Raw genomic sequence first — 57,671 nt, forward strand, 5'->3', positions numbered from 1 at the left:
CAACAATTCGTAGGCTTGCGCGGCCCTAAAATGAGCTTTTTTTAAAAAGGAAATATCATGATAAAAGAAGTCAAAACACTCAAAGGTTTTAGCCAAAGCGCTGAAAAATTTCAAGGCTCGCACTTGCTTTGTCCGGGTTGTGGGCATGGCATTATTGTGCGCGAAGTTTTAAACGCTGTAGATGGGCCTATCGTTTTAGGCAATTCTACCGGTTGTTTAGAGGTATGCTCGGCGGTGTATCCGCACACTTCATGGGATGTGCCTTGGATTCATATTGGTTTTGAAAATGGCTCTACGGCGATTTCAGGGGTGGAAGCGATGTATAAAGCGCTTACGAATAAGGGCCGCTATCAAGGTCAAAAACCAAAATTTGTGGCGTTTGGAGGCGATGGGGCCAGTTATGATATTGGTCTTCAATTCATCAGCGGTTGCATGGAAAGAGGGCATGACATGACTTACATTTGCCTAGATAATGAAAACTACGCCAATACCGGCGGTCAAAGAAGCGGCTCTACGCCATTAGGGGCTAGCACTTCTACTACGCCAGCGGGATCGGTTAGCTTTGGTAAAAAAGAAAAGAAAAAAGACATCGTCAATATCATGGCAAGCCATGGGGTCCCTTATGTGGCGCAACTCTCGCCTAACAAATGGAAAGACATGAACAAAAAGATTAAAACCGCGCTAGACACTGAAGGGCCTTGCTTCATCAACGCTCTTAGCCCATGCACGACTGAATGGAAATTTGAATCCAATAAAACCATTGAATTAGCGGATATGGCTGTGGATAGCTTGATGTTCCCCCTATTTGAAATCTTTAATGGCAGGGAATTGAAAATCACTTACCGCCCAAGAAATATCATTCCTGTAAGGGATTATTTAGGGGCTCAAAAGCGCTTCAAACACCTTTTCAAAAAGGAAAACGAACACATTATTGAAGAATTGCAAAAAGATGTGAATGAGCGTTGGGAATACTTGCAACGCAGAGAAGAAGCTAAAGTATAACCCTTCCATTAAATCAAGGCGCTTTTTTGCGTCTTGTGTGATTTTCCCCCTTGACTTTTTAAACCCCTTTAAAGTAACATAAATCCCATTTTGATTTTAAGGATTGTCGGTGTTAGAACGCTATGCGAATGAAGAAATGAAAGCCCTATGGAATGAGCAAACCAAGTTTGAAACCTATTTAGAAGTGGAAAAAGCTGTCGTTAGGGCGTGGAACAAGCTTGGGCAAATCCAAGATAGCGATTGTGAAAAAATCTGTGCTAAGGCAGCATTCAACCTTGAGCGCATCAAAGAAATTGAAAAAACCACTAAGCATGATTTAATCGCTTTCACCACTTGCGTGGCTGAAAGCCTGGGCGAAGAGTCCCGCTTTTTTCATTATGGGATCACTTCTAGCGATTGCATTGATACGGCTATGGCGTTATTGATGACAAAAAGCTTAAAGCTCATTCAAAAAGGCGTTAAAAATCTCTATGAAACCCTTAAAAACAGGGCTTTAGAGCATAAAGACACGCTAATGGTGGGCAGAAGCCATGGGGTGTTTGGCGAACCCATTACTTTTGGTTTAGTGTTAGCCCTTTTTGCTGATGAGATCAAACGGCATTTAAAAGCCTTAGATTTAACGATGGAATTTATCAGCGTGGGAGCAATCAGTGGGGCTATGGGGAATTTCGCGCACGCTCCCTTAGAATTAGAAGAATTAGCGTGCGAATTTTTAGGCTTAAAAACCGCCAATATCAATAATCAAGTCATTCAAAGGGACCGCTACGCTAGGCTTGCATGCGATCTGGCTCTTTTAGCGAGCAGTTGTGAAAAAATCGCTGTCAATATCCGCCATTTGCAACGCAGTGAAGTCTATGAAGTGGAAGAAGCTTTTTCAACAGGGCAAAAAGGAAGCTCTGCGATGCCTCACAAAAGAAACCCCATATTGAGCGAGAATATCACCGGTCTTTGCAGGGTGATTCGCTCTTTTACGACCCCTATGCTAGAAAATGTCGCCTTATGGCATGAAAGGGACATGAGCCATAGCTCTGTGGAGCGTTTTGCCTTGCCCGATCTGTTTATCACTAGCGATTTTATGCTCAGCCGCTTAAATAGCGTGATTGAAAATCTGGTGGTTTATCCTAAAAACATGCTTAAAAATTTGGCTTTGAGTGGGGGGCTAGTCTTTTCGCAACGGGTGTTGTTGGAGTTGCCTAAAAAAGGTTTGAGCAGAGAAGAAAGCTATTCTATCGTGCAAGAAAATGCGATGAAAATATGGGAGGTTTTGCAACAAGGCGCTTTTAAAAACGCTGATGAAAATTTGTTTTTAAACGCCCTACTCAACGATGAACGCTTGAAAAAATATTTGAGCGAAGATGAAATCAAAGCATGTTTTGATTACAATTATTACACTAAAAATGTGGGGGCGATTTTTAAAAGGGTGTTTGAATAAGGCGTGTTTTTATAAAAACAAAACTATAAAATAAGCGCTAAAAATTGAAGTTTTAAGGGGTTTTTTGAAACGAGCGTTATGTTTAGTTTTAGGTCTTTCTTGCGCGCTTAATGCAAAGGGTTTTAAAGATGTTTTGATTAAAGGGGATTACACTTTTTTTAATAAAAAGGTGGTTTCGCCCATCAAACGCTATGCGGATAGATCGGTGTTTTATTTAGGGCTTGGGTATCAATTAGGGAGCATTCAGCACAACTACAGCAACTTGAATTTATCCCAACAATTCAATAAGAGCCAAATTATTTTCAGCGATGGCTTAAGCCCTGTTTTTAAAAATTCGTATGTGTCCAATGGTCTTGGCGTGCAAGTGGGTTATAAATGGGTGGGTAAGCATGAAGAAACGAAGTGGTTTGGTTTTAGGTGGGGGCTATTTTATGATTTGAGTGCCTCTCTTTATGGTCTAAAAGAATCGCAGTCTGTCATCATTTCCACTTACGGCACTTATATGGATTTATTGCTTAACGCTTATAATGGGGATAAGTTTTTTGCCGGGTTCAATCTGGGGATTGCTTTTGCTGGGGTGCATGACAAAGTGAGCGATGCGTTATTGTATCAAGCTCTTCTTTTAGACACTTTTGGCGGGAAAGTGGATCCAAATGGCTTCCAGTTTTTGGTGAATTTAGGGGTTCGTTTGGGGAATAAGCGCAACCAATTTGGCTTTGGGATTAAAGTCCCTACTTATTATTTTAACCATTATTATTCCATGAATAACATTAGTAATAATAGTGGAGATGTTCTAAAAGTTTTACGATTTTTAGAATATGGGATCAACAGCTTGTTATACCAAGTTGATTTCAGGCGCAATTACTCGGTTTATTTCAACTACACTTATAGTTTTTAAGCGATAGTTTTTAAAGCGTTCTTAATTTAGCGATTTCGTCTCTCAAACGCATCGCTTCTTCAAAGTCCAAATTTTTCGCGCATTCTCGCATTTTTTTATCCAGTTCTTTAATGATTTTTTCCCTTTCGCTTTTAGGGATTTTGTCCTTTTTTAAAGCTTTAGCGATTCTAATCTCATCGTCTCTTAATTTCAACTCCTCTTCTAAAGCGCGAGTAACGGTTTTAGGGGTGATATTATGGATTTTATTGAACTCTTCTTGCTTAGCGCGCCTGTAACTCGTAATCTCAAAGGCTTTTTGCATGCTTTGAGTGGTTTTTTTAGCGTATAATAAAACCTTGCCATTAGCGTTTCTAGCGGCTCGCCCCATGGCTTGAATGAGGCTTGTCTCACTCCTTAAAAACCCTTCTTTATCCGCATCCATGATCGCTACTAAAGAGACTTCAGGCAAATCCAGCCCTTCTCTTAAAAGATTGATCCCTATTAAAATGTCAAATTCCTTAAGCCTTAAAGAGCGGATGATGTGGTTCCTTTCAATCGCATCAATTTCACTATGCATGTAACGCGCTTTCAAGCCCCATTCAGCATAATATTTGCACAATTCTTCTGCCATTTTTTTAGTGAGCGTGGTGATGAGCACCCTTTCATCTCTGGCCACCACTAACTTGATTTCATCAAATAAATCCTGGACTTGCTTATCGCTGTCTCGCACTTCAAATTTAGGGTCTAAAAGCCCTGTAGGGCGAATGATTTGCTCAGCGACATTCTTTTTGGAAAGCTCTAATTCTAGCTTATTGGGCGTAGCGGACACAAAAAGGAACTGGCAATTTTTATGGATAAATTCATCAAATTTTAAAGGGCGGTTGTCTAAAGCGCTAGGCAATCTAAAACCATATTCCACTAAAACGCTTTTCCTGCTCATATCCCCTGCATACATCCCCCCAAACTGCGGCAAACTCACATGGCTTTCATCTACAATGACTAAAAACTCCCGCTCAAAAATCCCTAAATAATCAAACAAACAAAAAGGCGTTTCATTAGGGGCTTTACCGGTGAAATGGCGCGCGTAATTTTCAATGCCCTTACACACACCGGTCGTGCTAATCATTTCTAAATCATGCTCGGTGCGTTGTTTGAGGCGGTTGTATTCAAGCATTTTATCCTGCTCTTTAAAAAATTTCAACCTTAAAGCGAGCTCATCTTCAATGCTTTTAATGGCTAAATTCAACCTCTCACTCCCTACAGCAAACTGACTGGCCGCATAAAGCATGACAGAATCCAAGCGCTTGATTTCATTTCTTTCTAAAGCGTCAAAGACCGCAATCCTTTCTATCTCATCGCCAAAAAATTCAATCCTAATAAATTCAGCGTCATTATAAGCGGGGAAAATATCCACGCATTCCCCCGTCGCTCTAAAGCTCCCCCTATCAAACACCACTTCATTACGGCTATAACCCATTTCTACTAGTTTGAGTAAAAAGCTCTTATAAGCACGCTTCTCGCCCACTTTGATTTTTTCCATGACTTTTAGATATTCTTCGGGGTTACCCAAACCATAATTAGCCGAAACGCTCGCTATCACGATCACATCATCATAACCTAAAAGCGAGGTGGTCGCACTCAATCTTAAACGCTCTAAATCATCGTTAATAGAGCTGTCTTTTTCAATGAATAAATCCCTCCTAGGGATATAGCTTTCAGGCTGGTAGTAATCAAAGTGGGAGATAAAATACTCCACCCTATTATGCGGGAAAAACGCCTTAAACTCGCTATAAAGCTGTGCACATAAGGTCTTATTATGGCTCATGATCAAAGCGGGTTTATTGGTTTGAGCGATGATATTGGCCATCGTATAAGTCTTACCGCTCCCTGTAACCCCCACTAAAGTTTGATAATGGTTGTTATTTTTCAAGCTTTTCGTTAAGGCTTCTATGGCTTGGGGCTGATCGCCTGCTGGTGGATAGGGGCTTTTTAAATCAAATAAAGGCATCTTTAAAACTCGCATTTTTTAGGGGTATTATAGTGGATTTTTAACACGCCTTATTCAATCTCAAAAAAAATCAATGTTTTGATAATGATCGGTTTTTCGCTTCGGTAATGTTAGTTATCGCTTGCGTTTTGTTGGTGTTAATTTCATTGTTAGCGGTCGTTTTCGCTTGCGTGATCGCTTCAAGGCTTGTGATAGCATTCAGGCGCTCTTTTTCTCTTCCGTAGAAAATAATCAGTTTTTGTTTAAAGCTTAAGGATTCTTTCGCTAATTGTAAGATTTGTGCTTTAGTGTGTTTTTTGTAAGTTTTATTTCCTACAACGCCGTTATTAACTTCAGCGCACCTAAAAACCGAATCAATGTTAGCCACGATTAGCACTTGTAAGTTCATTTGATCCTCTAATGTTAAATCATAAGCATGAGGGCTTCCTAAAATCTCGCTAATAAAGCCTTTAGTGATTTTTTCTTTACAAATAGCGTTAATTTGGCTCTCTAGCTCTTGTTTTTTCTTTTTAAGCGTGATTTCTTTCAACTTCTCTAAAACCTGCTCTTTAGTCGGCGTTTCGGTTTCGCTTACAATGTTAAGGTGGATAGCGTTACCTGCCATTTCAAAACTCCCATTAAATCCCATTGCATCAAACACGATTCCTAAATAGTCCTTATAAGCGCATGCGTTTTCTAAAATAATCATTTCATTCTCCTTGACTTGTTAGATCTTTTTGTTGTAAAATCAATCAATGGGTTAGAGAATATTTCTAACCCATAAAAACACTTTTTAAGTGTGCCAAAAGACCCTGACACATAAGACGGAAGGGCTTGTGTATGGTCAAGGTGAGGCTTTTTAATCATTTTCTTTGATATTTTTCTTATAATTTGGTGCATTTTTATAATCTCCTTTTTCTTTAAACATGGTTTTAAATATAAATTCGCTTTTGTTTCTATTGATTTGTTCCACTACCACAAAATGACCATTAACTTGCTTATAGCTTATTATTCTATTATCGCGCTTAATGGTTTCATCTGCATTTTTGACAATATCTTTATAATTAGCTATATCTTTGTAGGTTATTGGTGGTTGTTTGCTGAATTTAACGCTAGGTGAATTAATACCATGCTTATTCAATGCATGTTGTATCCCTTGATAATCAATAATAGCTTTTGCATTTTTAGGATATGTGAAATTGAAAGCCGTTATTTCGTCTTCATCTAGCCTCTCTATGCCTACCTTAGCATGTTTTTTGTGAATGTATTCAACAACCTCGGGCGTTAAATTATTGCCTCCTATCACTGTAATATCTTTTCCATTATTCGGGCTTTCATCAATGAGTTTTTTAATTTCATCAAAACTAAGTTTTTTAAGCGCTTCAGCTTTACTCCCTTTCTCGCTCTCTAACTTCGCTAACTTTTTTGCGTTGGCTTGTTCGCTTAAAGGCTCTTGCGTTTTTAGCGCGTTTGTGGTAGGATTAGGTTTGTTAGAGTTTAAGGGTAGAGTCTCATCCTTTGTGATTAGTGGAGATGTATATAAACTTTCACTATTCTCTAACCTTTTTTCATAACCTGTTATCACCCAATGATTATGTAATTTTTCTCCTTTCCAATTATCCTTTAAACCTACTCTTATATTTTGGTATTCAATAGCTATTCTGCCGTTATTATCAACCTTAACGCCTTTATCAATAACTTCTGGTATCGTTTTAGCTATATTTAAGGCGTATTCTTTAGCTTGTTGTTCGTTTAGTCCTTTGTTTTTGGCTTGCTTCTCTCGGCGTTTTAAGATGTGTTCTAGCTCGTAATCTTTATTACCCCAAACTAAATCAATATCCCCTAAACCTTCCTTATAAAACGCTCCCGCTACAAAACCTTTTTTAGTTTCTAATAGCTTGTTAATCGCTCCTAAGCCATCGCCCTTAAACTCGCTATAATTGTGTCCCCATTCGCTAGGAGTGTCAAGTTTTTGTTTTTTACTCCCTTTCTCGCTCTCTTTTTGCATATCCTTTATAGCTTCTATCAAGCGCTTTAAAACGGGATTATTTTCATTTGGCTCTCTATCCACCATTAAAAGGTAATGCGTGAAGTCGTAAATATCAATATCCTTAAACTCTTTACTATCAGGGTTAAACATGTCTTTTGTAACATCTGCAATCTTGAATTCTTTCAAGCCTTTTTTAATGTTATCGCTCTTTAACGCTTCAAATAACGCTTTAGAAGGATCATCAAATCGTGCAAATCGCGCGATAGCTCCTCCTAAAATCTCGCTAATGTCGCTCGTGTTTTGTTCGCTCTTTTCAAACATCTCTAAAGAACTCGTTTTATAGAATTTTTCGCTCAAATCTTTCAAGCTTTCGCTCGTAGTTTGGTAATTCTTTAAATTGGCAAAACTGCGATCCATAATGTCGCTTAAATAAGCGTTTAAACTCACTTTAGGGAAATTCATATCGTGGATTAAATTGTGAAAACTGCCGGCGTTATCTACAAACATTTTTTTTACTTTTTCATAGCTTTTAATGTCGTTAGAAAATTCTTTTTGCCAACGATTAAGCAACTCTATCCCTTGCGTTTTGGTTCGTGGCATGTTAAACATTAAAAGCGCTAAGTTACTATCAGTTACATTAGGATGAGTCGCCTTATCAAAATTCAAATTTTTAGCCACAATGTTTTTTAAAGAATAAATGCTATCAGCGTCTAATTTTTGGTCTAATTCTTTCAATTTCGCTTCGTAGTGGCTTAAAACCGCTATCGCATGATCGCTTTCGCTATTAAAGCGTCCTTGATTGCTTGAAGCCGCTAAATTGTTGATCTCGGTGTTGTTTAAGCGCTTGTGTGGCACTCTAACTAACAATTCGTCCGGCTTTAAATCTATGTGATAGTATTCCTTGATCGCTTTCTCGTAAGAATAACGGCTTTTAGGCGTGAAATTCAGCATGCCTTGGATTCTGTGGTTTCCTGCGATCACTTGCCCGTCGTGCAAAATGATCGGTAAATCTTCAAACCCTCCGCTCCCAAATATCTTTTTAGGATCAAAATTTTCAGCAATGCTTTTAATCTGCTCTTCGTTCATGTCGGTGCGTTTTTGCGTCCCGCCTGTGGTAAAGCTTGGTTTCAAGTCTTTAGCTTTAACGATCGCATAATCTAGATCGTAAATCTCTCGTTCGTTTAGCCTTACTCGGCTCTTGGGTAATTGCGCTTGTGTTTTTGTAGGGATATCCTCTCCTACTTCTATTTTAGTCTGGCTTTCAATGTTGCCCGCATTGCCTCGCTCGTGTTCTAATTTCTTTTTTAACGCTTCTTTACGCTTTGTTTCTTGCTCTTTAGCTTTTAAAAACTCTTGTTCGCTTTCTAGCTTCTCGCTTTCTAACTTCGCTAACTTTTCAGCGTTGGCTTGTTCAAGTGGGCTTAAATCTTGCGTTTTTAGCGCGTTTGTGGTAAGATTAGGTTCATTAAGGTTTGAGATGCTATAGTTGATGCCATCTCTGTAATCGTTAGATAGTGTCGCAATGGTATCTAACTCCCTTAAAACCTTATCATCCGCTTCAAAACTTGTAATCATATAATGGTTTTTTAGTTCGTTATCTCCCTTAAACTTACTTAAAACTACCTTTGAATTATTTAAAATAATAACCGCATAACCTGGTTTGTCTTCTTCTTTCAAGCCTTTTTGTATGATATTAGGGATCTCTTTAATTAGTTCGTTAGTCCTTTCTTTAGCTTGTTCGTTTGTTAGTCCTAACCTTTTGTATTGTTTTTTTCTCTTTCCTAAGATGTGTTCTAACCCATAATTTTTATTACCCCAAACAAAATCAATCCCTCCTAAATCCTCCCTATAAGCTGCGCCTGCGACTTGCCCGTTTTTTTCTTGTAATAGTTTCTCTAACGCTTCCTTAGGCTTTAGGGCAAACTCGGGGTAATTCTTACCAAATTCTTTAAGGGGTGTTATAGCGCGTTCTAACTTGGCAAGCTTTTTTGCGTTGGCTTGTTCGCTTAAAGGCGTTTGACTTTTTAGCGCGTTTGTGGTAGGATTATGTCCTACGGAGTTTAAAGAATGAATGTCCTTTTCTTTAGTGATTGCTTGCGAGGTCGGAAAATGCGTGGGCTTCTCTGTTGTATCTCGTAATTCATAACTGCTTATCACCCAATGATTTTCTAAATCTTTGTTATTCCATGTGTTATTTAAACCTACTCTCTTATTCCTAATCCACAAACACACGCCCTAAATGATCCGTTCCTTTAGATCCTTTCTCTAACACTTCAGGGATAGATTTAACGATATTTAAGGCGTATTCTTTAGCTTCTGCTTCACTTAAGCCATCAGCAAGCGCTTGCTGTTCTCTTCGTTCTAATATATGCGCTAACCCATAACCTACGCTGTCTTTAGTCTTTGGTGTTCCCCAAACAAAATCAATCCCTCCTAAATCCTCCCTATAAGCTGCGCCTGCGACTTGCCCGTTTTTCTCTTGTAATAACTTCTCTAACGCTTCCTTAGGCTTTAAGGCAAACTCGGGGTAATTAGTGCCAAACTCTTTGAGTGGGGTTGTAGCGTGTTGTTCTTTAAGAAGCTTTTCAGCGTTGGCTTGTTCTAGCGGGCTTAAATTTGTAGGTTTTGGTGTGGTTTCGTTTAAATTTTCGCTTGTTTTTAATAAATCCTCTTGACTATTTAGCGGTTTTGGTGTAGGATTAGGTTCATTAAGGGTAGTAGGTTGTGGCCTGCTATCCTTTGCTTTGCTAGGTTGTGGCCTGGCATCCCTAAAATCTGTAAAATTCCTATCGCTATAAAAATCAAAAATCTTATTTCCATTGTTTAAATCATCTACGACTAACCTAAGCTTTACGCCGTTATTATCCCATTCATAAGCGTATCTAAAGCCGTTTTTAAGCCTTTCAAAACTCTCTAATAACACGCTTCCGTTTTTAATAACTTCGCTCATGTTGATTAGCTCGTCGTTAGTGAGGGCGCCTGTGCTTTCTTCTCCGTTCTGCTTTCTTAGTATTTTTCTAGCTCCCACATTCCTTGATCCTTGTTCTAAAATGTAAAGGTCGTTTAAATCTATGCCTTTAATCTCGCCTTTGTCTAATTCTCCCTTAAATACCTTTAAAACCTGTTGCTGTTCTTTAGTCAGCTTGCTTTCATCAATCTTTTGTAATTCTTGTAAGGCTTTTTCGTATTTAGTCGCTTTTTCTTTGATTTCTTCACTCGTGCTTTTGACGCTGTTATTAAGCTCTTCAATGATTTTAAGCGTGTTGTTGCTAAAGTGTGATTTTTGCGCGCTTAATTCTAACTGCTTACTAAATTCGCTTATAGAGTGGCTTCTCTCAAGCGCTCTTTTTAGGTGATACTTTAAGGCCGCGCCTGCGGTGGCTTCGTTTAAAGCTTTGGGTAATTTCACGCCTAAAATGCGATCGGGCGCGTTGCGGTATAAAGTCCCTAGCGTGAATTTAGTCCATTGGTATCTTAACGCTCCGCTTAAAGTGGTCGCTAAACCCTGACTTAAATTTTTCGTTGTAGCGGGCTTTAGGCTTTCTGCGATCTTAGCGTCGTTTTTAAAAAGCTTATGAAAACCGCTCGCTATGTCAATGTATTCTTTAGCCTTCTTTGTGGTAAAAACATCTTTCTTAAAATCGTTTAGCTTGTTGAAAAACTGCGTAGGTGTGGTGTTTTGTTTTAGTGTATTAAAGATTGAACAATAAAGTTAAATAAGGCTTTTTGAGTATTAATATTTGATTGGAGCAGAGCCTTTTAATATTTTAAAAAGGCTAATCAAAAATATCCATTAAGGATAAAATGCTAGTAAATCCTAAAACCATAAGCAATGTTAAACATTATATGACTTCTGTCAGAATACACATTGTGCGTTAAAGGCTGTGTCCCAGGCCCGTTAGGATCGACTGGAACATACATGCCACAATACCCAATACAATAGCCTTTTTTGGTGATATTGCCATAATATTCTAGTTTCAAATCCATTCTAATATTATATTTATTAGAAAAATAACTCAAAAAGAGCGCGAGACTCCTTTCATCAGCCCTTGGGCTATCCGTCCAACGGCCTAAAATTTTCCAACTAAACCCTCTATATTGTGAGCCTACATATAAAAACCCGTTAATAACATCAGCGCCAACGATATTATTGATTTCTGCGTCATAAATACTATTCGTCCAAATGTTATACCCCAAAGGATCCCCATAAATACCTATATCACCATTAGCGTTACCGATATTTTTATAGACACTGCCCCCAAATTGCCACTTATTATAGTAAAAACGGGTGCGGAAGAAATAAGTTTGCCCGCTCTTGCCTAACGGCACTTGTTGGAAGAGGATAATATCATTTTGATTAGCCGGAGTGGCAAAAATGGGGAAAAACCCCACGAAAGTGCCTACAAAACGAAAACCCTTATTGTTGAAATTAGGGTTGGTGTCATAAGTGATATTAATGCCTGGCGCATACATTCTTTGAAAGATCGCATAAAAATAAGGGTTGATTTTTAGGTTATCTTTTTCATATTTCAAATCAGCTACCATTAGAGCCTTACCGCTTGTATAGTAGCGCCCAAAATACCAAAACCAGTCGCTTGACGCTGAAGCCCTAGCGTCTGAATACATCACCCTTAACCTGGTGTCTTTATATTTGACAAAGCCTTCAACCCCTTGAGTGTAAGAAGTGAACCAATCATACTCTTCAGCATCATAGCGCCCCCCTTTCACGCCAAAACTGAATTTGTCTTTTTTGTAGTTGTAGCTCAAAAAAGCGTTATGCACCATGGCTAAACGAGGTTTTTGCACTTGCAAACCACTATGCCCCGCATACCAACCAATATATTGCCAAAAGATACCCGCCCCAAAAGGATCGGTCCTAGAGCCGGGCTGGCCGTTAGGGATATTGTTGCCTTGATAGGCGGTAGAGTCATAGGGGAGCGCTGCCATCATAGCCCCCACTTCCGCCCTCAAACCCTTGTATAAACCCATGCTCAAATTCAATTCGCCGAGCAAAGAAGTGTAGCTACCTGTAGGATAAATGTCTTTAGAAGGCTGGTATCTTTGGTTGTTAAAGCCAAACTTGGTATAGCTGCTCACCTTTCCAACAATGCTCATGTTGAATTTATAAGCTTGAAGTTTGGATAAAAAGAGACTAGAAAAAAGCAAAAAAAATAGAAAGTAAGAAAAATATTTCTTAATTTCCAAAACTCTAACTCCCAAAGATATTAAAATAAAAATACAAAAAAGGCATATCTAAGAGATAGGGGGAGAACTCTCTTAGAAACTATAACTAATGTGTGTCATCAAATGGCTTCTGTCTTGAGTGATGCTTTTTGCGATACCGCCCATGTTTTGAGGGCCTTGCGCGAACGCTGAAGACTCAAACAAACCAGTATTCAAGTTAAGCGGCTGACCGTTTGGCCCAAGGAAACCGGTTCCAGGGTTGTAACCCGCACGAATTTGGAACTCTAACCATACGAGTTTGAGACCCGCTTTAACATGCTTGCTGAACTGATAATCTAGATACATACCGATACCATATTCCAAAGCCCTTGGTGCAGTGGTGAAGCGCTGATAAACGCTCCAACTGAACTTACCATGCTTGCCTCCACCTTTAACATACTCGGTGAACGCATCAGCATCGGTAATGTTGTCAATCCCCGCAAACCCTAAGCTGTAGATACTACCGACCCATTGTTCGATACCATCAAGAGCCACAGGGTTACCCCAAGTACCTAAGTTCATGTTAGGGTTACCAATGTTGAGATAAGCACCACCAACCACAAAATAGTTGTTAATATCTATATGGTGGCGCAAAAGAAGCGTCGCACCGCCAGGACCTTGCAAGCCACGCCACTTACCATTATCCAAGAACGGATCCCAAGTGTTATAACGAGCGGGCGCATAACGACCGTATTCAGCGTTATTCCAACGATAGTCATACAACGCATAGAAAGTCGTTTTATTCCTAATGCCCCTACCGCTAAATTCCGGATTGGTATCATACTCTACTTTAACACCGGGCAATGTGCCTACCATTGGGATAAGATACACATAAGGGTGGATCATCAAATTCTTTGTAGGGCGATAAATAATACCCGCTTTATGAACCCCCCAAGGCTTTTCACGATAGATAGGGAACAACCACTGACCATCAGCGATACCACGACCCCAACCACTAAAGAGCAAGAATTTCATATTCTTAGTGAGCTTGAAAGTCCCATAAAACCCTTGGAACAATTGGTAAATCCAATCCATTTGCTCCTGCTCGGTAATATCAAAACGCCCCATTACCATATGGACTCTGTCGCTGTCATAGGTCAAATTTGCTTTATAGACTTGATAACGCCTTGAGCCACCAGGCAAGTAGGCGTTAGCCGGATAGTAGTTAGGGAACAAGCCGTTCCACTCACCCATATATTCCCAACCAATACCTCTAGGGTTAATGACACCACCTGGCCCTGATTGTTGCCACATTTTAGTAGCATTCATACAAAGGCTCATAGAATCAGTGCCGCAAGAAGTTTTATCCCAATAGCTTGGGGGGGTAAAATCCTTCGCCCACCTATCATACTTAGTGCCATCATAAGCCTGTCCGCCCAAAACACCGCCTAAATTCACGGTCCATCCCCTACCTAAATGCACAGAACCCTCTAGCTTACCCGTAAGGTTAACAAAAGTCTCTGTGGGATAGATACCTTTAACAGGGTTAATGGGCGAATGGTTAAAACCCACTTTGGAGAAGTTGATAAAATCCCCATGCACTTCATAAGTAACCGCCCCTAATGAACCCGTAGTGAACAATAGTGGTAAGGTAAAACGCTTTAGCAATGTAGCCGCAACTTTTCGTTTCTTTAATTTCATTCCTCTTCCTTACTTTACCTGAGAATAGATAAATTACTCTGTAGAAATAATTGTAGCATAAAAGAATATAGAATTAGTTTAAAATCAAGCTAATTTTTCTTAAAAATCACAAAATTTAAAACACAAGTTTATCCTTAAAAGCTTGCTCATGAGCATGCAAATGGATAGGATAATTTTTTAAGACCTAATAATATATTGAAAAAAAGGCTTTTTTAAGGCTCAATAGGGAATTTACTGATACAATAGAAAGCGTTGTTTTATATAAAAATAATAATTAAGGAGCGAAACAATGAAAAAAATTGGTTTGAGCTTGTGTTTGGTTTTTAGCTTGGGTTTTTTAAAAGCCCATGAAGTGAGCGCTGAAGAGATTGCGGATATTTTCTACAAGCTCAACGCCAAAGAGCCTAAAATGAAAATCAACCACACTAAGGGGTTTTGTGCTAAAGGCGTGTTCCTCCCTAATGCGCAAGCAAAAAAGGATTTAGATGTGCCATTACTCAATGAAAAAGAAATCCCTGCATCTGTAAGGTATTCTTTAGGAGGCGTGGCAATGGACGATAAAAGCAAAGTTAGGGGAATGGCGTTAAAATTAGAAAATCAAAACGCTAGCTGGACAATGGTGATGCTCAATACAGAAATCAATTTTGCCAAAAACCCTAACGAATTCGCCCAATTCTTTGAGATGAGAATCCCTAAAAATGGCAAGGTGGATGAAGCAAGAATCAAAAAGCTTTATGAAGAAGTCCCCTCTTATAAGAATTTTGCCGCTTACACCAAAACGATAGGGATTAGCTCAAGCGTGGCTAACACGCCCTATTATAGCGTGCATGCGTTCAGGTTTAAAGATAAGAAAGAAAAATTATTGCCTGCGAGATGGAAATTTGTGCCTAAAGAGGGCATTAAGTATCTTAACCCCCAAGAATTAAAGCAAAAAGATTCAAATTATCTGCTTTCTTCATTCCAACAACACCTTAAAACTAAGCCCATAGAATACCAAATGTATCTGGTATTTGCGAATAAAAATGATGCCACCAACGACACGACCGCGCTTTGGAAAGGCAAGCATAAGGAATTATTGGTGGGGACCTTGAAAGTTGAAAAATACGAAGGAATGGGTTGCAATAAAGATGTGTATTTGCCTGCCGATCTCCCTAAAGGCGTAGAAGCCCCTACTGATCCCTTATTCCAAATCAGGAATGAAGTTTATGGGATCACTTTTAGCAGGAGGCAATAAAAAGGCTAAGGCCAATCAAAATATAAGTTGGTTGAAAAAAATGTGTTTTTATGGGTTTAGGGAAGTGGGATTTTTGTTTAAAGCGTTTAAGCGCACCCACTAAAACACTTTCTCTCTTATTTGAGGCACACACACTCACGCTGGATGTTGAGCAAAAAATGACAAACATTCAATCCACCTACCACATTTTTAATACTCTTATCTTGTATTTTATTTAGGCCGTATTATGCTATTGGTTTTTATGAAAGCGGCTTATTAGGTATTTCTGTAATTTTGTAATCAAAAAAGTTTTGCGAAATATTAAAAACGCTCTGCCCTTCCATTTGTTGGCGGGTTATCCAATTCAGATCATTGTCTTTGATTTTAGAAATTTCTACGCAAGCCACTTGCCCATTAAACAGATCAAAATGCACCACAATAGTAGGAATTTTATCCGTTATCAAACGCCTTTTAGCCTCTAAAACTTTATGTTCTTTAATGTCATTGATTCCTTGAAAGTCGCTTTGAACTTCTAGCAATAAATGATTGTCCAACAAGAAATCGGCTTTAGGACTTCTTTTAAAGCTTTCTATATTCTCAAAATTATCACCACCAAAAAATTTGATGGTTTCTTTTTGCGCGCTAAAAAGACAAGCGATAAAATCCTTAAAAAACTCCGCTACCAAAAACCCGCGCATCCAAGAAAAACAAGCTTCTTCAGGTCTTCTGCCTTGATTATTCAGCTTATAAATAATATGAGTGTCCACTATCTTTGAAAACACTCGCTCTATGGAGTTTTTAAAAAAGCATTCCAATTCATACCTATTATATTTAAAACAATAAATACTATTGATAGCGCTAAAAATTTCAATAAGCCTTTTTTTTGAGCGCGTTTAAATAATTGAAATCAACGCAAGGTTGTATGTCTTTAGCGCCTAAAAATTCCTTAAACGCATTTTATGAACCAAAACCCAGTAATTTTCTGTAATCCTTAAAGTCACTATTGTTAAACATCTTACCCCTTTAAAAAGTCAAAAACCGCCTGTGCGAGCGCTACACTCAATAAAGGCGGCACGGCATTGCCAATTTGCAATCTTTTAGCGCTAGCGCTCCCACAGAATTTATAATTATCAGGAAAGCTTTGCAATCTTGCCCCCTCTCTAATGCTTAACGCTCTAGAGTCTCTTGGATGGATACACCTAGAACTGCTTGGGGTAGAAAAATTTCTTGTAATGGTGGGGGCTGGTTTTTCCCACCACATTTTGGCGTAGGTATTAATATAACCACTTTTTGGGCGTAAACTTTCTGGCAAATCATCTTTGCTTTGTCCGTCTTTTAGCGTTTGCATGATTTTTATCAGTTTTTCATTGTTTTTAGGACTGCTATGCTCGCTTAATTCTTTAGAATTTCGCACAAATTCCAAAAAAACATTATCCGCATTTTTAAGATAACCTAAAGCATCACCATTTTCACCGCTTTGAATGGGTGGTAAATCCCCTAAAGCGTCTTTTAGAGAAAAATGCGTTTTTATGGGTTTGGGGAAGTGGAATTTTTGTTTAAAGCTTTTAAGCGCGCCCACTAAAATCACTCGTTCTCTCATTTGAGGCACACCATAATCTAGGGCATTTAAAATGGCATGCTCTAAAATATAGCCTCTCTCTTTAAAAGCGTTACAAATTTGTTTGAATAATTGCCCTTTTTGCATAGACATTAAACCCACCACATTTTCAAAAACAAATATTTTTGGTTTTACTAAGTCTAAGAGTCGCAAATATTCTTTAAACAGATTCGCTTTTTCATCCATTTTTCTTTTGCCAAGGGTAGAATAGCTCTGGCATGGTGGTCCGCCTAGTAGGATATCAATTGAAACGCATGGTAAGTTGTGGCAATGAAGTTGCATAATATCGCATAAAATGGCTTGCGCCTCTTTATGATTGGCTTGATAGCTTAAAATGGCATCTTTGTCTATATCGTTGGCCCATATTAATTCAAAATGGGGGTGTGCAGAAAAGCCATAACTCAACCCTCCAGCACCACAAAAAATATCTGCTACTTTATACAAGTTTTATTTTTTCCTTTCATCTAAACCCACACTTTTTAAATGGAGTAAAAACTTAAAGTTCTTTTTTTGAGATTAGGTTAAGACTATTTCTTAATCTTTTAAAGTTCCGCTAGGTTTGTCAATCGCTTTTCTATGGACGGTCTTTTCTCTGTTTTGAGCTTTTTGAGTGATATTGGCATGCTCATCTTTAATATCATTTGGCCAATCTTTTCCTTGCTCTTGCACATTCCATTCGGGTAATGCGTCATTGCTATTGTTTCTATAATCCGTTAGGCAAGCTTGCTCTAAAAGTTTATAGCTGATGCTTGCGTCTTTGATTGCATGAAAACCAAACAAGCCTTTCACTTGAGTTTCAAAATTAGGCTGATAAATCATGTAAAATTCTATTTTAGCCCCTGTGAGTATTGTGTGATAAAGAAAATACCACACGCCAAAACTTCTAATACTAAGCCTCCCTTTGACTCCCCCATCTTTATAAATATTGAGCGTGCTTTTAATCCCGCCATCTGCTTGGGAGCCACCGATTTTTTTAATCTCGCCATTCACCACAATTAAATACACTCTAGCCACATTTTGAGTTAAAATATTTTGAGATAAAGATTGATTGTTTTCATCTTTTAAATCCTTAAGATAGTTGAAATTTAACTTTGTGCTGTCTTTCACGTATTCTACATCAGCGATTTTAAAGGCAGTTTTGACTTCGCTAATATGCATTTTTACTCCTTGATAATCAATAACTCATGAGATTGTTTGACATGGTTATTATCGCCTCTTTCTAAGCGATTTTTACCCATTCTGATTTCGCCTTGTCCCATAGTGTATTGCCAAGATGGTTCTAAAATTTTAAAATCTTTGTAAGCATTCCTTACAAATTCGCAGTCATTATAACTTAAAATAAATGGCCCTTTATGCCTTTTTAGCATGCGGGCTAACACTTCATGTTTAAAACCATTATGGTGGATAGGAAAATTACGCATAGGATAAATCCCCTTAAACATTTTAGAATTTTCTAACACATAAGGGGGGTCAAGATAGAAAAAATCATTAGGATAAGCGAGCAACACTTCTTCAAAACTAGAGCATTCCACCTTTAAACTAGGGGCGTTAAAATCTTTAATTTTTAAAAGGGCGTTTAGATAGCGTTGTTTGTCAGTGTAAATTTTACTCATCCACCCCAAAAATCCCGGCCCATAGCTTAAATTAAAGTTAAAGTAATAATCTCTAGCCAAGATTAAAGGGTCTAAAACACATTCTTTTTTATAATGGGCTTTTAACTCTTGTTTGATAATGTTGTAAGTTTCTTGATTAGGTTCTAAAGAAAGCAAGCTGTTATAAAGAGCTTGTTTGTCTTTGAGCAGCACTTGATAAAAATTCACTAAAATGTCAAAAATATCAAAGCCCAACACTTCTAAACCCAACTCTGCCGCGCATGCAATTTCCACGCTCCCCCCACCTATAAAAGGGCTAATAATCCTACGCACACCATTAGGTATATACTCCACTATTAACCCTACAGCCAAAGACTTGCCCCCACCATATCTTAAAGGGGCTTTTATGTAGCGTTTGTAACGCCTATTATTAGAGCGTAAATTGTGCAAAAAAACATCTTTTTTACTAGCGTTTTGGTTGAATAAATTGGCATGCATTCCAAAAAATTCTATTTATTTTTTCGCCCTTTTCCTCATGTTAGGGTCTAAAATCTTTTTCCTGATCCTTAAATTCAAGGGGGTAACTTCCAAAATCTCATCTTCTTCAATCCATTCTAACGCTCTTTCTAACACCATAGTCCTAGGCGGGGTGAGTTTGATCGCATCATCGCTCCCGCTCGCTCTCATGTTGGTTAAATGCTTGGATTTGATGGGATTGACATCCAAATCATTATCCCTGCTGTGCTCGCCAATGACCATGCCCACATAAACCTTAGTTTGGGGGTTGATAAAAAGCGTGCCTCTTTCTTGGATATTGAAAAGGGAAAAAGCGGTCGCTTCGCCATTTTCCATGCTGATTAGCGCCCCATTTTTGCGCGATTCCACGCTCCCGCTGAAAGGGCGGAATTCTAAAAAGCTATGATTCATCACGCCTTCGCCCTTAGTGTCGGTTAAAAACTCGCTCCTATAGCCGATAAGCCCTCTTGCAGGAATTTCAAATTCTAACCTTGTATAGCCGTCGCTCATGGGATTCATCGCTTTCATCTCGGCTTTTCTTTTGCCTAATCTCTCAATGATAGCCCCGCTAAAATCTTGTGGCGTGTCAATCACTAAATGCTCAAAAGGCTCGCATTTAACGCCATTTTCTTCTTTAACGATGACTTCAGGGCGTGAAATGCTAAACTCAAACCCTTCACGGCGCAAGTTTTCAGCTAAAATAGTGATTTGCAATTCCCCACGCCCGCTCACTTTAAACTTGCCCTCGCCCATTTCTTCGCATTTCATAGCGATATTGGTTTGCATTTCTTTTAAGAGCCTGTCTTTCAATTTATTAGCAGTAACATGCTTTCCTTCTAACCCGGCTAAGGGCGAATCATTGACAGCAAAATACACGCTCATCGTAGGCTCTTCTAAATGCATGGGATCTAAAGGCATGGGGTTAGCAGGATCAACGACGCTATCGCCCACATCCATTGCGTTAAAGCCGGCAATCGCTACAATATCGCCCGCATAAGCGTTTTCAATCTCAGTCCTAGCCAACCCTAAAAAACCTATAAGCTTAGTGATACGGCCATTTTCTTTACTCCCATCGCTTTTCATCAACAGCACGCTTTCATTCTTTTTAACCGAGCCATTAAACACTCTAGCGATACCGATTTTGCCCACATAATTGTCATAATCGAGCGTAAAAATTTGCATTTGCAAAGGCTCATCAACGCTCCCGCTAGGGCTTGGCACATGCTCTAAAATCGTTTCAAACAAAGGCTCTAAATTTTTCTTTTCATCGTCTAAACTTTTCATCGCATAGCCATCTCGTGCGGCGGCATACACCACAGGGAAATCCAATTGTTTATCGCTAGCCCCCATCGCTACGAACAAGTCAAAAACTTCATCCACCACTCTATCCGGCTCAGCGGCAGGCTTATCAATTTTATTCACCACCACAATGGGGCAAATCCCAAAACTCAAAGCCTTTTTAACCACGAATTTAGTTTGAGGCATGACCCCTTCTTGCGCGTCCACTAAAAGCAACACCCCATCCACCATTTTTAAAACGCGCTCCACTTCGCCCCCAAAATCAGCATGCCCGGGAGTGTCAATGATATTGATTTTAGTGTCTTTGTAATAAATAGCCGTGTTTTTAGACAGGATAGTAATCCCTCTTTCTCTTTCTAAATCGTTGCTATCCATCACCCTTTCATCCACTTTTTCCCTCTCACTAAATGTGCCAGATTGAGAAAGTAAGCCATCTACTAAAGTGGTTTTCCCATGATCAACATGCGCGATTACAGCGATATTTCTAATATTTTTCATAAATGTCCTAACAAGCAAAATTGAAATTAGAAGTATAACACAATATTATAATAGCCCCAAATGGCGGAATTTTTTGGCCAAATCCTGTTCTATAGAATGGCTTTTGTGGGCTTTTAGAAAATTTTCATTCTTAGGCGGCATGAAATCGTCATTATCCCTATAAAAAAAGATAAAATAATTTTTCTTTAAATAGTAAGCCAAATGGATTAAAAACGAATCCCCTCCTATATACAAATCGCTTTCTAAAATCAGGTTTTTAACTTCTTCTAAACTGGTTTTAGCGCGATAATGAGCGACTCTGTCTTTTAAAAAAGCGTATCGTTCTTCAAAATCTAAAAGCGTAACACAAAAGGGTTTTAAAAGTTTTAAAACGATTTGTAAATGCTCTAAAGGGATACTTCGGTCTATGGATCTTGTGAAAGGGTTGATCAAAATCTTTTTGGGGTTTTTTAAATTCATGGGATATGGGGGGTTATCAAAAACATGCCCATAAATTTGAGAAAACAACTCCTGGCGGTTTTGATAAACATTTTTAATTTCTTTATTTGGAGTGGTTATGGAAATGAATTTGGCTAAAAGAGCGCTTCTAAAATCCTGTTTTTCTAAAATCAAACGTTGGATTTGATGCTTTTTAATCGCTTTTAACAACCATAAAAAATCCTTCATCGCCAAAAAAACGCCTTGTTTTTTAAGATCATAAAAAGCGGGGACATTCTCAAAAAGAGGAATGATTTCAAAATGTTTTTCGCATTCTAAAAGCTTGGCGATTTTTAAAGTCAAATGAGTGCCTAGGATTTTAAGGGGTTGTTGCTGTTTGGAAGCGATTTCTTTTAAAAGGCTAATCGTGATGAGGTTATCCCCTAAAGCCAAAAGACAAGCGATGTGCATGGTTTTTCCTGATGGTGAAATGTTTAGGGTCTTTTTTTTCTATCCCTAAATTTTTTAAATAAAATTTTTCATCAAAACTATTGTTGATAAATTGTGCAAATAGGGGCAAACATTCCAAATCTTTTCTTAAGATTTTATGCGTTTTAAAAAGCGATTCAAAAATGAATTGCATTAAATCGCTGTTTAATAATTCTTTTAGCGCATTAGCGTTGATAGAGAAATTTTCTTTTAAAACAAACATGTTCGCGCTGTTTAAAAAAAGGCGTTGCTCATTGTCATAAAAAAAGACAAGCTTTGAAGAAATGAATTTATACACGATTTTTTCTCTAGCCTGATAAAGGCTTAAGGGGGCGACTTGTTGGCAGTCTTTTAAATCAGCGTTAATGAATTGGCTAGGGGCTTTTAATCTGTCTTTTAAAATATCTGAACCCCTAAAAATAGGAATGGTATTTTTTTCTTGTTTGGAGCGTAATTTTTCTTTATTGTTGCCTGTAACAATCCCTAAAGCAAAATGAGCGTTATTTTTTAAAGTGATATGAGGAAAGGAAAAAAGGTGGTCTAAAATTTTATTTTCTTTATTAGAGCAATGGATATTAAAAATCTTTTTAGGGTTGTTAAAAAAAGAAGAGGGCGAGCGTTTGAACTTGCTATTTTGATAAAAGCATGAGATTTTTTGATCCTTGTTAGGGGTTTTTTTAAGCACCAAACCCACAGCCTTAGTCATTAGGGTTTTAAAGGGTTTGTTGAAATCAATAAGGCTTCTAATTTGAAATTTCAGAGCCATTTCTCGCATTTTGCTAAACGCATCAATATTCAAACAACTTTCGGGTAATAATAGCCCCAAATGAGCGTTTTCTTTTAAGCAATTCAAACTCGCTATAAAAAAGATCGACGCGCTATCTAGGCTTTGAGAGAGGTTGAATTGTTGTTTGAAATTTTCTTTTTGGTTTTGATTGTATTTCTTACCCCATGGCGGGTTAGTGAAAATGCAATCAAATTGTGGGGTGTGTTTTAAACTTAAAAAATCTTTTTGCGCAATATTAGGGCAATCTAAATGATAACGCTCTTTAATACGCTTTTTAGTCAAAGCGATAGCGAAAGCGTCCGTATCATAGCCATAAATATTTTCAACCTTAAAACCCAGTTTTAAAGCATGCATGATGAAATTCCCGCTCCCCACAGCCGGATCGCAAAAGATCGCTTGGGAGGTATCAAAATCTTTAGGGAGGGTGAAAAGTTGTTCTACTATCTTATTAGGAGTGTAGTAAATGCCTTCTAAATTTCTGGTGGTGTTAGAAAGTTCTTCTTCATAATAAGAACCCAACTTTTCTAAATCAGAGCTATTTTCTAATATTTGTAGGTATTTTAAAATCAATTCTTGATGGTTATGCGCGCCTTTTAAGGATTTGTTAGCGTATTTGTTGAGTTTGTTTTTCCCTAAATGGTTGCGGCAAAAATCTAAAAAAGAGCTTGTTTTCACATAAATTTTATGATCAATCTCTAGTTTCTCTAAAAGATTGGTTTTGATCCAGTTATGCACGCTGCTATGAGAAACATTGACTAGGCGAGCGATTTCTTCAATAGAAAGAGCGTTTGAAGGCATTTACCCCCCTAAAAACTATAAACATAACTCACATTAAACACCACAAGGCGTTTGAAAAAGAGGGAAGTGTTTAGCCCTTTACCATGCGTTTCATAAAAGGAATTGACTGCTAAAGGGATTTTCAAGCCCATTTCAAAGCCGTTATGCCTATTGACATTCACACGAACCCCAAAATTCAAAGGGATCTGGAAAAAACTCGTGTGCATTTTAGCTTGATAGCCCGTCAAGTAATTGTTGATAAAATCCGTTTCGCTCACCCACATGCTCAAACCACTCCCTACCCACGAACTCCCCGCTAAAGCAAAGCCCGCATAAAAACCCACGCTAGAATGTTTTTGTGCATTATCAATGAAATTATAAAGATAATCTATCCCAAGCCCATAGAGGTGGTTATTCATTTTGCCTAAACCATCAAAGCCGTTACCCACAAAACCAAAATTGGTGTAACCATAATCATAGAACAAGTAATAGCGCAACCCTTGATTTTTTTTCTTAGTGAAGAAATGCTTATAGCCCACGCTCAAAGTTACCCCATACATGCTTGAAATGTTTTTAGAATAAGAGGTGGGATCAAGTGCGTTTAAGGAATTTGAAATGGCAGCGATTTGAGAAGATAAAGAAGAAAGCATGCGGTTTTGAGATTGAGCAAATTGCGCTTCTAAATTTTTTAAATTTTCTTCAAATTCTAAAGGGTTAGTAATGGGTTCTTGCATTTTTTCTAACGCTTGGACTAATTGTGGGTTAGATGCAACGCCCCCGCTAAGCATGACTATTTTTTCAATATTTTCAAAGCTGGATTGGAGGTAGTATTTCTCAGCTTGGATTTCAGTGGGGGTTAATTTGGAATTGTTTTTTAAAGCGTTGTTGATATATGCAAAGGTTTTAGGCATGTTGGTGATTTCATTTTTGACTTGATGGAGTTTATAGATTTTATTTTGAGCGTTAGAAATGATTTGGATGCGTTCTTGATTTAAAAAGGGGTTATTATGCTCAACGGCATGACTAATGGAATATTCAAACCCCACGCTCGCATACGCCCCATTTTCTTCAGCGATACAAAAAGATAAAAGTAAAGGTAAAAAGAATGATGAATGTAATAAGGTTTTTGGCATGGGTTGATCCTAATCAAAAATAATCTCAATCATACACTAATTTTAATAGAAAAAAGTGAAACCATTTTTAAGCCATTTTTGAATACAATAAGAGTATTTTATTTTTAAGGTTAGAACAATGAGTTTGATCGTTACGCGCTTCGCTCCATCGCCCACTGGCTACCTCCACATAGGAGGCTTAAGAACAGCCATTTTCAATTATCTTTTTGCACGAGCCAATCAAGGAAAATTTTTTTTACGCATTGAAGACACGGATTTGAGCCGTAACTCTATAGAAGCGGCTAACGCCATTATAGAGGCTTTCAAATGGGTAGGGCTAGAATACGATGGAGAAATCCTCTACCAATCCAAACGCTTTGAGATTTATAAAGAATATATCCAAAAACTCTTAGATGAAGGCAAAGCGTATTATTGCTACATGAGTAAAGATGAGTTGGACGCTTTGAGAGAAGAACAAAAGGCCAAGAAAGAAACCCCACGCTATGACAATCGCTATCGTGATTTTAAAGGCACGCCCCCTAAAGGCATAGAGCCTGTAGTAAGGATTAAAGTCCCGCAAAATGAAATCATTGTTTTTAATGACGGGGTTAAAGGCGAAGTGAGAGTGAACACTCACGAATTAGACGATTTTATTATCGCCAGGAGCGATGGAGTCCCCACTTATAATTTTGTGGTTATTGTTGATGACGCTTTAATGGGGATTACTGATGTGATTAGAGGCGATGATCACCTTTCTAACACCCCTAAACAAATCGTTCTCTATAAGGCTTTGAATTTTAAAATCCCTAATTTTTTCCATGTGCCGATGATTTTGAATGAAGAAGGGCAAAAATTAAGCAAACGCCATGGGGCCACTAACGTGATGGACTATCAAAAAATGGGCTATCTTAAGGAAGCTTTAGTGAATTTTTTAGCGCGTTTAGGGTGGAGCTATCAAGATAAAGAAATTTTTAGCATGCAAGAATTGCTAGAATTATTTGATCCTAAAGATTTAAATTCTTCGCCCAGTTGCTTCAGCTGGCACAAGCTTAATTGGCTCAACGCTCACTATTTAAAAAACCAAAGCGCGCAAGAATTGTTAAAACTTTTAAAGCCTTTTAGTTTTAGCGATCTCTCGCATTTAAACCCCACCCAATTGGATCGTTTGTTGGACGCTCTCAAAGAAAGATCTCAAACCTTAAAAGAATTAGCCCTTAAAATAGATGAGGTTTTAATCGCTCCTGTGGAGTATGAAGAAAAGGTTTTTAAAAAGCTCGATCAAGCGCTCGTTATGCCCTTGTTAGAAAAGTTTAAGCTGGAATTAAAAGAAGCCAATTTCAACGATGAAAGCGCGCTAGAAAACGCCATGCACAAAATCATTGAAGAAGAAAAGATTAAAGCGGGTAGTTTCATGCAGCCTTTAAGATTAGCCCTTTTGGGCAAGGGGGGCGGGATAGGCCTTAAAGAAGCGCTTTTTATTTTAGGCAAAACAGAGAGCGTCAAAAGAATAGAAGAGTTTTTGAAAAACTAAAAGATTGGCTCTGTTTTCATTGAATGCTAATCATAAAAGAGCTTATTTTAGCGGTTATTCTAAACAACTCCTTTTGAAAAATAAGAGGGTTTTAAGAGGAAAATGAAAAAAATATTTCTAAAATTTTTTACCTTGATTGAAATCAAGCTTAAAAGTTGGGTTCAGACAATCTTTGGGCAAAATAATCGTTTGAGGAATGACCTCATAATGGCAATAATTTTCATCTTCAAAGAGAGGTTTTATCAACAATCGGTTTGAAAAAAGCCGATTTTCTTGATTAGGATCAATAACGCCATTGTTTAAAAAGAGGAAAGTTCGCGCGAGTTTGGTTATTTCATTGGGGTTATGGCTTACCAATAACACGCTTAAATTTTCACGCTTGATAAAATCAAGCAAACCTTGTTGCACTTCGTTTTTTAAGGCGTTATCTAGGGCGTTTAAAGGCTCATCTAAAAGCAATAGATTCTTGGCTGCGATCAAAGCTCTTGCTAAAGCGACTCGTTGGGCTTGTCCGCCAGAGAGTTGAAGGATTTTTTGCTGGCTTAGATTTTCTAAACGCATTAAGCGTAACACTTCGTGGATTTTATTTTTATCTTTAGGGTGAGCAAAGGCGATGTTTTGATACACATTTAAATGAGGGAATAGAGCGTAATCTTGAAACACAAAGCCGATTTTTCGTTGTTGTGGTTTTAAAAAAATCTTTTTTTGAGTGTCTAGCCATACTGAATGATTGACTTCAATATAGCCGCTATCCACTGCTTCAAGCCCCGCTAAAATGCGTAAAATCGTGCTTTTACCCGCTCCCGATTCTCCTAATAAAGCCACAACTTCTGCTTCTTTAATTTCTAAGTCTATATTCAAATCAAATGCGCCCCTAGATCCTAAAAGGTGTTTTTTAAATCGTGCTTTTATCATAAAAACGAGCTTTGTTTTTTATTCAAAAATAGGGTAACAAATAAGAGGCTAAAACTGATAAGCGTGAGCGTTAAGGCGTATTGGTGGGCTTTAGGGTAATTGAGCGCTTCAGTTTCGTTAAAAATCGCAATGCTGGCCACTCTTGTTTCCCCTAATATATCACCCCCAAGCATCATCACCACGCCAAATTCACCTATAGTGTGCGTAAAAGTTGTGATGATAGCCATCAATAAACTGGGTTTGATGTTAGGGAGCAAGACAAAAAAAAGGGTGTAATATTCCCCTTTACCTAAACTATAACTGGCTTCTTTTAAAGAAGCGGGCAAGGAAATTAACGCGCTTTTAATAGGGCTTACCATAAAGGGTAAAGAAAAAATCACACTCCCTAAAATAAGCCCTTGAAAACTAAAAACAAGTTTCACATTTAATACATCTTGTAAAAACACTCCCAAAAAAGAAGAAGGCGAAAAAATTAAAAGAAGATAAAACCCTAGCACGCTTGGAGGTAAAACTAAAGGCATATACACAAGCGTTTCTGTTAAGCTCGTTAAAAGATTGCGTTTAAGGCTTAAAAAATAGCCTAAAAAAATCCCTATAGGGAGTAAAATGAGGGTGGTAATCAAAGCTAAAGAAAAGCTCAAACGCATGGTAATCAAAAACTCATGATCCATTGCTCGCCTTTTTTATGCGTTTTAATCCACAATATAGCCGTATTCTTTAAAGACAGCTCTAGCTTTAGGGCTGAATAAAAAATCTTTAAAGACTTTGGCTAAAGGGTTATTAGCCCCATTTTTAGTGATAATCAAGGCTTGTTCAATAGGGTTATAAAGGGCTTTATCAATGATGAAATAAGAGAGGTTTTTATCTTTTTTATCCATCAAGGATAACGCTCCAAAGCCTATTTGAGCGTTTTTAGTAGCGACAAATTGATGGGCTTGAGAAATAGAAGCGCCATAAATGATTTTAGGTTTAAGACTAGAAGTGAGTTTTAAATGATCTAAGACTTCCATACTGGCTTTTCCATAGGGGGCTAGTTTAGGATTAGCCATAGCGATACGCTTGATTTTAGGATCTTTAAGAATTTCTAAAGAATCCATTTTTAGATCTTCGCTCCATAAAACCAACACGCCTTTAGCATAGACTTCTTCTTTAAAAGGGGTTATTTTTTCATCATAAAGCTTTTTAGGTCTAGCAATATCTGCTGAAATGAATAAATCAAAAGGGGCGTTTTGAATGATTTGAGCGTAGAGTTTGCCTGAAGAATTAAAACTAATACTAATAGCGTCTTTGGGGTGTTCTTTTTGAAATTCTTTAACAAGGGCTTTTAAAGCGCGTGTGAGATTAGCAGCAGCAGCGATTTTTAAATCCTGTGCCAACAAAGCGCTTGAAAAAAATACGATTAAAAAGGCAAACGCTTTGAAAGTATTTTTCATAGAACTCCCTTTGATTAAATGATTGAAGTTGGTGATTATACCTATTTGTATCTTAAAAGTTTGAGATGGTTTTGTAGGTGTGTCCCACTTATCCATGATTTAATCAACATTTTCACTCTAAAACCCTCAATCTTTGATAAAAAATTAAATCTTTTAGAAAAATAACCGATTTTAGGGTGTAACTTTAATTCAACAAGAAGGATTTATTATGATTAAAAGAATTGCTTGTATTTTAAGCTTGAGCGCGAGTTTAGCGCTGGCTGGCGAAGTGAATGGCTTTTTTATGGGTGCGGGTTATCAGCAAGGTCGTTATGGTCCTTATAACAGCAATTACTCTGATTGGCGCCATGGCAATGATCTTTATGGTTTGAATTTCAAATTAGGTTTTGTAGGCTTTGCCAATAAATGGTTTGGGGCTAGGGTGTATGGCTTTTTAGATTGGTTTAACACTTCAGGGACTGAACATACCAAAACCAATTTGCTCACCTATGGTGGCGGTGGCGATTTGATTGTCAATCTCATTCCTTTGGATAAATTCGCTCTGGGTCTCATTGGTGGCGTTCAGTTAGCCGGAAACACTTGGATGTTCCCTTATGATGTCAATCAAACGAGATTCCAGTTCTTATGGAATTTAGGCGGAAGAATGCGCATTGGGGATCGCAGCACGTTTGAAGCGGGCGTGAAATTCCCTATGGTTAATCAGGGCAGTAAAGATGTAGGGCTTATCCGCTACTATTCTTGGTATGTGGATTATGTCTTCACTTTTTAATTTATTCTTTCATTCGCTCTTTCTCATCCAATTAAACCCTAGCCAACTCTTAAAAGGTTGGGGTTCAAAAATCTTTTTCATAAATAGAAAGTTTGTTTTAGTGCGGTATAATCCTGGCGTTTTAATTTTTATTTTACTAAAATAGAGCGTTTAGTGTTTGCGTTTGAATATGGGTTTAGTAAGATTTAAATAATAAATTACTTATATATATTTGATAGATATTATTTTATTTAATAGTGTTATTTAATGGATCAATTTAATAGGATAGTTTCGCTTTTATTTCTTTAAAACAAATTGATTCTACTGGGGAAAGGTTTTTATGGAAAACAGCACACTTTATATTGTTATTGCTGGCTTATGGCTTGCTGTGGGCTTTGGAATCTTTTTAAAGAAATTAGACATGCCCGTTATCATTGGTTACATTTGCACAGGAACGGTCTTAGCGGCTTTTTTTAAAATTAATGATTTTGATTTGTTGTCTGATATTGGCGAATTTGGTATCGTCTTTTTAATGTTTATGATAGGCATTGAGTTTAATTTTGACAAACTCAAATCCATCAAACAAGAAGTGCTGGTTTTTGGGCTTTTACAAGTCGTTTTATGCGCTTTAATCGCTTTTTTATTGGGGTATTTTGTTTTGGGTCTTTCACCCATTTTTTCCCTTGTTTTAGGCATGGGGCTTTCGCTCTCTTCAACCGCTATTGTGCTGAAATTCTTTGAAGATTCCAAACAGCTTAGCACGCCCATGGGAAAGAGCGCGGTGGGGATTTTGATTTTCCAAGATATTGCAGCCATTCCCATGCTTTTAATTTTGACGATTCTAGGCAGTAAAGATTCTAATGTTAATTTACTCATTCTTAAAACCTTTATTTCAGCAGGGATTATTTTAATTCTTTTGTTATTGCCTGGAAAAAAAGGGGCTAATCTCATCTTAGAGCAAGCAAAAGACACGCGCTTGCCTGAAATTTTTATAGGCACGATTTTAGTGATTGTTTGCAGCGCAGCAGGGTTGAGCCATTTTTTTGGGTTTTCTATGTCTTTAGGAGCGTTCATTGTGGGCATGGCCATTTCTAAATCGCGCTATAAAATCAATGTCCAAGAAGAATTCGCGCAATTAAAAAACCTCTTCTTAGCCCTTTTTTTCATTACGATAGGGATGCAAATCAATATTAGTTTTTTTATAGACAAGATCTTTGCAGTCATTTTCTCGCTCATTTTAGTGATGGGTTTTAAGACGGCTATCATTTATGCGCTTTTGCGTTTTTTTAGAGACTCTAAAACTGCCATAAAAACCGCCCTTTCTTTGGCGCAAATCGGGGAGTTTTCTTTTGTTATCTTTTTAAATTCAGGCTCGCACCAGCTCTTTAATTTGCAAGAAAAAAAAGGGATTCTTGGTTTTTTGCACCAAAAAAATATCTTAAGTATCGCTCAAAATGACATCCACCAATTCCTTATCCTTATGGTGGTTTTTTCTATGTTAGCAACCCCTTTTATTTTAAAATACCTAGAATCTATCGCTCAATTTATTTTGCACCAAAAGAGCCAAGAAAATGAGCCGGCTAAAAAATAATTGCGCAAAAAACCAAATGATAAGTTTGCTTGTATTGTCAGTGTTATGTTAAAATACCAACGTATTTTAACTCCAAATTGATATAAAAAGGGGATTTTATGAAAGAGCAAGAATGGGATTTAAGTGCTTTATTTGAAAATAAAGGAAGCGCAGAAGAATTTTTAAAAACCTTACAAACAGAAGTGCAAGAATTTGAGAACGCTTATCAAAATAACCTTAAGAATTTAGACGCTACAGGATTTGCCAACGCTCTTAAACATTACGAAAATTTGTCAGAAAAAATCTCTAGGGTGATGACTTACGCTCAATTACTCTTTGCTAAGAACACCAAAGAAGCGAAGTTTTATTCGCAATGCGAAATGGCTTGTGCAAATATCCAACAACACCTTTTATTCTTTGAAATTGAATTTAAAAATTTAGACGCCAAAAAACAACTCGCTTTCATTAAAAAATGCAAAGACCATGCTTTTTATCTAAACAACCTCATAGAAAAGAAAAAGCACACCTTAAATTTAGATGAAGAAAAGATCGCCCTAGCCCTTTCACCTGTGGGGGTGGGTGCGTTTAGCCGTCTTTTTGATGAGCATTTTTCTTCTTTGAAAATCCCTTTTGAAGAGCAAAATTTAAGCGAGGAAGAAATTTTAGCCCTCTTGCACAACCCCAAACGCAAGATCCGTAAAAAATCTCAAAAAGCTTTCAGCAAAGCGTTAGAAAAATCCCGCCCTTTGCTCACTTACATTTTAAACATGGTGCGTAAAGATTTGCTCATTGAAACTAGGCTAAGAAAATACGATAAAAAAGAGAGTTTCCGCCACATTGACAACCAGATCTCCCAAGAGAGCGTGGATAGCATGATAGAGATTGTGAACGCTAATTTTTCCTTAGTGCATCGTTACTACCATCAAAAAGCGCAAATTTTAGGGCATAAACTCAAAGACTACGATCGCTACGCCCCTTTAAGCGATGAAAACACCACCATGACTTACTCTCAAGCTTTAGAAGAAGTGCTTAACACCCTTAAAGCCTTTAGCCCTGAATTTTACAAAATCGCTTCTAAAGCGATCAAAGAAGGCTGGGTGGATTCACACCCTAAAGACTTTAAGCAAGGCGGGGCTTTTAGCCATGGCGGGGTGCCTAGCGCTCACCCTTATGTATTATTAAACTACACAGGAAATCGCCGAGACGCTTTCACTATCGCTCATGAATTTGGGCATATGATCCACCAAGAATTGTCCAAAAAACAAGGCGTATTGAACATGGATACGCCCTTAACCACCGCAGAAACCGCTTCTGTCTTTTCTGAAATGCTGTTTTTTGAGCATTTAAAAAAGGGTTTAAAATCTGACGAGCTCCTTTTCATGCTGGCCGGCAAATTAGAGGATATTTTTTCTACCCTTTTTAGGCAAGTAGTGATGACTAATTTTGAAAGAAGAATCCATGAAATTGATGAAGAATTAGACACCAAAGATTTTGATCGAATCTGGTTTGAAGAAAATCAAAGAATGTTTGAAAAGAGCGTGAAACTCACTAAAAACTACCATTTATGGTGGAGCTATATCCCCCATTTTATCCATTCGCCTTTTTATTGCTACGCTTATAGTTACGGGCAGCTTTTAACTTTAGCGCTTTATGGGCTTTATAAAAAAAGCGACGCTAAAGAGTTTGTTAAAACTTACACGGAATTTTTGAGCTTAGGAGGGTCAAAAAGCCCTAAAGAATTAGTGTCCATGTTTGGCTTTGACATTGATAGCAAAGAATTTTGGGAAATTGGCATGCAAGAGGTGCGCCATTTGTTAGAAGAATTTGAAAGGTTGCTCGCATGCAAAGAGAATTAAGGCTTTTAAACAACAAGCATTGTGTTGAATACTTGCAATTTCTCTCCAAAAACCATTTGAGTTTTAACCTTTTGTGTGAAAGAGATGCGATTGATTTTTCCCCCAAGCTCCCTAAAGAAATTCATGAAAAATTCGGTGCGTTAGTGCTGTTTGTTTTAGCCGGATACACCTTAGAAAGCTTGATGATTGATGCACAAAGCGTGCAGTTTGAAGCCGGGTTTGGCCCTAACAACATTGGTAGTGTGGTTCAAGTGGAACTTCCTGGCATCATTCAAATCCTTGTCAAAGAAAAAAATGAAACTGCCGTTTTATTCAATCGTTGCGATTCGCTTGAATTGTTTCAAAAAGAAGAACCGCTCTTTCAAGAGCCAAAAAAAGACGAGCGGGAGTCTAAAGAATGGTTGGATTCCAAAGAGGCCCTTTTTTCCAATTCCAAAAACCGCACGATTTTAGAAAATCTGCACAAAAGCTAAAGGAATCATTGATGAGCGTTTTGAAATTGCATGTAAAGGTCTTTCGTTTTGAAACCAACAAGGACTATAACCCTGCTTATGAGTCTTATTTTTTAGAATACCAAGAAGATCAATACCTTTTGGATCTTTTAAAACAACTCAAAGGCGTGAGCTATAGTGAAAATATCGCGCTTAAAATCAATCAAATTGCGGTGTTTGAAGACGCTAAAGTGAGCGATTTGGTGGCGTTTTTTTCTAAAGAATGGGTGCTAGATCCCCTATCCAAACGATACGCTTTAAAAGACTTGATGATTGATGAAAAAGCGGTTTTAAAAAACTATGAAGATTTTTTCAAACAAGTCCCCTACATCACTAAAGGCGAAAAAGAAGAATTAGAAAAGTTTATTCAAATCAATTTTATCAACCCCCAAACCAACCCTAAATATTTGGGCGATGGCTTTTTCTTGTATGTTAAATGGCTGATGAAGCGCTACCCTACAGAGCGGGATCGGTTATTAGAGATGATTTCTCAGCCTGAAAGCGGCGTGATGAATTTTTTAAGCGTGGCGCATTACCTCTATAAAAACGATGACAATATTGACCATGAAATCTATGAATTGCAAGAAATCCTAACCAATTCCAAAATCAAGCCATGGAAAGATTTTTCTAAAAACCTTTTAAGCCTTTTTCAATACCATTCTAACCCCCCTAAAACGCCTAACCCCCCTAAAACTTGCGCGCTCTTTAACGCTTATGCGAAACATTTAGACGTGCAATCGCTCCTAAAAAGCGCTAAGCTCTATTTAGAAAAAATGGGGCAAAAAACCATTGATCTGCCTTTTTGTTATGATGGGGGCTATTATGGGAAGATTATAAGCACGCATGATTTCCTTACCGCTTCTGCGTATAATCTGGCTCTAGCCAAAGCCAATGGCGTTTCGCTCATTTTTTGCGAAGAAGATGCGTATTTGAATATCTTGCATGCTAAAGAAGTTTTAGACAACAACCCTGAAATCATCAACTCCGTCAATGAAAAATTGAAAAAATACCAGCTTGTTTATGAAAAAGATATTGAGATAGTCTATCTTAATGAGTGGGTTAATGAATTTTTGGCATGGGAATTGAAAAGCCCTTTTGACGCGTTTGTAGGGGCTGAATTTTCTCGCATCAAACAAAGCGATCATTTTTTCAATAAAATCCATTTAAAAGCCCCCCATTTTTTAGAGTCTTTTCAAAATTACGCCCCCCTTTTAGAAGTCAATGAAGCAAGCGGCTTACTCCAGTGCGCGCATTTACGCTATTTAGGGATTGATTTAGGGGCGGATTTTTTAATCGCGCATTCTTTAGGGCTTTTTTACGCTTTTGAAAATTTAAGCTTAAAAGCTTCAAAGATTTATAAAAGAGATAATGACAACACCCCCACTTTATTTTTACCTCAAATCGCGCTAATGGCTATGGGGGAAAAAAATAAGCAAGATTTAGGGCTTGATACGCATTATCATAAGGTTACTTTCATTTAAAATGAACGCTTTTTTAAAACTCGCGCTCGCTTCTTTGATGGGGGGGCTTTGGTATGCTTTCAATGGCGAAGGCTCTGAAATTGTCGCTATAGGGATTTTTGTGTTGATTTTGTTTGTTTTTTTCATCCGCCCTGTGAGTTTTCAAGACCCAGAAAAACGAGAAGAATACATAGAACGGCTTAAAAAAAACCATGAGAGGAAAATGATCTTACAAGACAAGCAAAAAGAAGAGCAAATGCGTCTTTATCAAGCCAAAAAAGAGCGAGAGAGCAGGCAAAAACAAGACCTTAAAGAACAAATGAAAAAATACTCATAAAGGAAAAAAATGGAAATCATTTTATTAATTGTTGCGGCGGTTGTGTTGTTTTATTTTTACAACACTCTCAAAGAATATTTGAAAAACCCCCTAAACCCTAAAACCAAAACCGAAGAATACGATTTGAAAAATGACCCCTATTTGTTGGTGCAATCTAGCCCCCTAGACAAATTCAAGCAAACCCAAACAGGCGCGTATATGCGTCTTTTAAAATTTTTAGACATTCAAAAAAACGCTTTGGATAACGCTTTAAGAACGCTTTTTATCCATGAATTAGAGCAGCCCTTAAACAGCGAACAGCAAAATTTAGCCAAAGAGCTTCTCAATGAGCCTGTGGATAAAAAAGAAAATTTTGAATCCTTATGCCAAGAAATCGCCGACCACACGCATGGGGAATACACCAAACGCCTGAAATTAGTGGAATTTCTTATGTTATTAGCCTATGCTGATGGGATTTTGGATAGCAAAGAAAAAGAATTGTTTTTAGATGTGGGGGCGTTTTTGCAGATAGACAATAAAGATTTTAACGAGCTTTATGACAATTTTGAACGCTTCAATGCAATAGAAATCCCTATGTCTTTAGAAGAAGCCAAAAATCTTTTTGAAATCCAAACTAATATAACCAAGCAAGATTTAGAGGAAAAAGCCCTGAATTTAAGCACCCCCTACTACCACAAAATGAATGACAACAAACGCTACAGCGAACAAGATTTTATCTCTTTGAAAAAGATCGCCCTCGCTTCCCAACTCTTAGAAAATGATTGAAAAGACTCCTAAGGGGTCTTGTGAAAAAGGCTATTGAATGCCCTTTTTAAAAGCCCTAGAATCTTTTGATGCACCCTTTTTAGAAAAAGAAATTTCAAAGCGTTTTAGGGATAATTTAGTTTTTTTCAAATCTTATAATCCTAATCTGTTTAACGTTCTCAATACGCCTTTTAAAAATTACCAATTGCTTTTTGAAAAAAACCACTTCAATCTCTTGCACACGCCAACAAACGCTTTAAGCTACCCTAAAGATCAAATGATAGAAATCGCTTTTAACATGGCTAAAAACCCCCTGAATAATCCCAGGTGGTCATTAGACAATAACCACCTCTCTTTACAGTATTTAAAATCTCAAAACAACCCCAAACTCCCCCTAACCCTTAAAGCCACGCATGCGATCTCAAACTTTTTAGACAATTATCAAACGCCTTGCTCTTTAGAGAAATTCTTACCCCCTACCATGATTTATGGCGTTTTAGACGGCTTGTTTTTGGCTATTTTGCAGGCTCAAAATTACCGCTTCCATTCGCTTTATTTGTTTGAAGAAAATTTAGATTTGTTTAAAATCAGCTGTTATTTTGCGCGTTATGAAGATTTGATTACAAAAGGGGCTAAACTCTTTATTGAAGGGTTTTTTAACCCCAATGAATTAAAAATGGATTTTTTGAAACGCCCCATCACGCATTCTTTTTTAAAGCTAGAAATCATGCCCTATAAAAGCGCTTTTAATTCACGCATGAAAGAAAACATTCAAAGTTATTACAAACAAGCTTTAAGGGGTTGGGGGAGTTTTGAAGATGAATTACTGGGATTAAAAAACACGCTTAAAAACTTACCCTTATACAAAACTCTAAAGATTAAACCTAAAAAGATTAACGCCCCTATTTGCGTGGTGGGTAATGGGCCAAGCTTGGATTTATTGTTGGATTTTTTAAAAGAAAATGAAGACAATTTCATTATTTTTTCATGCGGAACCGCTTTAAAGCCTTTAAAAACGCATGGCGTTAAAGTGGATTTTCAAATAGAAGTGGAGCGCATAGACTATCTTAAGGAGGTTTTAGAAAAAGCCCCCCTAGAAGACACCCCCTTAATGGGAGCGAACATGCTCAATCCTAACGCTTTTAATTTAGCCAAAGAAGCGTTGATGTTTATGCGTGGGGGGAGCGCTTGCGCGTATATAAGCCCTTTAAGCATAGAATACGCAGCACCTTTTGTGGGTAATGCCGGGGTGGCTTTAGCGAGTTTGATGAGCGATGAAATTTATTTGTGCGCTTTAGATTGCGCTTATATCAAAGGGTTTAAAAAGCACGCTCAAAATTCCTATTATGAAAATGAAAAAGAGATTGACACTTCATCTTTAATCAGCGTAGAGGGTAATGTTGAAGGTTATGAAACTTTTAGCGACTCGCTTTTTTTGCTCTCTAAAGAAAGGATTGAAGAAGCCCTTCATTATTACCAGCCTAAAAAAGTCTATAATCTGAGTTATGGGGCGAAAATCAAGCATGCTGTTAGCCTTAATTACTCTCAAGTGAAATTGAAACAAATCAACAAACAAGACGCTACCGCTCGCATTAAAAGCATGTTTAGCCCTAGAGATAACCATGCTAAGGATTTAAACAATTTACAAAAAAATCTGATGAGTTTTAAAGAGGATTTTTTAAAATATTTAAACACGCCTTGTAAAACCAAGCAAGAAATATTTGAATGGGTGGATAATTTGAATGGGTTTTGCCAAACAGCCAGCGCTAAAACCCCCACTATAGGCATTTTATTTGAAGGGAGTATCGCTCATATTTTACAAAGCGTCTTAATCGTTTCATTGCATCTTAAAGAAAATGAGCTGACAAATTTTATCAACCACTCTCAAAACGCCTTAAAACAATTCCTTAAAAAAGCTTGTTTGTTATTGCAAATGCAACTCAAGCAACCATGATTTTCACTTTTACACTATAATAACAACCTTAAATCAAAGGGGTGTTCATGCCATACAATGAAATCACAAGGGTTCAAATCCCTGCCTTGATGCATTTAGCCAAGTTGGGCTATAACTTTATTTCTCAAAAAAATAAGCCTAACCTAGACACCGCCACCAATATTTTAATAGATAGTTTCACTCAAGCGTTTGAGTGCTCAAACCCTACTAAAAACGCAAAAGAAACGCTTGCTGAAATGAAAAAACGCTTGAATTATGATGATTTGGGCAAAAGCTTTTATGAATACTTGCTCAAAAGCGAGCATCAAATCATAGACTTTGATAACCCTAACAACAATCTTTATGAAATGATGGCTGAATTACCCTACAAATCCTTTAGGCCTGACATCACCCTTTTTATCAATGGCTTGCCTTTGGTGAATATAGAAGTTAAACAGCCTTTCGCCGAACAAGGCATTAAAGAAGAAAAAGATCGCCATATCCAACGCTATGAAAACCCTGAAAACAAAGTTTTTTATAACCTTGCGCAAATCTGGCTCTTTAGCGATAACTTACCCTATGATGAAAACAACCCCGATCAAGGCGCGTTTTATAGCGCTTCTTATTCGCCCATTTTCCAACGCTTTGTTGAAGCCAATAAGCTAGATATTACCCCCCCCCCCCCCCGAAAATGATGAAAACCATCAAAATCATCGATCGCTTGAAGAAATTCAAAAAAGCGTCTTAAACGAATTCAACCTCAAAAACACCGACTGCCCAAAAAGCCTTGAAAACACCCCCACAAACTCCCTTTTAACTTCGTTTTGCTCTCCAAAAAGGCTTTGCTTTATCCTAAAATACGGCATCAGTTTCTTAAAAGAAAAATCAGAGTTTAAAAAACACATTTGGCGTTATGCACAGATGTTTGCGAGCTTGAATGTTTTAAAAGAATTGCAAAAGCATTATGAAACGAACCTAAAAGATCCCCTAAAAGGCATCATCTGGCACACGCAAGGCAGCGGTAAAACCGCCTTAACCTACCATTTAACCAAACTCATAAAAGACTTTTTTAGCCCGCTAAACAAAAAGACTAAATTTTATTTTATTGTGGACAGGTTGGATTTATTGGAGCAAGCCAAAAACGAGTTTTTAAAAAGAGGCCTTTGTGTGCATGAGGCAGAAAATAAAGAGGATTTGAGCCAAAAATTAAAAAACTCTAGCGTTTTTGAAGGCCCTCAAGGGAATGATGAAATCATCGTTGTGAATATCCAAAAATTCAAAGCCCCCAATGAAGAAAAAGCCCCTAATGAAGACCTCTCTAGCGCTCCTAAAGAAATTATTTCTAAAACAGAATTACAAGAAGCGACAAAAGATAGCCACGATTTACAAAGGGTGTTTATCATAGATGAAGCCCACAGGAGCTATGACCCTAAAGGTTGCTTTTACGCTAATTTGATAGAATGCGACAAGACAGCCATCAAAATCGCCCTCACAGGCACGCCCCTATTAGAAGACAACGCGCAAGATAAAGCCACTAAAAACACTTTTGGCAACTACTTGCACACCTATTCTTATACAGAATCCATTAAAGACAAACACACCCTAAAACTCCAATTAGAAATCATTGAAAAGAGTTATAAAGAAAAACTACAAGCAATCTATCGACTTTTACAAGAAAGCATCACTATTGAAGACATAGAAGTTAAAAAAGAAACGATTTTTAATCATGAAAGATACATTAAAGAAATGCTCTCTTATATCATTAGAGATTTATTGGATTTTAGGCGTTTGAATGATGATGAACGCTTAAAGGCTATGGTGGTTTGTTTTTCAAGCAAGCAAGCCAGATTGGCTAATTGGCTTTTTAATGAAGTCCAAGAAAAAGTCTTACAAGAAAACCCTAACTTAAGGATTTTAAACAAACTCCAATTCAGTCTCATTTTGCATGACGAACAAGAAGTCAAAGAAAAGATTCATTCTTTTAAACATGAAGATACGGATATAGTCTTTGTGTTTAACATGCTTTTAACCGGCTTTGATTTACCCAGTCTCAAACGCCTTTATATCCACAGAGAATTAAAAGATCACAATTTGCTCCAAGCCCTAGCCAGAGTGAATCGCTCCTATAACAACATGTCTTTTGGCTATCTTATAGATTTTGTAGGGATTCAAGAGAATTTTGACAAAACGACTGATGATTACTTGAAAGAATTAAACCGATTCAATCAAAGCGGTGCCAATAGCGATTCTAACATCAAAGACATCTTTGCAGATTGTAAAACTTTAGAAGAAGACATTAAAAACGCCTATGATGATCTTTTTAATTACCCCATTGACGATATAGAGGGCATGACTAGCGCCATTGTTGGTATGAGCGCAATGAACGAGCTTGTAAAAGTTTCACGCGCCATTAACACGCTCAAAGAGCGCTACAATTTAATCCGCACTTCTAATGATGAAAAAATCCTTTCATTAAAAGAAAAAATTGATATTGAAAAGATCAATAAAATCTCTTCAATGCTTCATCAAAAAGCCAAACACCTCCATGCGTTAAAAAATATCAATGAGCCTAAAAACCCAAACGATTTAATTGTTTTAGAAGATCTCATCGCTCTTTTAGACTTTAAAATAGAGTTTAAAGAACGCAAAGAATTACGCTTTAAAGAACAAGAAGAAATTAGTGCCAAACAAAAGCAAGCTAAAGAGATTTTAGAAAAAATCCCGGATCAACAAGATAAAGAAATCCAAAAGTTTTACAAAGACTTTTCAAACCTGCTCCAAACGACCGCAACAAGCCAGAATTTTGAGGAAATTTCTCATTCCTATGATGCGATCATTTCACAACTCAAACAACACAAAGAACAAACCACCCACTTATTAAACAAATACGATAATGATTTATCGTATGCGATCACGCATAAACGCCTTCATAAGCGCCTTATGGAACAAAACATTTATAACCCAACGGGAATTTTCACGCTTTTAAGCACTCTAAAAAGCGCTATTGATGCGCGTATTTTTAAGCGTCAAGAAATCTTAAACGAAGAATATTACCTAAAAAATGCCATAAAAGCAGAATTAAATGACGCTTTCAAAAAAAACCCCTCCTTAAAAGATTTGGAAAAAGAAAAAGAACTTATCATTCAAACCCTTTTTAACGAACTCACACAAAACCACCATCAAGGAAATCCGCATGCCTAATAACGCTTTATTGCAAATCAAACAAAACACCCTAAGCCTCATTGATGATTTAAAAGTTACTTGCGCGAGTCTTGGTTTAGGGAACGACGGCAACGAATACAAGATCATCACGCAATGCTTTTTGTATAAATTCTTATGCGATAAGTTTGAATTCCTTTTTGAACAAGAATTCCCCAACCAAACGATACAAGATTACAAAGACTTTAACAAGGAAGAAAAAGAAGATTTCTTTATTACCTTAACCGATAAAAGACTCCCCAAACTCGCCTATGATGAGCTTTTAAGCTATCTTTTTGAAAAACATTTTAACGATAACGATTTACACCTAAAGCTAGACGCTATTTTTAATCGTATTTCTAGCAATAATGCCGAGCTTTTCAACACCACAAGCACGGACAAAACCACTATCGCCTTATTTGAAAGCATCTCACAATACATTAATGAAGAGTCTAAAAGGGCTAATTTTACAAGAGTTTTATTAGACAAACTCAAAAAATTTAATTTCAAACAAGCTTTTTTAAACTTACAAAACCAACAAGGCTATGATTTCTTCGCCCCCATTTTTGAATACTTACTCAAAGATTACAATAACGCCGGCGGAGGGAAATACGCCGAATACTACACCCCTTTAAGCATCGCTAGCATCATCGCTAAACTTTTAGTGAGCGAACCCACTCAAAGCGTCAAAATCTATGACCCAAGCGCTGGCACAGGAACGCTTTTAATGGCATTAGCCCACCAAATAGGCACGGATTCTTGCACCCTTTATGCCCAAGACATTTCGCAAAAATCCTTAAGAATGCTCAAACTCAACCTCATTTTAAACGACTTGACCCACTCTTTAAAAAACGCCATTGAGGGAAACACCTTGACCAACCCCTACCATTCTAAAGAATATAAGGGGAAAATGGATTACATCGTGAGTAACCCCCCTTTCAAGCTGGATTTTTCCAACGAGCATGCCGAGATTTCGCAAAACAAAAACGATTTTTTCTTAGGCGTGCCTAATATCCCTAAAAACGATAAAAGCAAAATGCCCATTTACACGCTCTTTTTCCAGCATTGCTTGAACATGCTTAGTAATAAGGGTAAGGGGGCTATTATCGTGCCAACCGGATTCATTAGCGCTAAAAGCGGGGTAGAAAATAAGATTGTCAGGCATTTAGTGGATGAAAGGCTCGTTTATGGGGTGGTTTGCATGCCCAGTCAAGTTTTTGCCAACACCGGCACTAACGTGAGCATCATCTTTTTTCAAAAAACGCCAAGCACCAATGAAGTGGTTTTGATTGACGCTTCCAAACTCGGCGAAGAATACACCGAAAACAAAAACAAAAAAACGCGCTTAAGAACAAGCGATATTGGTTTGATTTTAGAAACTTTTCAAAATAAAACCCCAAAAGCGGATTTTTGCGCCCTAGTTTCTTTTGATGAAATTACAGAAAAAAATTATTCTCTAAACCCCGGGCAGTATTTCATCATAGAAGACACGAGCGAGAAAATCAGCCAAGCGGAGTTTGAAAACTTGATGCAACAATATTCAAGCGAACTGACAAGCCTTTTTGATGAAAGCCAGAGCTTGCAACAAGAAATTTTAGAAACTTTAAAAGGGGTTAGGTTTGAGTGATAATAAAACATGTAATACTAAAAAAAATCAAATTGTAAAACTTGGCGATATATTAGAAGTTTTAACAGATTACCATTCAAATGGTTCTTACAAAACATTAAAAGAAAATGTTACATTACTAGAACAGCCAAATTTTGCTATTATGATAAGGACTACAAATTTTGAAAAAAATGATTTTAGAAAAAATCTAATTTACATAAACCAACAAGCCTATAATTTTTTATCAAAATCAAAAGTATTACATCAAGATATTTTAATCAATAAAATTGCTAATGCTGGAGCGGTATATTTTATGCCAAGATTAGACAAACCTGTTTCTCTAGGCATGAACTTATTTTTATTGAGAATTAAAAAAAACTATAATAAGTATTTTATTTTTTACATATTAAAATACAATGAAAAAAGATTAAGATTAATGGCAAAAGGGACAACTACAAAAACTATTACTAAAGATAATATTAAAATGTTTCAAATTTTATTACCACCACTAGAAACACAACAAAAAATCGCCCGCACGCTTTCTGTTTTAGATCAAAAAATAGAGAACAACCATAAAATCAATGAGCTTTTACACACGCTCGCTTATAAAATCTATGAATATTATTTCAAATACAAACCTAAAAATGCAAAGCTAGAACAAATTATTATTGAAAATCCTAAATCTAGTATTATGGTTAAAAACGCTCAAAAAACCCAAGATAAATACCCCTTTTTTACAAGCGGAGATAATATCCTATCTTATCCTAAAGCGATCATTGATGGCAGAAATTGCTTTTTAAACACTGGGGGTAATGCTGGTATTAAATTTTATGTAGGCAAAGCTTCTTATTCAACGGATACTTGGTGTATTTGCGCTAACGAATTTAGCGACTATTTATATTTACTGCTCTCAAGTATAAAAAACCATATCAATCAAAGCTTTTTTCAAGGAACTAGCCTTAAACACTTACAAAAAAATTTGCTTAAAAAATATCCCATTTACATGCCGTCCGCGCATGAAATTAAAAAATTTAATCAAATTATGATGCCACTACTCACGCTTATATCCATTAACACTAGAACTTCTAAAAAATTAGAACAAATCAGAGATTTTCTACTCCCCCTACTCCTAAAACAACAAGTCAAACCTAAATGAAAAATTTTAGAACAAAACTTTTTTAAGGGGTAAAAACCCTTTAGTTACAAGAAAGAGAAGTTTTGTCATTAAAAGAAATTTTTTAAAGAAAAAGAAGTTTCAAAAATTAAAAGTTTGAGTCAAATCCGCTAGTAAAATTTGACCCCAGCGCTCTTGCGCCAGAGCCAAAATTTTAGTATAATGGCATTGCGGTTACCATTAAAACTATGATTACTAGTCTCATGTTAGGTTATCTCCTTTCTGAGGTAACCACCCACTGTTACCCCCAACCCTAACACACTCCAAATACCGCAACCAAAGAGAAAACCAAAAGATTACTACTTGCGTCCGTTTATTATAGAAACAATCAACCCAAAAAACGCTAAAAAAATTTTAAGCGATCTTTTAGGGTTAAATGAAGTTTTATTCAAAAAATGAAGTTTTACAAAAAAGAGTTTTTAAACAACAACTAAGCAAACTCGCGCTACAATCTCCCTTTTTGATTGCGGAGTATGGCGCAGCCTGATTAGCGCGCACCCTTGGGGTGGGTGAGGTCGTGGGTTTGAATCCCGCTACTCCGACCATGACTTTTTAAAAAAGCTTCAATCATTATCATTTCATTATATAATCACACTAAACAAAATCAATTTTTAAACATGATGATTGAAAGGATTTTTATTGAATCGTTTCTTTAACCGAGAGCTTTCATGGTTAGCTTTTAACACAAGGGTTTTGAACGAAGCCAAAGATGAGAGCTTGCCTTTATTAGAGCGCTTGAAATTTTTAGCCATTTATGACACGAATTTAGACGAATTTTACATGATAAGAGTGGCAGGGCTTAAACAACTCTATGAGCATAAAATCGCCTCTAAAGGCATTGATGGCGCAAGCCCTGAAGAACAATTAGAAAAAATCAAGCATTATTTAGCGCATGAAATTGAAGAAAGGGAATTAGAATTTCAAAAAATCCAAGCCCTACTCTTTAAAAAAGGGCTTTGCATCACCCCCTATAATGAATTGAATTTAGAGCAAAAAGCTAAGGCTAAAACCTATTTTAAAGAACAACTTTATGCGTTAGTTTTGCCTTTTAAGTTGGATTCTTCGCACACTTTCCCGCCTTTAGCGAATCTGACTTTCGCGCTTTTTGCCCGCATTAAAGACAAAGAAACTCAAATTACCTCCTATGCACTCATCAAACTCCCCTCTTTTATCTTCCGTTTTGTGGAGCTAGAAAAGGGCTTGTTTGCGCTGGCTGAAGAAATCGTAGAAGCGCATTTAGAAGAATTGTTTTTAGAGCATGAGATTTTAGATTGCATGGCGTTTAGGGTAACTTGCGATGCGGATATTGCCATCACTGAAGATGAAGCGCATGATTATGCGGATTTGATGAGTAAGAGTTTGAGGAAAAGAAATCAAGGCGAAATCGTGCGCTTGCAAACCCAAAAAGGGAGTCAAGAGCTTTTAAAAACCCTTTTAGCGTCTTTAAGGAGTTTTCAAACCCACTCTTACAAAAAGCACAAACTCACCGGCATGCATGCCTATAAGAGTGCGATCATGCTCAATTTAGGGGATTTGTGGGAATTAGTCAATCATAGCGATTTTAAAGCGCTTAAATCGCCCAATTTCACGCCCAAAATCCACCCTCATTTCAATGAAAACGATCTCTTTAAATCCATAGAAAAACAAGATCTGTTGCTGTTTCATCCTTATGAAAGTTTTGAGCCTGTGATTGATCTCATAGAGCAAGCCGCTAGCGATCCGAGCACCCTTTCTATCAAAATGACGCTTTATCGTGTGGGCAAGCATTCCCCCATTGTCAAAGCCTTAATTGAAGCGGCGAGCAAGATTCAAGTGAGCGTTTTAGTGGAATTAAAAGCGCGCTTTGATGAAGAAAGTAATCTGCACTGGGCAAAAGCTTTAGAAAGGGCGGGCGCGTTAGTCGTTTATGGCGTTTTCAAACTCAAAGTGCATGCCAAAATGCTCGTAATCACTAAAAAAACAGACAACCAATTACGCCATTTCACCCATTTAAGCACGGGCAATTACAACCCTTTGAGCGCTAAAATCTATACCGATGTGAGTTTTTTTAGCGCTAAAAATGAAATCGCTAACGACATTATCAAGCTTTTTCATTCCTTGCTTACGAGCAGCGCGACTAATAGCGCCCTAGAAACGCTTTTTATGGCGCCCAAACAGATCAAGCCTAAAATCATTGAACTCATTCAAAATGAAATGAATCACAAACAAGAAGGCTATATCATTTTAAAAGCCAACGCTCTAGTGGATAGCGAAATCATTGAATGGCTCTATCAAGCCTCCCAAAAAGGGGTTAAAATCGATCTCATTATTAGAGGGATTTGCTGTTTAAAGCCCCAAGTCAAGGGATTGAGTGAAAATATCAGGGTGTATTCCATTGTGGGGAAATATTTAGAACATGCACGCATTTATTATTTTAAACATGAAAATATCTATTTTTCTAGCGCGGATTTAATGCCCAGGAATTTAGAAAGGCGCGTGGAATTGCTCATTCCCGCCACAAACCCAAAGATCGCTAATAAATTATTGCATATTTTAGAAGTCCAATTAAAAGACACCTTGAAACGCTACGAGTTAAATTCTAAAGGTTGTTATAGTAAAGTTTCAAACCCTAACGATCCTTTAAATTCGCAGGATTATTTTGAAAAACAAGCCCTTAAAACCTTTTAAGGGTTATCGTTCAAATCATAAAAGATAAGGATTTAAATGCTTTATTCATTGTTAAAAAAATATCTTTTTAGCCTGGACGCTGAAGACGCGCATGAAAAAGTTTGCAAGATTTTAAGAACGCTTTCTTCATCGCCTTTTTTGTGTGGTTTGATTGATTCTCAATGGGGTTATAAAAACCCAAAGCTTGAAAATGAAATTTTAGGCTTGCATTTCCCTAACCCCTTAGGTTTAGCTGCCGGTTTTGATAAAAACGCTTCCATGCTCAGGGCGTTAATTGCTTTTGGGTTTGGCTATTTAGAAGCAGGCACTCTCACCAATAAAGCGCAAATGGGGAATGAAAGACCAAGGCTTTTTAGGCACATTGAAGAAGAGTCCTTACAAAATGCGATGGGGTTCAATAATTATGGGGCGGTTTTAGGAGTAAGATCGTTTAAGCGCTTCGCCCCCTATAAAACCCCTATTGGCATCAATTTAGGCAAAAACAAACACATAGAGCAAGCGCATGCCCTAGAAGATTACAAGGCAGTTTTAAATAAATGTTTAAACATTGGCGATTATTACACTTTCAACCTTTCTTCGCCCAACACCCCTAATTTAAGGGATTTACAAAATAAAGCGTTTGTGAATGAGCTTTTTTGCATGGCTAAAGAAATGACCCATAAACCTTTATTTTTAAAAATCGCCCCGGATTTAGAAACAGATGACATGTTAGAAATTGTCAATAGCGCTATTGAATCAGGAGCGCATGGGATTATTGCGACTAACACCACGATTGATAAAAGCCTGGTGTTCGCTCCTAAAGAAATGGGGGGCTTGAGCGGGAAATGCTTGACTAAAAAAAGCCGTGAAATTTTTAAAGAATTGGCTAAAGCCTTTTTTAATAAAAGCATTCTTGTTTCTGTGGGGGGGATTAGCGATGCCAAAGAAGCTTATGAAAGGATTAAAATGGGAGCGAGTCTGTTACAAATTTATAGCGCTTTTATTTACAAAGGGCCAAATTTATGCCAAAATATTCTTAAAGATTTGGTAAAATTACTCCAAAAAGATGGATTTTTGAGCGTCAAAGAGGCTATAGGAGCGGATTTAAGATGAAATATTTTTCTGTTAAAAGACTTTTGAGGCGTTGTTCTGTCTTATCAGTAACCTTAGGAGTGAGCATGCACGCACAATCTTACTTACCCAAACATGAGAGCGTTACCTTAAAAAACGGGTTGCAAGTCGTGAGCGTCCCCTTAGAAAATAAAACCGGGGTTATAGAAGTGGATGTGCTTTATAAAGTCGGCTCTAGAAACGAAGTCATGGGCAAGAGCGGGATTGCTCACATGTTGGAGCATTTGAATTTTAAAAGCACCAAAAACCTTAAAGCCGGCGAATTTGATAAGATCGTTAAGCGTTTTGGGGGCGTGAGTAACGCTTCTACAAGTTTTGATATTACACGCTATTTCATTAAAACCAGTCAAGCTAACTTGGATAAGTCTTTAGAATTGTTCGCTGAAACCATGGGTTCTTTGAATTTAAAAGAAGATGAGTTTTTGCCTGAGCGTCAAGTAGTCACTGAAGAAAGGCGATGGCGCACCGATAATTCCCCTATCGGCATGCTTTATTTCCGCTTTTTTAACACCGCTTATGTCTATCACCCCTACCATTGGACGCCCATCGGTTTTATGGACGATATTCAAAACTGGACTTTAAAAGACATTAAAAAATTCCATTCGCTCTATTATCAGCCTAAAAACGCTATCGTTTTGGTGGTAGGTGATGTCAATTCCCAAAAGGTTTTTGAATTGAGTAAAAAGCATTTTGAATCCTTAAAAAACCTTGATGAAAAAGCTATCCCCACCCCTTATATGAAAGAGCCTAAGCAAGATGGAGCCAGAACGGCAGTCGTGCATAAAGATGGGGTCCATTTAGAATGGGTGGCCCTTGGATATAAAGTGCCTGCTTTCAAGCATAAAGATCAAGTCGCCTTAGACGCGTTAAGCAAGCTTTTAGGCGAAGGCAAAAGCTCGTGGTTGCAAAGCGAATTAGTGGATAAAAAACGCTTGGCTTCTCAAGCTTTCTCACACAACATGCAATTACAAGATGAAAGCGTGTTTTTATTCATTGCGGGGGGTAATCCTAATATCAAAGCCGAAGATTTACAAAAAGAAATCGTAGTGCTTTTAGAAAAGCTTAAAAAAGGCGAAATCACTCAAGCGGAGTTAGACAAACTCAAAATCAATCAAAAAGCTGACTTTATTTCTAATTTAGAAAGTTCTAGCGATGTTGCGGGGCTTTTTGCGGACTATTTAGTGCAAAACGATATTCAAGGCTTGACGGATTACCAGCGACAATTTTTGGATTTAAAAGTGAGCGATTTGGTGCGTGTGGCCAATGAATATTTTAAAGACACCCAATCAACCACCGTGTTTTTGAAACCTTAAAAGAGCCTTATAACATGCAATTTCATTCATCTAGCGCGTTAATTACGCCTTTTAAAAAAGATTTGAGCGTTGATGAGGCCGCTTATGAAGCCTTGATCAAGCGCCAAATTCTTCAGGGCATGGACGCATGCGTGCCTGTTGGCACAACAGGAGAATCCGCCACGCTCACCCACAAAGAGCATATGCGTTGCATTGAAATCGCCATAGAAACTTGCAAAAACACTAAAACGCTCTCAAATTCGCGCATGAAAGTGTTAGCCGGCGTGGGCAGTAACGCCACGAGCGAGTCCCTTTCTTTAGCAAAGTTCGCTCAAAAAATCGGCGCGGATGCGATTTTATGCGTAAGCCCCTATTATAACCGCCCCACCCAACAAGGCTTGTTTGAACATTATAAAACCATCGCTCAATCAGTGGAAATCCCTGTCATGCTTTATGATGTGCCAAGTAGAACAGGCGTGTCTATTGAAGTCCCAACCGCTCTCAAACTCTTTAGAGAAGTCCCTAACATTAAAGCCATTAAAGAAGCGTCTGGCTCTTTGAAAAGAGTAACAGAATTGCATTATTATGAAAAAGATTTTAAAATTTTTAGTGGGGAAGATTCGCTCAACCACTCCATCATGTTTTCAGGGGGGTGCGGCGTGATTTCAGTGACCGGTAATTTAATGCCTAATCTGATTTCACAAATGGTCAATTGCGCGCTCAAACAAAAATACCAACAAGCCCTAGAAATCCAAAATAAGCTTTTTTGTTTGCACCAAGCCCTTTTTGTAGAAACAAATCCCATCCCTATTAAAATGGCTATGCATTTAGCCGGCTTGATTGAAAACCCAAGTTACAGACTGCCTTTAGTGGCTCCAAGCAAAGAAACGATCAAACTTTTAGAAAAAACTTTACAACAATATGAGGTAATTGCATGAATGGTTCCAATCACATGAAAAATAAAACCCTAGTGATCAGCGGCGCGACTAGAGGGATTGGCAAGGCGATATTGTATCGCTTCGCTCAAAGCGGCGTGAATATCGCTTTCACTTACAATAAAAATGTTGAAGAAGCCAACAAAATCATAGAAGATGTGGAGCAAAAATATTCCATTAAAGCCAAAGCCTACCCTCTTAATGTTTTAGAGCCTGAGCAATACACAGAGCTTTTCAAGCAAATTGACGCTGATTTTGACAGAGTGGATTTTTTTATTTCTAACGCTATTATTTATGGGCGCTCTGTCGTGGGCGGATTTGCGCCGTTTATGCGATTAAAACCTAAGGGGTTAAACAATATTTACACAGCCACCGTGTTAGCGTTTGTGGTAGGGGCTCAAGAAGCGGCAAAACGCATGCAAAAAATAGGCGGCGGAGCGATCGTGAGCTTAAGCTCTACCGGGAATTTGGTCTATATGCCCAATTACGCCGGGCATGGCAATTCTAAAAATGCCGTAGAAACCATGGTCAAATACGCTGCTGTGGATTTAGGCGAATTTAACATTAGAGTGAATGCGGTTAGTGGTGGGCCTATTGATACAGACGCTTTGAAAGCTTTCCCTGATTATGTGGAGATTAAAGAAAAAGTAGAAGAGCAATCGCCCCTAAAACGCATGGGCAATCCTAACGATCTAGCCGGAGCGGCTTATTTTTTATGCGATGAAACCCAAAGCGGTTGGCTTACAGGGCAAACGATCGTTGTAGATGGCGGGACCACTTTTAAATAAAGATATTTCTTGCAAAACATTATCCACATCCACCAAAACAAAGAGTTGCAATCCATTAAAAAATGCTTGTTGGGCTATTTCTTCGCCCCTTTGTGTGGGGCTGTTTTGTTGGTGCTTTTTCTTGTTTCAAGTGGGGCAAAATCGTTTCACATTTCTAATCTCTTCAATAATCAATTGGCTTATATCGTGTTATTGTCTCTTTTTTTGTGTGCGATTGGGTTTATTGCCGGAGCGATTGGTTTTTACAGGCTTTCTAAAATCACACGCCATTTGAGTTTTTTTGAAAATTTCGCTTTCAGTTTTTTAGCGGTGATTTTATGCGCCCTTTTAAGCTATCTTATCCCTAACGCCAGTAACGCTTTTTCGCTAATCGGCAATGGGGTTTCTCTTTTTTATTTGCACAAACTCTATAGAGAATTGAGCCTTTATACGCAAGAAAGGTTTTTTTTAAGCGGGTTTAGGTTGTTGCTTTTTAGTTTCATGTTGGCTCTTTTAGGGATTTTAGTGCAAGCGTTAGTTATCATTTTTTTAACGATCGCTGTGATTTTAATGTGTGTGGCGCTTGGCTTTTTGGCACGCGCGTTTTTGAATTTTTCACAAGTCTTTTTGAAAGCATGAAAGTTTTAAAACTCCTACCCAATTTTTTGACGATTTTACGCATTGTTTTATCCTTATTTTTATTATTTTTATTGTTAAACACGCGCACTTATTTTAGTTTTTTAACCCCCTTTCACATCAACATGATTTCTTCATTGGTTTTTTTGTTTGCCGCGCTCACGGATTTATTGGACGGCTATATCGCTAGAAGCTATAAAGCCAAATCGCGCTTTGGGGAAATCTTTGACCCTCTAGCGGATAAAATCCTTATTTTGAGCGCGTTTTTAGGGTTAGTTTATTTGGATCGTGTGAATGCGTGGATCCCGTTTGTGATTTTAGGGCGTGAATTTTTTATTTCAGGGCTTAGAGTCTTAGCCGCTAATGAAAAAAAGGATATTCCTGTCAATGCGTTAGGCAAGTATAAAACCGTTTCTCAAGTCGTAGCGATTAGCGCTTTATTGGCTGATGTAACTTACTCTTATGTGCTTGTGGCTATAGCGGTTTTTTTAACCCTTTATTCGGGGATAGATTACACGATTAAATATTATAAATCTTAATGTTTTAAAAGGAGTTTTTAGCGTTTTTTAAAAAAACCTTAAAACGCTTAAAAAACTATCGCTTGATCAAGCTCTTTTACTATTTAATCTTTAAAAAATGCTTTTGATCGTTTTTTTTAAATTTTATTTTCAATATTCAATTAAAAAAAATCATTTTATTTTATTTTTGTTATAATTCAAGCTATTTTTATTTTCAATCTAAGGAGGTGTCGCATGGACAATCAAAAGATAACGCATCAAGAAATAACGCAAAAACAAGGCGAGCTTAAAAGAGACATGAAAATGCGCCATCTCTTAATGATTGCATTTGGGGGAGCGATTGGCACAGGGCTTTTTGTAGGCACTGGGGGTAATATTGCGAACGCTGGCCCTTTAGGGACCTTGATCGCTTATTGTTTTGGAGGGCTTGTGGTTTATTGCATCATGCTCTCTTTAGGCGAATTGGCTAGCGTTTATCCCACTACGGGCAGTTTTGGAGATTATGCGGCTAAATTCATAGGCCCTGGCACGGGCTATATGGTTTTTTGGATGTATTGGCTTGGCTGGGTGATCACGGTGGCGTTAGAATACATCGCTATAGGCATGCTCATGCAACGCTGGTTTGTAAATATTCCTATCCATTATTGGGTTATTTTATGCATTGCGTTAGTTTTTTTATTGAACTTTTTTTCGGTTAAAATTTTTGCCGAGGGCGAATTTTTCTTTAGCCTGATTAAAGTTTTAGCGGTGATCGCTTTTATAAGCATTGGCGTAATTGGGATCATTTATCAAATCTATTTGCATGGGTTTAGTTCTATTTTTGATAACTTCCATTTTGGCGATAAAGGGTTTTTCCCTAACGGAAGCGCAGCGGTTTTTAGCGCGATGCTCGCTGTCATTTTTGCTTTCACTGGCACAGAGGTGATTGGGGTGGCTGTGGGAGAGACTAAAAACGCTAGCGAAGTGATGCCCAAAGCGATTAAAGCGACCTTGTGGCGGATTGTCTTTTTCTTTTTAGGCTCTGTGTTTGTCATTTCTGTTTTTTTGCCCATGAACGATTCTTCTATCGCGCAAAGCCCTTTTGTGAGCGTTTTAGAGCGCATCAATTTGCCCTTTATTGGCATGGGTATCCCTTATGTGGCTGATATAATGAACGCTGTTATCATTACGGCGATGTTTTCTACCGCTAATTCAGGGCTTTATGGAGCGAGCCGCATGATTTATGGGCTGTCCAAACAAAAGATGTTTTTTAAGGTTTTTTCCCAACTCAACCGACAAGGCACGCCCACTTATGCGATGTTTTTTTCCCTTTCTTTTTCTCTCATAGGGCTTTTAGTCCAAATTTATGCCAAAGAAAATGTCGTGGAAGCTTTGATTAATGTGATCAGTTTCACGGTGATTATTGTGTGGGTTAGCGTGTCTGTTTCGCAATATTCTTTCCGCAAGCAATACTTAAAAGCCGGGCATTCTTTAGAGGATTTGCCTTATAAAGCCCCTTTCCTGCCCTTTTTGCAACTCATAGGGATCACTGGGTGTGTCATCGGCGTGATTGGTTCAGCTATGGATAAGGATCAACGCATTGGGATGATTTTAACGATTGTTTTTGCTGTTATTTGTTACATTGGATACTATTTTACACAAAAAGCTAATGAAAATAACAAAAAAGATTTGATATAATCTCTTTTTAATTTTGAAATTGACATTAATCAAGGAAGTAACCATGATGAAAAAAACCCTTTTTATCTCTTTGGCTTTAGCGTTAAGCTTGAATGCGGGCAATATCCAAATCCAAAACATGCCCAAAGTTAAAGAGCGAGTGAGTGTCCCCTCTAAAGACGATACGATCTATTCTTACCACGATTCTATTAAGGATTCGATTAAGGCGGTGGTGAATATCTCTACTGAAAAAAAGATTAAAAACAATTTTATAGGTGGCGGTGTGTTTAATGACCCCTTTTTCCAACAATTTTTTGGGGATTTGGGTGGCATGATCCCTAAAGAAAGAATGGAAAGGGCTTTAGGCAGCGGTGTCATCATTTCTAAAGACGGCTATATTGTAACTAATAACCATGTGATTGATGGCGCGGATAAGATTAAAGTGACCATTCCAGGGAGCAATAAAGAATATTCCGCTACTTTAGTAGGCACGGATTCTGAAAGCGATTTAGCCGTGATTCGCATCACTAAAGACAACTTGCCCACGATCAAATTCTCTGATTCTAACGATATTTCAGTGGGCGATTTGGTTTTTGCGATTGGTAACCCTTTTGGCGTGGGTGAAAGCGTTACTCAAGGCATTGTTTCAGCGCTCAATAAAAGCGGGATTGGGATCAACAGCTATGAGAATTTCATTCAAACAGACGCCTCTATTAATCCTGGAAATTCCGGCGGCGCTTTAATTGATAGCCGTGGAGGGTTAGTGGGGATTAATACCGCTATCATCTCTAAAACTGGGGGCAACCACGGCATTGGCTTTGCCATCCCTTCTAACATGGTTAAAGATATTGTAACCCAACTCATCAAAACCGGTAAGATTGAAAGAGGTTACTTGGGCGTGGGCTTGCAAGATTTGAGCGGCGATTTGCAAAATTCTTATGACAATAAAGAAGGGGCGGTAGTCATTAGCGTAGAAAAAGACTCCCCGGCTAAAAAAGCAGGGATTTTGGTGTGGGATTTGATCACCGAAGTCAATGGCAAAAAGGTTAAAAACACGAACGAATTGAGAAATCTAATCGGCTCTATGCTACCCAATCAAAGGGTAACCTTAAAGGTCATTAGAGACAAAAAAGAACGCGCCTTCACCCTCACACTTGCTGAAAGGAAAAACCCTAACAAAAAAGAAACCATTTCTGCTCAAAACGGCGCGCAAGGCCAATTGAACGGGCTTCAAGTAGAAGATTTAACCCAAAAAACCAAAAGGTCTATGCGTTTGAGCGATGATGTTCAAGGGGTTTTAGTCTCTCAAGTGAATGAAAATTCCCCAGCAGAGCAAGCCGGATTTAGGCAAGGTAACATTATCACAAAAATTGAAGAGGTTGAAGTTAAAAGCGTTGCGGATTTTAACCATGCTTTAGAAAAGTATAAAGGCAAACCCAAACGATTCTTAGTTTTAGATTTGAATCAAGGTTATAGGATCATTTTGGTGAAATGATAGAGGTGGGTTGTTAGTCGCATGTCTTTGATTAGAGTGAATGGGGAAGCTTTTAAACTCTCTTTAGAAAGTTTAGAAGAAGACCCTTTTGAAACTAAAGAAACGCTAGAAACGCTTGTTAAACAAACGAGCGTTGTTTTATTAGCCGCTGGGGAATCTAGGCGTTTTTCTCAAACAATCAAAAAACAATGGCTGCGCTCTAATCATACCCCCTTATGGCTCAGCGTTTATGAAAGCTTTAAAAAAGCCCTAGACTTTAAAGAAATCCTTTTAGTCGTAAGCGAATTGGATTATATTTACATCCAACGCCATTATCCTGAAATCAAGCTTGTAAAAGGCGGGGCATCAAGGCAAGAATCCGTGCGTAACGCTTTAAAAATGATTGATAGCGCTTACACGCTCACCAGTGATGCGGCTAGGGGTTTAGCCAATATGGAAGCGCTCAAAAGTTTGTTTTTAACCCTCCAACAAACCAGCCATTATTGCATCGCTCCTTACTTGCCTTGCTATGACACAGCGATCTATTATAACGAAGCTTTAGATAGAGAAGCGATCAAACTCATTCAAACCCCGCAATTAAGCCACACCAAAGCGCTCCAATCAGCCCTAAATCAAGGGGATTTTAAAGATGAAAGCAGCGCGATTTTACAAGCTTTCCCTAATCGTGTGAGCTATATTGAAGGCAGTAAGGATTTGCACAAGCTCACCACGAGCGGCGATTTGAAACATTTCGCGCTCTTTTTCAACCCAGCAAAAGACACTTTTATAGGCATGGGCTTTGATACGCATGCGTTCATTAAAGATAAGCCTATGGTTTTAGGGGGGGTTGTTTTGGATTGCGAGTTTGGGTTAAAGGCTCATAGCGACGGCGATGCTTTGTTGCACGCGGTTATTGATGCGATTTTAGGAGCGATTAAAGGGGGGGATATTGGCGAATGGTTCCCTGATAATGACCCCAAATACAAAAACGCCTCTTCTAAAGAGCTTTTAAAAATCGTGTTGGATTTTTCTCAAAGCATTGGGTTTGAATTGTTTGAAATGGGGGCGACTATTTTTAGCGAGATCCCTAAAATCACCCCTTACAAACCGGCGATTTTAGAGAATTTGAGCCAACTTTTAGGTTTAGAAAAATCTCAAATCAGCTTGAAAGCCACCACAATGGAAAAAATGGGGTTCATTGGCCAACAAGAAGGGCTGTTAGTCCAAGCGCATGTGAGCATGCGTTATAAACAAAAACTTTAAACGCGATAAAAGGAAGAATTGATGAAAATCTTAATCATTGAAGACGATTTAGCGCTAGCCAGGAGTATTTCGCATAATTTGCATGATTTAGGGCATTTTTGCGAGATCATCTCTAGCATTTCAGAAGAAAATAAAGAGCCTTATGATGTGATTTTGGTTTCTTCTAAAGTTTGCACTCAAGGGCGTTGCGAACATTTTGTGCGTTATAATTCCAAGCAAATCATTATCATGATGGCTTCGCATGTCAATGAAGATGGCGTGAATAAACCCATTCAAGCGGGAGCGAGAGATTATATTCTAAAGCCTTTTAAAATGGACGAGTTGTTGCGTAAAATCCAATACCACAAAGCCTACCAAGAAATGACCGCTCGCTTGGGATTTTATGAAAATTACTTAGACTTTATCCATGCGGAATTGCCCTTGCCTAAAGATTTTTCTTATAGGCCGCCTTTCATCATCCACACGCCCTCTCAAGAGCTTGCGAACGCTTATTTATTGCAATACGCTAAAGAAAGGCAAATGGATTTTTCTTTTTTCTCTTTAAAGGATACCACTTGGAAAGATCTATACAAGAATAAAGATAAACTAGAACGCCCTTTTTACATCATGCATTTAGAAGAGCTTAAAAAAGATGAGCAATTGAAATTGTTAGAATTGGCCCGTTCATGCCCTATTGTTTTGTCCTATACCCATAAAGAACCCCTAGAATTTCCTAAAATTGTGAGCATTGAATGCGGCAATAAACCCCTATCTTTGTTTAATAACCACACGACTTTCCTTTCCATTCAAGAATACGAAAAAGAAGCGATCAGGCATTTTTCTTCCACTTGCACCGATACAGAATTGGCCAACAAGCTTGGCATTAGCCGCAAAAGCCTTTGGGAAAAACGCCGGAAGTATAATTTGCCGCGCAAATAAAAGAAAATCCTTAAGCCCTGTTTTCGTTGGGCGTTTGATCATAAAATGCAAGAATGCCAAAAGCGTTTTTACAATCAAAAGAGCTAAAGCAAGCGATAACCTCTCAAAATTTAGCGTATTGAATGAGAATAGAGTTAATTATTATTAAAATAACTTATTATTTGCTATATATTTACTATAATAGTTTAACTTTTAAAAAAGAGAAATTCAACTTAAGGATTAACCATTAGACAAGCGTTTAACAAAACAAGATTCATGCATTCAAGAACTCTTTTACTAGACATTGATTGCGTGATCCCTAATATTGTTAGGCGTTTGCTCTCTAATAAAACGCTCCCTAAAAGATTCGCCGCTTACAGCTTGCAAGAAGTGGGCATAATCTTTCTTACCACTCAAATTTTATCTATCATGCGCAAAACCCGTTGCTCTAAAACGCTTTTTTTTATCACTAGGGGCAAAGAGAGTTTCCGCTACCAGCTGTGCGATCATTACAAACAAAAACGCCACCAATTTGATGAAGATTTTAAAGCCCTTCTAAGAACCCTAAAAATCGCCATCGTAGAAAAATACCCCCTAAAAAAAGGGGCTAAAATCCAGGGCGAACATTGTTTTGAATATGAAGCCGATGATATTATCTCATTTTATAAAAAGAAAGACCCCAACAATTACGTGATAGCCAGCATGGATAAGGATATTTTGTATTCCAATAGAGGCTCTCATTTCAACTTGAAAACCAACGCTTTTTTTAATGTGAGTCAAAAAGAGGCTCATTTTTTTGCTTATTATCAGTGCGTTGTGGGGGATAAGGGGGATAATATTAAAGGGGTTAAAGGGATTGGCGGCTTCAACTATAAAGATTTTTTAAACGAAGACGCTAAAGAGCATGAGCTGTGGGAACAGATCATTCAAGCGTTCAAAATTAAAGAAGATTTGAGCGACAGCGAAGCTAAAGAAAAGGCTCTTTTAAAC

Annotated in this window: 48 protein-coding genes, 1 tRNA gene and 4 pseudogenes (2 of these 53 cut by a window edge); 34 read left to right on the plus strand and 19 right to left on the minus strand. The window is 37.8% G+C overall.

Annotated elements, in window-relative coordinates; genetic code table 11:
• The 4 genes from DQL14_RS06645 to DQL14_RS06660 all read left to right on the plus strand — a co-directional run.
• Positions 1 to 45: the 3' end of a 2-oxoacid:ferredoxin oxidoreductase subunit alpha gene (locus DQL14_RS06645; protein ID WP_108169164.1), read on the plus strand. It extends 1,179 nt beyond the left edge of the window; only the last 45 of its 1,224 coding nucleotides appear in the window; the start codon falls outside the window, past its left edge; the stop codon is at positions 43 to 45.
• Between the two features lie 12 nt (positions 46 to 57).
• Positions 58 to 1,002, plus strand: a complete 945-nt coding sequence (locus tag DQL14_RS06650; protein WP_000589024.1) for a thiamine pyrophosphate-dependent enzyme — start codon at positions 58 to 60, stop codon at positions 1,000 to 1,002.
• Positions 1,003 to 1,111: 109 nt separating this feature from the next.
• Positions 1,112 to 2,434 (plus strand): adenylosuccinate lyase, encoded by a 1,323-nt coding sequence (purB, locus tag DQL14_RS06655; protein WP_108169165.1) that lies wholly within the window; start codon positions 1,112 to 1,114, stop codon positions 2,432 to 2,434.
• A gap of 64 nt (positions 2,435 to 2,498) precedes the next feature.
• Positions 2,499 to 3,332, plus strand: a complete 834-nt coding sequence (locus DQL14_RS06660) for an outer membrane protein (protein WP_108169166.1) — start codon at positions 2,499 to 2,501, stop codon at positions 3,330 to 3,332.
• Positions 3,333 to 3,342: 10 nt separating this feature from the next.
• On the opposite strand, the gene uvrB is transcribed toward DQL14_RS06660, so the two are convergent.
• The 5 genes from uvrB to DQL14_RS08705 all read right to left on the minus strand — a co-directional run bounded on the left by uvrB (position 3,343) and on the right by DQL14_RS08705 (position 10,697).
• Positions 3,343 to 5,319 carry an excinuclease ABC subunit UvrB gene (gene uvrB, locus DQL14_RS06665; protein WP_108169954.1) on the minus strand — a complete coding sequence of 659 codons (1,977 nt, stop codon included), beginning with the start codon at positions 5,317 to 5,319 and terminating at the stop codon, positions 3,343 to 3,345.
• Positions 5,320 to 5,389: 70 nt separating this feature from the next.
• Positions 5,390 to 6,004: a hypothetical protein gene (locus DQL14_RS06670; RefSeq protein WP_231952945.1), complete on the minus strand. Its 615-nt coding sequence runs from the start codon at positions 6,002 to 6,004 to the stop codon at positions 5,390 to 5,392.
• Positions 6,004 to 6,198, minus strand: coding sequence for a hypothetical protein (locus DQL14_RS08700; RefSeq protein ID WP_108169168.1), 195 nt, complete (start codon positions 6,196 to 6,198; stop codon positions 6,004 to 6,006). The genes DQL14_RS06670 and DQL14_RS08700 overlap by 1 nt, the downstream gene beginning before the upstream one ends.
• Positions 6,158 to 9,520 carry a DUF3519 domain-containing protein gene (locus tag DQL14_RS06680; RefSeq protein WP_231952823.1) on the minus strand — a complete coding sequence of 1,121 codons (3,363 nt, stop codon included), beginning with the start codon at positions 9,518 to 9,520 and terminating at the stop codon, positions 6,158 to 6,160. Before DQL14_RS06680 ends, DQL14_RS08700 begins: the two co-directional genes overlap by 41 nt.
• Entirely contained in the window at positions 9,504 to 10,697 is a 1,194-nt protein-coding gene (locus DQL14_RS08705; protein WP_414973496.1) for a DUF3519 domain-containing protein, read from the minus strand. Before DQL14_RS08705 ends, DQL14_RS06680 begins: the two co-directional genes overlap by 17 nt.
• On the opposite strand from DQL14_RS08705, the pseudogene DQL14_RS06690 reads away from it, so the two are divergent.
• Positions 10,666 to 10,866, plus strand: a pseudogene (locus tag DQL14_RS06690) (hypothetical protein). The gene DQL14_RS08705 and the pseudogene DQL14_RS06690 sit on opposite strands and share 32 nt — an antisense overlap.
• 229 nt (positions 10,867 to 11,095) lie before the next feature.
• Here DQL14_RS06690 and hofD read toward each other — a convergent pair.
• The gene (gene hofD, locus DQL14_RS06695; RefSeq protein WP_162296883.1) at positions 11,096 to 12,493 is read right to left on the minus strand and encodes an outer membrane beta-barrel protein HofD; all 1,398 of its coding nucleotides are present in this window, start codon (positions 12,491 to 12,493) and stop codon (positions 11,096 to 11,098) included.
• A gap of 72 nt (positions 12,494 to 12,565) precedes the next feature.
• Positions 12,566 to 14,152: an outer membrane beta-barrel protein HofC gene (gene hofC, locus DQL14_RS06700; protein ID WP_108169170.1), complete on the minus strand. Its 1,587-nt coding sequence runs from the start codon at positions 14,150 to 14,152 to the stop codon at positions 12,566 to 12,568.
• A gap of 289 nt (positions 14,153 to 14,441) precedes the next feature.
• On the opposite strand from hofC, the gene DQL14_RS06705 reads away from it, so the two are divergent.
• Positions 14,442 to 15,386 carry a catalase family peroxidase gene (locus DQL14_RS06705; RefSeq protein WP_108169171.1) on the plus strand — a complete coding sequence of 315 codons (945 nt, stop codon included), beginning with the start codon at positions 14,442 to 14,444 and terminating at the stop codon, positions 15,384 to 15,386.
• A gap of 239 nt (positions 15,387 to 15,625) precedes the next feature.
• Here DQL14_RS06705 and DQL14_RS06715 read toward each other — a convergent pair.
• From DQL14_RS06715 to hopJ, 8 genes and pseudogenes are all read right to left on the minus strand, one after another.
• Positions 15,626 to 16,379 (minus strand): annotated as a pseudogene (locus tag DQL14_RS06715) (restriction endonuclease).
• 1 nt (position 16,380) lies between these two features.
• A complete protein-coding gene (locus DQL14_RS06720; protein ID WP_108169173.1) occupies positions 16,381 to 17,427 on the minus strand; it encodes a DNA cytosine methyltransferase in 1,047 nt (348 codons plus the stop codon).
• Positions 17,428 to 17,517: 90 nt separating this feature from the next.
• A complete protein-coding gene (locus DQL14_RS06725; protein WP_108169174.1) occupies positions 17,518 to 18,141 on the minus strand; it encodes a GIY-YIG nuclease family protein in 624 nt (207 codons plus the stop codon).
• Positions 18,142 to 18,143: 2 nt separating this feature from the next.
• Positions 18,144 to 19,073 carry a DNA adenine methylase gene (locus DQL14_RS06730; protein WP_108169175.1) on the minus strand — a complete coding sequence of 310 codons (930 nt, stop codon included), beginning with the start codon at positions 19,071 to 19,073 and terminating at the stop codon, positions 18,144 to 18,146.
• A 15-nt stretch (positions 19,074 to 19,088) separates the two neighbouring features.
• Positions 19,089 to 20,888, minus strand: a complete 1,800-nt coding sequence (typA, locus tag DQL14_RS06735) for a translational GTPase TypA (RefSeq protein ID WP_108169176.1) — start codon at positions 20,886 to 20,888, stop codon at positions 19,089 to 19,091.
• A gap of 45 nt (positions 20,889 to 20,933) precedes the next feature.
• On the minus strand, positions 20,934 to 21,776 hold the full coding sequence (locus tag DQL14_RS06740) for a glycosyltransferase family 9 protein (RefSeq protein WP_108169177.1): 843 nt from the start codon (positions 21,774 to 21,776) through the stop codon (positions 20,934 to 20,936).
• Complete coding sequence (locus tag DQL14_RS06745; protein WP_108169178.1) at positions 21,742 to 23,379, minus strand: class I SAM-dependent methyltransferase; 1,638 nt, start codon at positions 23,377 to 23,379, stop codon at positions 21,742 to 21,744. Before DQL14_RS06745 ends, DQL14_RS06740 begins: the two co-directional genes overlap by 35 nt.
• A gap of 8 nt (positions 23,380 to 23,387) precedes the next feature.
• A complete protein-coding gene (gene hopJ, locus DQL14_RS06750; RefSeq protein WP_108169059.1) occupies positions 23,388 to 24,491 on the minus strand; it encodes a Hop family outer membrane protein HopJ/HopK in 1,104 nt (367 codons plus the stop codon).
• A 118-nt stretch (positions 24,492 to 24,609) separates the two neighbouring features.
• Between hopJ and gltX the strand changes: the two genes are divergently transcribed.
• Positions 24,610 to 26,001 carry a glutamate--tRNA ligase gene (gene gltX, locus DQL14_RS06755; RefSeq protein WP_108169179.1) on the plus strand — a complete coding sequence of 464 codons (1,392 nt, stop codon included), beginning with the start codon at positions 24,610 to 24,612 and terminating at the stop codon, positions 25,999 to 26,001.
• Positions 26,002 to 26,118: 117 nt separating this feature from the next.
• On the opposite strand, the gene DQL14_RS06760 is transcribed toward gltX, so the two are convergent.
• From DQL14_RS06760 to modA, 3 genes are read right to left on the minus strand one after another with little or no spacing between them, the layout of a single operon-like run.
• On the minus strand, positions 26,119 to 26,916 hold the full coding sequence (locus DQL14_RS06760) for an ATP-binding cassette domain-containing protein (RefSeq protein WP_108169180.1): 798 nt from the start codon (positions 26,914 to 26,916) through the stop codon (positions 26,119 to 26,121).
• Complete coding sequence (modB, locus tag DQL14_RS06765; RefSeq protein ID WP_108169181.1) at positions 26,913 to 27,587, minus strand: molybdate ABC transporter permease subunit; 675 nt, start codon at positions 27,585 to 27,587, stop codon at positions 26,913 to 26,915. The genes DQL14_RS06760 and modB overlap by 4 nt, the downstream gene beginning before the upstream one ends.
• A gap of 21 nt (positions 27,588 to 27,608) precedes the next feature.
• Positions 27,609 to 28,349, minus strand: coding sequence for a molybdate ABC transporter substrate-binding protein (modA, locus tag DQL14_RS06770; protein ID WP_108169182.1), 741 nt, complete (start codon positions 28,347 to 28,349; stop codon positions 27,609 to 27,611).
• A gap of 18 nt (positions 28,350 to 28,367) precedes the next feature.
• On the opposite strand from modA, the gene DQL14_RS08710 reads away from it, so the two are divergent.
• The 11 genes and pseudogenes from DQL14_RS08710 (at position 28,368) to DQL14_RS08720 (ending at position 38,236) form a co-directional block, all read left to right on the plus strand.
• Complete coding sequence (locus DQL14_RS08710) at positions 28,368 to 28,514, plus strand: orotate phosphoribosyltransferase (RefSeq protein ID WP_108169183.1); 147 nt, start codon at positions 28,368 to 28,370, stop codon at positions 28,512 to 28,514.
• Between the two features lie 43 nt (positions 28,515 to 28,557).
• A complete protein-coding gene (locus tag DQL14_RS06780) occupies positions 28,558 to 29,118 on the plus strand; it encodes an outer membrane beta-barrel protein (RefSeq protein ID WP_108169184.1) in 561 nt (186 codons plus the stop codon).
• A pseudogene (locus tag DQL14_RS08715) lies at positions 29,102 to 29,285 on the plus strand (hypothetical protein). Before DQL14_RS06780 ends, DQL14_RS08715 begins: the two are co-directional and overlap by 17 nt.
• 152 nt (positions 29,286 to 29,437) lie before the next feature.
• Positions 29,438 to 30,688, plus strand: a complete 1,251-nt coding sequence (locus tag DQL14_RS06790) for a cation:proton antiporter (RefSeq protein ID WP_023526706.1) — start codon at positions 29,438 to 29,440, stop codon at positions 30,686 to 30,688.
• A 98-nt stretch (positions 30,689 to 30,786) separates the two neighbouring features.
• Positions 30,787 to 32,523, plus strand: a complete 1,737-nt coding sequence (locus DQL14_RS06795; protein WP_108169185.1) for a M3 family oligoendopeptidase — start codon at positions 30,787 to 30,789, stop codon at positions 32,521 to 32,523.
• Positions 32,508 to 32,996, plus strand: coding sequence for a hypothetical protein (locus DQL14_RS06800; protein ID WP_108169186.1), 489 nt, complete (start codon positions 32,508 to 32,510; stop codon positions 32,994 to 32,996). Before DQL14_RS06795 ends, DQL14_RS06800 begins: the two co-directional genes overlap by 16 nt.
• 11 nt (positions 32,997 to 33,007) lie before the next feature.
• Complete coding sequence (locus DQL14_RS06805; RefSeq protein ID WP_108169187.1) at positions 33,008 to 34,495, plus strand: DUF5644 domain-containing protein; 1,488 nt, start codon at positions 33,008 to 33,010, stop codon at positions 34,493 to 34,495.
• 1 nt (position 34,496) lies between these two features.
• A complete protein-coding gene (locus DQL14_RS06810) occupies positions 34,497 to 34,811 on the plus strand; it encodes a hypothetical protein (protein WP_001861281.1) in 315 nt (104 codons plus the stop codon).
• A gap of 9 nt (positions 34,812 to 34,820) precedes the next feature.
• A complete protein-coding gene (locus DQL14_RS06815; protein WP_108169188.1) occupies positions 34,821 to 35,576 on the plus strand; it encodes a TerB family tellurite resistance protein in 756 nt (251 codons plus the stop codon).
• Between the two features lie 37 nt (positions 35,577 to 35,613).
• On the plus strand, positions 35,614 to 37,509 hold the full coding sequence (locus DQL14_RS06820) for a motility associated factor glycosyltransferase family protein (RefSeq protein WP_108169189.1): 1,896 nt from the start codon (positions 35,614 to 35,616) through the stop codon (positions 37,507 to 37,509).
• 47 nt (positions 37,510 to 37,556) lie between these two features.
• Positions 37,557 to 38,236, plus strand: a pseudogene (locus tag DQL14_RS08720) (type I restriction endonuclease).
• Here DQL14_RS08720 and DQL14_RS08785 read toward each other — a convergent pair.
• Positions 38,220 to 38,354 carry a hypothetical protein gene (locus DQL14_RS08785; RefSeq protein WP_269459359.1) on the minus strand — a complete coding sequence of 45 codons (135 nt, stop codon included), beginning with the start codon at positions 38,352 to 38,354 and terminating at the stop codon, positions 38,220 to 38,222. The pseudogene DQL14_RS08720 and the gene DQL14_RS08785 overlap by 17 nt on opposite strands.
• Before the next feature lie 55 nt (positions 38,355 to 38,409).
• Here DQL14_RS08785 and DQL14_RS06825 point away from each other — a divergent pair, with 55 nt between their 5' ends.
• From DQL14_RS06825 to DQL14_RS06905, 16 genes are all read left to right on the plus strand, one after another.
• The gene (locus tag DQL14_RS06825; RefSeq protein ID WP_231952825.1) at positions 38,410 to 40,689 is read left to right on the plus strand and encodes a DEAD/DEAH box helicase family protein; all 2,280 of its coding nucleotides are present in this window, start codon (positions 38,410 to 38,412) and stop codon (positions 40,687 to 40,689) included.
• A complete protein-coding gene (locus DQL14_RS06830; protein WP_108169190.1) occupies positions 40,682 to 42,313 on the plus strand; it encodes an N-6 DNA methylase in 1,632 nt (543 codons plus the stop codon). Before DQL14_RS06825 ends, DQL14_RS06830 begins: the two co-directional genes overlap by 8 nt.
• On the plus strand, positions 42,306 to 43,448 hold the full coding sequence (locus DQL14_RS06835; protein ID WP_108169191.1) for a restriction endonuclease subunit S: 1,143 nt from the start codon (positions 42,306 to 42,308) through the stop codon (positions 43,446 to 43,448). Before DQL14_RS06830 ends, DQL14_RS06835 begins: the two co-directional genes overlap by 8 nt.
• A gap of 485 nt (positions 43,449 to 43,933) precedes the next feature.
• A tRNA-Pro gene (locus DQL14_RS06840) sits at positions 43,934 to 44,011 on the plus strand.
• Positions 44,012 to 44,105: 94 nt separating this feature from the next.
• On the plus strand, positions 44,106 to 46,133 hold the full coding sequence (locus tag DQL14_RS06845; RefSeq protein WP_108169192.1) for an RNA degradosome polyphosphate kinase: 2,028 nt from the start codon (positions 44,106 to 44,108) through the stop codon (positions 46,131 to 46,133).
• A gap of 36 nt (positions 46,134 to 46,169) precedes the next feature.
• On the plus strand, positions 46,170 to 47,225 hold the full coding sequence (locus tag DQL14_RS06850) for a quinone-dependent dihydroorotate dehydrogenase (RefSeq protein WP_108169193.1): 1,056 nt from the start codon (positions 46,170 to 46,172) through the stop codon (positions 47,223 to 47,225).
• Positions 47,222 to 48,556 (plus strand): zinc protease PqqE, encoded by a 1,335-nt coding sequence (pqqE, locus tag DQL14_RS06855; RefSeq protein ID WP_108169194.1) that lies wholly within the window; start codon positions 47,222 to 47,224, stop codon positions 48,554 to 48,556. Before DQL14_RS06850 ends, pqqE begins: the two co-directional genes overlap by 4 nt.
• Before the next feature lie 14 nt (positions 48,557 to 48,570).
• Positions 48,571 to 49,473, plus strand: a complete 903-nt coding sequence (gene dapA, locus DQL14_RS06860) for a 4-hydroxy-tetrahydrodipicolinate synthase (RefSeq protein WP_108169195.1) — start codon at positions 48,571 to 48,573, stop codon at positions 49,471 to 49,473.
• Positions 49,470 to 50,258, plus strand: coding sequence for an enoyl-ACP reductase (locus DQL14_RS06865; protein WP_001014507.1), 789 nt, complete (start codon positions 49,470 to 49,472; stop codon positions 50,256 to 50,258). Before dapA ends, DQL14_RS06865 begins: the two co-directional genes overlap by 4 nt.
• A gap of 9 nt (positions 50,259 to 50,267) precedes the next feature.
• Complete coding sequence (locus DQL14_RS06870; RefSeq protein ID WP_108169196.1) at positions 50,268 to 50,876, plus strand: hypothetical protein; 609 nt, start codon at positions 50,268 to 50,270, stop codon at positions 50,874 to 50,876.
• Positions 50,873 to 51,412, plus strand: coding sequence for a CDP-diacylglycerol--glycerol-3-phosphate 3-phosphatidyltransferase (gene pgsA, locus DQL14_RS06875; RefSeq protein ID WP_033764380.1), 540 nt, complete (start codon positions 50,873 to 50,875; stop codon positions 51,410 to 51,412). The genes DQL14_RS06870 and pgsA overlap by 4 nt, the downstream gene beginning before the upstream one ends.
• Before the next feature lie 213 nt (positions 51,413 to 51,625).
• Complete coding sequence (locus tag DQL14_RS06880) at positions 51,626 to 53,068, plus strand: amino acid permease (protein WP_108169198.1); 1,443 nt, start codon at positions 51,626 to 51,628, stop codon at positions 53,066 to 53,068.
• Positions 53,069 to 53,111: 43 nt separating this feature from the next.
• The gene (locus DQL14_RS06885) at positions 53,112 to 54,542 is read left to right on the plus strand and encodes a Do family serine endopeptidase (RefSeq protein ID WP_000976634.1); all 1,431 of its coding nucleotides are present in this window, start codon (positions 53,112 to 53,114) and stop codon (positions 54,540 to 54,542) included.
• Positions 54,543 to 54,563: 21 nt separating this feature from the next.
• Entirely contained in the window at positions 54,564 to 55,784 is a 1,221-nt protein-coding gene (locus DQL14_RS06890) for a bifunctional 2-C-methyl-D-erythritol 4-phosphate cytidylyltransferase/2-C-methyl-D-erythritol 2,4-cyclodiphosphate synthase (protein WP_108169199.1), read from the plus strand.
• Positions 55,785 to 55,805: 21 nt separating this feature from the next.
• Complete coding sequence (locus DQL14_RS06895; RefSeq protein ID WP_000697532.1) at positions 55,806 to 56,702, plus strand: OriC activity response regulator; 897 nt, start codon at positions 55,806 to 55,808, stop codon at positions 56,700 to 56,702.
• 255 nt (positions 56,703 to 56,957) lie between these two features.
• Positions 56,958 to 57,671, plus strand: the 5' portion of a protein-coding gene (locus tag DQL14_RS06905; RefSeq protein ID WP_108169200.1) for a 5'-3' exonuclease. Its footprint extends 123 nt past the window's final position; only the first 714 of its 837 coding nucleotides appear in the window; the start codon lies at positions 56,958 to 56,960; its stop codon lies off the right edge, out of view.

Origin of the sequence: Helicobacter pylori NCTC 11637 = CCUG 17874 = ATCC 43504 = JCM 12093 (assembly GCF_900478295.1) — a bacterium.
GTDB lineage: Bacteria > Campylobacterota > Campylobacteria > Campylobacterales > Helicobacteraceae > Helicobacter > Helicobacter pylori.

Bases quoted from the DNA above. Each gene is read 5' to 3' on its own strand.
- DQL14_RS06650 (WP_000589024.1), top strand. From the start codon at position 58: ATGATAAAAGAAGTCAAAACACTCAAAGGTTTTAGCCAAAGCGCTGAA.
- uvrB (WP_108169954.1), bottom strand. From the start codon at position 5,319: ATGCCTTTATTTGATTTAAAAAGCCCCTATCCACCAGCAGGCGATCAG.
- DQL14_RS08700 (WP_108169168.1), bottom strand. From the start codon at position 6,198: ATGCACCAAATTATAAGAAAAATATCAAAGAAAATGATTAAAAAGCCT.
- hofC (WP_108169170.1), bottom strand. From the start codon at position 14,152: ATGAAATTAAAGAAACGAAAAGTTGCGGCTACATTGCTAAAGCGTTTT.
- DQL14_RS06705 (WP_108169171.1), top strand. From the start codon at position 14,442: ATGAAAAAAATTGGTTTGAGCTTGTGTTTGGTTTTTAGCTTGGGTTTT.
- DQL14_RS06725 (WP_108169174.1), bottom strand. From the start codon at position 18,141: ATGCATATTAGCGAAGTCAAAACTGCCTTTAAAATCGCTGATGTAGAA.
- DQL14_RS06730 (WP_108169175.1), bottom strand. From the start codon at position 19,073: ATGCATGCCAATTTATTCAACCAAAACGCTAGTAAAAAAGATGTTTTT.
- typA (WP_108169176.1), bottom strand. From the start codon at position 20,888: ATGAAAAATATTAGAAATATCGCTGTAATCGCGCATGTTGATCATGGG.
- DQL14_RS06740 (WP_108169177.1), bottom strand. From the start codon at position 21,776: ATGCACATCGCTTGTCTTTTGGCTTTAGGGGATAACCTCATCACGATT.
- DQL14_RS06745 (WP_108169178.1), bottom strand. From the start codon at position 23,379: ATGCCTTCAAACGCTCTTTCTATTGAAGAAATCGCTCGCCTAGTCAAT.
- hopJ (WP_108169059.1), bottom strand. From the start codon at position 24,491: ATGCCAAAAACCTTATTACATTCATCATTCTTTTTACCTTTACTTTTA.
- gltX (WP_108169179.1), top strand. From the start codon at position 24,610: ATGAGTTTGATCGTTACGCGCTTCGCTCCATCGCCCACTGGCTACCTC.
- DQL14_RS06760 (WP_108169180.1), bottom strand. From the start codon at position 26,916: ATGATAAAAGCACGATTTAAAAAACACCTTTTAGGATCTAGGGGCGCA.
- modB (WP_108169181.1), bottom strand. From the start codon at position 27,587: ATGGATCATGAGTTTTTGATTACCATGCGTTTGAGCTTTTCTTTAGCT.
- modA (WP_108169182.1), bottom strand. From the start codon at position 28,349: ATGAAAAATACTTTCAAAGCGTTTGCCTTTTTAATCGTATTTTTTTCA.
- DQL14_RS08710 (WP_108169183.1), top strand. From the start codon at position 28,368: ATGATTGAAGTTGGTGATTATACCTATTTGTATCTTAAAAGTTTGAGA.
- DQL14_RS06780 (WP_108169184.1), top strand. From the start codon at position 28,558: ATGATTAAAAGAATTGCTTGTATTTTAAGCTTGAGCGCGAGTTTAGCG.
- DQL14_RS06790 (WP_023526706.1), top strand. From the start codon at position 29,438: ATGGAAAACAGCACACTTTATATTGTTATTGCTGGCTTATGGCTTGCT.
- DQL14_RS06795 (WP_108169185.1), top strand. From the start codon at position 30,787: ATGAAAGAGCAAGAATGGGATTTAAGTGCTTTATTTGAAAATAAAGGA.
- DQL14_RS06800 (WP_108169186.1), top strand. From the start codon at position 32,508: ATGCAAAGAGAATTAAGGCTTTTAAACAACAAGCATTGTGTTGAATAC.
- DQL14_RS06805 (WP_108169187.1), top strand. From the start codon at position 33,008: ATGAGCGTTTTGAAATTGCATGTAAAGGTCTTTCGTTTTGAAACCAAC.
- DQL14_RS06810 (WP_001861281.1), top strand. From the start codon at position 34,497: ATGAACGCTTTTTTAAAACTCGCGCTCGCTTCTTTGATGGGGGGGCTT.
- DQL14_RS06815 (WP_108169188.1), top strand. From the start codon at position 34,821: ATGGAAATCATTTTATTAATTGTTGCGGCGGTTGTGTTGTTTTATTTT.
- DQL14_RS06820 (WP_108169189.1), top strand. From the start codon at position 35,614: ATGCCCTTTTTAAAAGCCCTAGAATCTTTTGATGCACCCTTTTTAGAA.
- DQL14_RS08785 (WP_269459359.1), bottom strand. From the start codon at position 38,354: ATGCCGTATTTTAGGATAAAGCAAAGCCTTTTTGGAGAGCAAAACGAA.
- DQL14_RS06825 (WP_231952825.1), top strand. From the start codon at position 38,410: ATGTTTGCGAGCTTGAATGTTTTAAAAGAATTGCAAAAGCATTATGAA.
- DQL14_RS06830 (WP_108169190.1), top strand. From the start codon at position 40,682: ATGCCTAATAACGCTTTATTGCAAATCAAACAAAACACCCTAAGCCTC.
- DQL14_RS06850 (WP_108169193.1), top strand. From the start codon at position 46,170: ATGCTTTATTCATTGTTAAAAAAATATCTTTTTAGCCTGGACGCTGAA.
- pqqE (WP_108169194.1), top strand. From the start codon at position 47,222: ATGAAATATTTTTCTGTTAAAAGACTTTTGAGGCGTTGTTCTGTCTTA.
- dapA (WP_108169195.1), top strand. From the start codon at position 48,571: ATGCAATTTCATTCATCTAGCGCGTTAATTACGCCTTTTAAAAAAGAT.
- DQL14_RS06865 (WP_001014507.1), top strand. From the start codon at position 49,470: ATGAATGGTTCCAATCACATGAAAAATAAAACCCTAGTGATCAGCGGC.
- pgsA (WP_033764380.1), top strand. From the start codon at position 50,873: ATGAAAGTTTTAAAACTCCTACCCAATTTTTTGACGATTTTACGCATT.
- DQL14_RS06880 (WP_108169198.1), top strand. From the start codon at position 51,626: ATGGACAATCAAAAGATAACGCATCAAGAAATAACGCAAAAACAAGGC.
- DQL14_RS06885 (WP_000976634.1), top strand. From the start codon at position 53,112: ATGATGAAAAAAACCCTTTTTATCTCTTTGGCTTTAGCGTTAAGCTTG.
- DQL14_RS06890 (WP_108169199.1), top strand. From the start codon at position 54,564: ATGTCTTTGATTAGAGTGAATGGGGAAGCTTTTAAACTCTCTTTAGAA.
- DQL14_RS06895 (WP_000697532.1), top strand. From the start codon at position 55,806: ATGAAAATCTTAATCATTGAAGACGATTTAGCGCTAGCCAGGAGTATT.